This is a genomic window from Paenibacillus sp. FA6 (genome assembly GCF_051550225.1).
Classification (GTDB): Bacteria; Bacillota; Bacilli; order Paenibacillales; family Paenibacillaceae; genus Paenibacillus_AQ.
The window spans coordinates 5,363,439-5,421,109 of record NZ_CP188820.1 but is presented as its reverse complement, the minus strand read 5'-3'; the positions used below and the strand labels follow the sequence as shown (position 1 = coordinate 5,421,109).

Genomic DNA, 57,671 nt, shown 5'->3' with positions numbered 1-57,671 from the left:
CCTTCTTTTCACATATCTTCACCTAGCCAATGAACCTTCACTTGCCCAGGCTTTGATAGACTCCGGAGCAACCGCCATCGCCTATGAGACTGTTACTGCGGAAGGTAGTCTCCCCTTACTAACTCCTATGAGTGAAGTGGCCGGACGTATGGCTGTTCAGATTGGTGCACAACTACTGGAAAGGCATCGGGGAGGTAAAGGCATTCTGTTGTCTGGTGTTCCTGGGGTTAGACGTGGGAAAGTAACGATTATTGGTGGAGGTATCGTCGGAACAAATGCAGCCAAGATTGCCATTGGACTAGGCGCAGATGTTACCTTACTGGATCTGAATGTAGGCAGGTTACGGCAGTTAGATGACATATTTGGCAATCAAATTACGACATTAGTATCCAACTCATCTAACATTGCTAAGTCTGTAGCGGAAGCGGATCTACTCATTGGTGCTGTTCTTATTCCTGGGGCGAAAGCACCTAAGTTAGTTACTGAACAAATCGTGAAGTCGATGTCCTCAGGATCTGTTATCGTAGATGTCGCCATTGATCAAGGTGGAATTGTCGAGACTATTGATCATATAACCACTCATGACAATCCAACCTATGTTAAACATGGCGTGATTCATTACGCTGTTGCCAACATGCCCGGCGCTGTACCCCAAACATCGACGATTGCATTAACTAACGCTACGATGCCGTTTGCCTTATTACTTGCGAATCATACTATTCAAGAGCTCTGCCTTAGTCATCCTTCAATTGAAAGTGGTGCCAATGTTATTAACGGCTGTATCACGCATAAGGCTGTGGCTCGGGACTTGGGATATGAATATGTCCCTGCTGACAAGGCATTCACTCGCGGAACCGTCTGAGTTGTCATTGCTCTTCTCACTGAAAAGGACGCCATTGGGCGTCCTTTTTTTCTTAGTGTGGAAGTTCATATGGTGAATCATAAGAAACGAACTGCGGATAGAGCGCATGTCTAAGTATGATGAAAAAGTTACTATGTGGGCTAAAGCGCCATCACAACCGCCACACTCAAGACAAGAATACGAGCCATATTCGTAATAAGGAAATTCTGAACAGCCAATCCGAAGGTATGCTGTTTCGTTTGTTGCTTCATAAATGCGGCTATATTCTTCTTTATAGGTATCAACGTAAGGAGAATAAGTAGAACGATAAGTGGATTCACCTTTAAGAAAAGCAACACGATTAGATCTAAGAAGGAAACATAGTAGATCCAACGAAATAAAATTAAAGCATAGTCTTTGCCGATGTACACCGGAAGTGTGTATCTTTTATTCTCGACATCCTCATCCATGTCACATATGTTGTTGGCTAGCATAATATTGGAAATGCCCAGAATAGCTGGTATGGAAATAAAAAGGATCAATAGCACTTCTAGTACATTAATATGAACATCCATGAATTGTTGATCGAAGGTCAACAATACCAACTGATCTCCCACATGAATAAATATGGACACAAAAATAATCACAAACCCCATAAACAATCCAGAGAACAACTCACCTAGTGGCATTCTAGAAATAGGGATTGGACCGAACGAATATAATATCCCAACGCAGAAAGATAAACCTCCTACAAGAAAAACAACGATCCCCGTATTAAACACTAACCACATCCCCGTACCCACAGCCGTTATAAAGAGCGTAATAATCAGCGCTACCACCGTTGACTCTTTCAATCCGAACTTCACAATGGCATTATGCTCTTGATAACCGTAGCCTTCTTTTTTTTGCGCTTTTTTGAAATCATAATAATTATTCATCGCTGTTGTGAACAAATCGAACGTTAGCAATGATACGAACATTAATATGAAATTCGCTATTTGAAATTGCTGAAAACGAAACACGACATAGACGCTCCCTAGAAAAAAGGGAATCATACTTGCGAGCTTTGTCCTAATCTCGACTAGACTCAAAAAACTTCTCACTGTCATATCTATCATCCTTTAGTTAATTTCTGATGGCTTAACCATCCATCATCTCTAAAAATATGATATATTATTCTTTATATTTTAGACAGCTATATATCTCGTTGACGCTAGAAGTGCAACTAAATTCAACCAAATTCCTCTGAAGCTAACTTTAGTTGCATGGAGTACATCTAAATTACTGGAAACTCCACTTTTCAGCGTTATCGCCATTTTTAACTGTCCTTTTTACAACTAATTCTCTCTTCCCCTACTTTTCCAGCTAATTAAATGTACTTTCTGCATCTATTCTAGCCTCACCTTCACTACCTTCATGCGTAAAGCATTGTTCGTCACTCTAACGTCGCCACTCTATGCCTATTCCACTGAATTACATCCGGAATTTGAGATCTTGCATGGAATATGGTGCGTGTCGTATAGGCTATTCAAGTGATTTCAACACCTTATATAGACTTTTAATAATCATAAAGGGTAGAGCGGGAAGTCCTCCAGAAAACTTATACTTTTTGGAAAACAAGAAGAAACGGCTGCGCCATCCTCTTCCAAGGTCTGCGTAGCCGTCTCTTAACCGCTTAACTTCTTACTTTATCCACCATTGTACTGCATACTATGTTCACTTTGTTCATCTACCTCTACATAACTTCTCTACTTGTCACTTACGATCAAGGATTGCATCTCCACGCACGCCATAACGAACGCACCAACCCCATGCAGATCATTCTTACTTGTAGGACGAGTCACATAGTTCTCATAATCTCCTGCCGAAGTTCCAATACAAATATCCGGTAGAACAAAGCCACCCTTCTCGTCCCACTCCAATACTTGAATTAATCCCTCATAACCTCTCTTAGCTGCTTCCAAGTATTCCTTACCTACAATGCCGTGTTTCACAGCTTTAGCGATCGTATAGACGAATAGGCAACTACCCGAAGTCTCTAACCAATTATCGGCTAGATGGCCTTTATCAACGACCTGATACCACAATCCACTTTCCTGATCTTGATAACGAACTAACGCCTGTACGAATTTCCCCAATTCCAATGATAGTTCTGTGTATCCTGGATCGCTCTCAGGCAATTGATCTAGAAATTGCGCTAATGCCAGACCATACCATCCCAATGATCTGCCCCAGAATTCTGGGGAACAGCCTGTCTCAGGGTTAGCCCATGGCATACGACGGCTTTCATCCCATGCATGATACAGTAATCCAGTATGATCATCCTTCATATGTTTACGCATCAACCGCTCCTGATGCAACACAGTCTCGCGCAGACCAGCCTCCCCATATAAGTTGGCATACTTCAAAGAGAATACTCCAGCCATATAGAGTCCATCTAACCACATTTGATTAGAGTACTTATCCTTGTGCCAGAAACCACCCTCCGATGTTAAGTTAAGGGTAAGCAGTAAGTTTCTCAGCTTCGTAGCCGCAATGCGATACTTAGGGTTACCTGTTCGCTCATGAAGATGAAAGAGCAGAAGCCCTGCCTGAACAGCATCCAGTTCATCTCGAGCGAAATATAAATTTCCGTTTTCATCCACGAGATCATCCACATATTGTTGGATATAATCAACATAGCGATCTTCTTGAACGGATTCCCACAAGAGTTCCATTCCACATAGAAATACCCCTTGATGGTAATGCCACCGATGCGCAGGAGGTAGCTCCCACGCTTCGTAGGTATTCATTAAAGAATCGCAAGCTTTTTTAGCCCATTCAATCGGTGTTCTCGGTATACTACTAGTCATTTCAAAACTCCTTTCTAATGAGAATATCCTCTCTTAACTCTTCTTTATCCCTTCATAGATCCCAACATAGCCCCTTTAGCAAAGTGCTTCTGTAAGAACGGATACACCATCAGAATAGGTAGGGTTGCTACAACAATAACAGCCATTTTTATCGTTTGGTCCGGTGGTGGAACCGATGCATCTAATGTGGAACTATAATCCATACCACTAGCAAGAACAACAATTTGTCTCAATAGTACCTGTATCGGCCATTTAGCACTATCATCCAGGTACAGAATCGCAGTCATGTACGTATTCCAATAGGTTACAGCATAGAACAAAGAGATGGTTGCAATCGCCGGCAAAGATAAGGGTAATACAATTCGGAAAAATATACCGAAGTCGCTACACCCATCAATTTTGGCTGATTCCTCAAGCCCTTCTGGAATGTTGCGGAAAAAGTTCTTGAGAATAATCATATTAAAGGCACTGATCGCTGACGGTAGAATAAGTGCTGAATAGGAATCGATTAACCCCAATTCCTTCACTACCAAGAATGTTGGAATCATTCCGCCATGGAACAGCATCGTGAACACAACCAGGAAGTTAATGAGTGTACGTCCATCCAGATCCCTTCTGGAAAGACCATAAGCCATGAGCGCAGTCACAAACATACTGAATAACGTACCTATGGCCGTGACCCCAATGGAAACTCCCATCGCTTTAAAGATCGTATTCGTAGAAAAAATAAACTTGTAAGCTTCTAGACTCCATACTTTTGGAATGAGAACAAATTTATTGGCCGCCATCTCCGCACTCGTTGTGAAGGAGCCTGCTACAACGTGCATAAATGGAAGCACCGTAACTAAAGCAATAATGGCAAGCAACGTAAAGTTTATGACAGCAAAGAGTTTGCCGCTAAATGATCTATCTTCTACCATTTCAATTCCTCCCACGACATATCAATAAACGCCTTCTTCTCCCATTTTCTTAGATATTTTATTCACCGACATGACCATAATCAATCCAATAATCGATTTAAAGAATCCAATGGCAGTACTATAACTGAACTGGCCTTGTCTCAAACCAGCAGTATATACATACGTATCTATAATTTCAGCAACTTCTCGGTTCATGGAATTAAGCAGTAGATACACGTGTTCAAATCCAAGATCGAGTACGGAACCAATTTTCAAAATAAACAATGTGATAATTACACCTCTAATGGAAGGAAGCGTAATATGCCAGATTTGCCTCAAGCGACCGGCGCCATCCATGCGCGCTGCTTCATAGAGCCCAGGGTCTATTGCAGCAATGGAAGCTAGATAAATGATCGTCCCCCAACCCGCTTCTCTCCAAATCACCTGAATGATATACATTGGTCTGAACCAACTTGGATTGAGCAGGAAGTTAACCTTTTCAAACCCGAAAAACACAAGTAGTTCGTTGATTATCCCTCCATCCATCGTTACCATAACGAAGGAGATCGAGACGACGATAACCCATGACATGAAATGGGGTAAATAGACGAGTGTCTGAAAGAATCTTTTGAAAAAGGTCCCTCTGAGTTCATTCAACATTAGAGCAAGTATTATCGGTATCGGAAAATATATAAGAATGTTCAATCCGAATAAAATAAGGGTATTCATGAGAATATTCAAGAAATCTGGCTCTGTAAATAACCGATTGAAATGCTTCATCCCAACCCATTCGCTACCCATGATTCCTTTATAGGGTTTGTAATCCTGAAATGAGATAATTAATCCGTACATAGGCAAATATTTAAATACAAGAAAATACAGTATTCCTGGTGTAACCATGACATAGAGCCATTTGTTTCTCCACAGTCGCTTTTTGAGCTCACTACTGCTTTTACCACTCACACGTTGCGGTTCAGGAGCATTGCTGGGTTGAACGGCCACTTCCTGCATGATACTCTTCCTTTCTCCATCATAATCCAAACATAATTTATCTAATAGAGGTAGTTCAAAAAGTCACCTTTTGATCACGAAGGTTACCAAGAAGCTTACTCGACATCGAATATTGAATTCAGCCGATTCTTCCGGTGCTCACGTAGGTACTGCCTACGCTCCGCTCCTCACTCCCTAGCTTCATTCAATCTTCTCGGTGCTGAAAAGTTGACTTTTTGAACACCTAACGAGGCTGTTGAAATCGATCAACAGCCTCATTTGTTCTACCTTTCAGTCATCCATTCAAGCTAGATTACTATTTCTTATACACAGCGTTATACTCTTCAATAATTTTTTCCCCGCCACGGCTCTTCCAGCTTTCAACCTCTTTTTCAAAACCAGCCTTGTCAAGCTGTCCATACATATACTTGTATGTTGCATCCGTAATAATTTGCTGAAGCTCAACACCTTTTTCTGTAAAAGTGGCTGAATCTAGAGCAGCCGTCGGATCCGGCACACCCACTTTAACATTCGCAAGCACTAATTCTTCTGCATGAATTCTACCTGGAAGAAGGTTCAAGCTTTCATACATTCCATTCGTTTCTGATTCACCGATGACGCTATCTTTGAAGCCTTTTACTTCACGTTCGATCAGTTCTTTGTCCTCTCCTGGTTTAGCTTGACCATTCTCAACAGTATAGTGTACGCCTTCAATTCCCCAGAACATCATATTAGAAACTTCAGGAGTCATCATTTTGTCAAAGAAAGCAAGTATCTTTTTGAGCTCTGCCTCATCCTTCACAGCAGATTTCGGGAACAAGACCACGTTGTTATAACCTGGAATCATCCATTGCGCGAAGTTTCCATCCGGACCTGCAACCATACTATGCGTATCCAGAACAGCATCCGGGAAGTTCTTAACTAAGTCCTTGTTAAGTGAATCAATATCTTGCATGGATCCCCCGATATAGAGACCCCCTTTACCACTTTTGAACATATTCACAGCATCTGTTTTACTAGTTGCAGCGAAATCTTGGTTCATGTAGCCACCTTCACGTGCCTTTTTGAAAAAGTCCATTGTGTCGATGTACTGAGAGAAGGTAAACTCTGGCGCTAGTTGACCGTCCTTCTCACCCCATGTATTCGGTGTTCCAAACCATGCAGATACCGTTTTGAAAGCACCGTAGATCAATTCGTTACGGTCAACAATACCCGTCGTATCTTTCTGTCCATTACCATCGGGATCTTGCTCTGTGAATGCTTTCGCCATTTCGAACAACTCATCTACATTGGCTGGTGCACTTAGTCCAAGTTTATCTGCCCAATCCTTACGGTAGATAATTCCTTGACGCGCAAGCGGTCTACCGATATAAAGCGTGTATAGCTTACCATCCACTTTCGTATTATTAAGAATTTCAGGTTTTAATTTGTTCAAATTCGGGAATTCGCTTAAATAAGGACCTATTTCCCAGAACTGTCCGTCTTTGATTGCTTCTTTCATCTGAATGAATGTTGTCTGATTCTTCAGATAAGTCACTTGTGGTAAAGAGCCAGTAGCAAATGATGAATTCAATTTCTCTTCATATGTGTCTGCTGGGAAGAATTGATATGTCAGTTTCGTGTTAGTTAATTTCTCAAGTTCATTCTTTATCGTGTCTGGTGGTGCCTCTGAGGTGTTCAATGGAAGCATGATCTTAATCTCTGTCGGTTTCTCTGGCTCTGGATCTTTCTCTTTCTCTTTCTCTACCACTGCTGTGGTGTTACCCCCATTGTTAGAAGCAGTTGGAGCCTTGTTTCCACCGTTGTTGCCACCTGAACAAGCAGATAACACGACACTGAACATTAACAGTGCAGTAAGCAACATGGAAAATGATTTTTTCTTCATACCATCTTGACCTCCATTTAACTTGTATTGTTTACAAGTCCCACACTACACGCCTTATCTGATTACGAAAACAATCATTTACTCATAAATGGGCATTCCTACAGCCATCTGTTCAAATGATTATCATGATAACAAACATAAGAAAGACGCCTTTCGGCGTCCTTGGTCGGGGAGTTCATATGATGGATCGGAAGGACAATCCAACTGCGTAGCGGTCATCCCAGATCATTTGACTTAGTACACCCTTATTTCAATGCTTCCATTCGTTCTTTAGCCTCATTATATTGTTGTATAATAAGGTCTCCACCATTACGTTTCCATCTCTCAACCACTTGTTCGAATCCCTCAACCGTTAAATTTCCAAGAATATAATTATACGTAGCATCCGTAATAATGGTAGTCAGCTCCACATTTCTCTCATCATACGTCTCGGAGCTCAACTGAACCGTCGGATCATCAACTAAGAAGTGTTCATTATCTTCACTTAACTGATCTGCAAGAGCTGTCATCGATTCTTTCTCACCGACCTCCATAATGTTAGGATTACTAAGCCCTGCAATGATCATCGTATACAAAGGATTGACTTCTTTCACTCTCAGCTGCGAGGTTTCCTCTGGGAGAATAACTAAGTTATCCTTCACGTTATAGTGCTTTCCCTCGAAACCATACATCATCAGATTAACAACGTCGCTATCCATCGTTCGATCGAAGAATCCAAGAATTGTTTTCAATTCAGCTTCCGTTTTTATCGCCTTTTTAGAAAAGACATAAAGTCCATTATAATTAGGAATAGACCATACTTTATATCCACTTGGGCCTTCAATCCGATTAATCAATCCTAACCTAGCCTCAGGGTTAATCGCTTTAGCCTCATTGGATAGTCTCTGCACATCGGTCATACTCCCAATATATACGCCCGCTGTTCCTCGAATAAGTTGGTCCCGCTGAACTTCCTTGCTCGTAAAGACGAAGTCCTGATTCAGAATCTTCTCATCGTATAATTTCTTCATGAAATTCATCGTATTCATATACTCAGCCGTTTCAAATTCAGGAATAAATTGATTATTCTCCATTTTCCAATTGTTTGGTGTTCCGAAATAAGAACTAAGCGTCTTGAACACACCATATACTAGATCATTACGATCAACCAAACCAATCGTATCGTTACTTCCATTCTGATCCGGATCATTAAACGTGAATTGTTTCATGACTTCATATAGCTCATCCAACGTCTGAGGCTTATTGAGATGAAGGTTATCAAGCCAGTCTTCCCTAATAATAATTCCTTGCCTTGATGACGGTCGTTCCGTATATAATCCATAGATTTTGTTATCTACGGCAGCTTGCTCCAGATAAGCTAAGTTTAGCTCCTTCAAGTTAGGGAATTCCTTTAAATACGGACCAATTTCCCAGAACGCCTCAGATCTGATCTCATTCTTCACTAGGGTGTAATCTGTAAATTTCACAAAGGTGACCTTTTTAAGGGAGTTCGTCGTAAGTGCAGTGTTCATTTTATCTGTATATATGCCTTCCGGTACCCAACCGATATCAAGCCTTGTGCTTGTTAACTTCTCAAGTTCTTGAATAATCTCATCTGTAGGTGGATGGGGGAAATGAAGTGGTGCCATGATAGAAATGCTCGGACGCTCATCATCCTTTGCTTTCGCCCGACCCAAACTCCCTTCACTCGAACATGCGCTAATTAAAAAAATCGAAAGCACCATAAATATTAGATACGAAACGGCGGTACTTCTACTCCGATATGTATTAATCATCCTTATCCTCCCCTTGATGAAACTGTGTTATCTAGTCATAATAAGCTAAAGTAACTCTAATTCTAAGATAATGATTATCTTCATCGAAGATGATTATTGTCCTAGCACTGCCTACTCTATAAAATTAAGATGTATCTACTTCCTCATGATGGGTGTTGAATGGTGTGAAGTCATTAAGCTTTTTGAGAAAACTAACAATATTCACCTTTGTATTAAGCACTCTTCCTGTCATATTTATCGGCTCATTCTCCTATTTCACCTCTTCTAGTGAAATACAGAAAAATGTAAATAAGGGTAAAATGGAACTTATCTCGCAAATTAATTCCAATGTAGAGCATAAATTAACGACTGTCAACCACACTTTGAATCAGGTCGTTAACTCATCTATGTTGAAAAATGCTTTAACTAGACAAATAAATGTAAACGATTTCACATTATATAATGATTTAAGGAATGAGATGCGCAACATGCAATCCTTTGATACGAAATTAGAGGATGTCATCTTGATCAATGAACGCCAGAATTGGATGATCAAGAATTCAGGTCTATACCGATTAGACGAGTATAAATATGTTGATAACTTGACTGGATTGATGGACAGCCCCAATAGCACATCATGGATAATCAATCCGTCGATATGGTTCTATAGCGAAGAGAATACAAGTGCAACGGACTGCAATTATAGTATCAGTCTTATTAAAAAGTTGCCGACAGCTAATCTTGAGAAGTATGGACTTGCAATTGCGAATATTCCTGCCTGTAATCTACAAGATTTCATCACTTCGGATGCGGGTCAATCAGATAGCATTATCATTGCGAATGAACACCATGTCATCTTACTCCATCCCGACCGTTCCTTGATTGGAAAACCCTTAAGTGCAAGTGGGATTCAAGATTTCACGTCATTAACCGACGAAACAAAACATTCTGGGCAATTGACTACAAAGATTCATGATAAAGCCCACTCTATCTCATATCTTCATTCAGAACTCAATGGATGGGTTTATTTATCCGTCACTTCCATCGAGAGTATGACGAAACAATCGAATAAGATCGGTGCATTCACTTTATATGTATGCGCTCTCATGCTAGTACTGTCTATTCTGCTGGCTTGGCTCGGTTCTCGGCGTATGTATTCACCGATCGAACGATTACTCAACCAAATGGGGCAACGTGTAACAGACGTTCGAGCGAAGCATACGAATGAATTCCAAGTTATTGGTGAACAGATCCACCATTTATTTCAGTCTAAATCCCAATTGGAGAAAGAGGTTCAACAGCATATTCAGCATGTCCGTACCTTTTTCCTAATCAGAGCCTTCCAAGGAAATATTAAACAACGAGAGTTATTAGAGGAACTGGAGCAATTTGGTTACCATTCCCAGCTGCTAGAGTGGAAGACCATGGCTGTTGTGACACTTTCCATCGATTATGGTGAAGATTCTCGCTATGAGAAACGGGATCTAAATCTATTGCTGTACGCCGCGCATAACATGATTGAGGAAGTGATTCCTACTTCACAGCGGCTCGCACCTGTCATCATGGATCATACGGTCGTCACATTGATTGGGAGCACTCTGGATGATCCTGAGACCTTCCATCACTTTCTCTATGCATTGACTGAGCGTCTCCAACAAGAAATCAATAGCTATCTGGATCTAAAGGTGAGCATTGGGTTAAGTCTACCCTTCCATTCATTCCATAAAATAGCCATTGCCTACAAAGAAGGATTAGAAGCGTTGAAGCACCGAATTAAACTCGGCAAAGGAATCATCATTCAATATGAGAACGTTAACTCTGGTAACCATTATTTGAACTTAACTTACCCTGCACATACAGAGAACGACTTGATCGATGCGATCAAACTGGCCGAGACAGATAAAGCAAAGGAACTTCTCAACCTTATTTTTAAAAGTATCTTCTCTTTGGAGCTCTCACCGCAAGAATATCAAGTTCCACTGACGCGCCTGCTGAACAATCTATTGATCGTGATGCAGGAATCAGGCATTAGCCTAAACCAAATTTATCATGCCAACGGCTCATTATTTGAGGAATTGATTGACCTGCATATCGTGGCTGAAATTGAGGATTGGTTCTGGAGCATGGTCATTCATCCCATCATTAAAATCTTCATGGATAGACAGGACGAACAATACCATAATATATCGGAGAAAATTATCGATCTGGTTCAGCATCATTATGATACGGATCTGACGTTAGAAGAATGCGCTTCAAGACTACATTATAATGCCAATTACTTAAGTAGCGTTTTCCGTAAAGAAACCAACCATTCATTCAGCGAATATCTAACCATGTATAGGTTCAATATGGCGAAGAAATGGTTGGAAACTACGGATATGCCTATTAAGGATATTGCGGCAAAGTTAAGATACAACAATTCTCAGAACTTCATCCGTTCCTTCCGTAAGCAGGAAGATATGACTCCGGGTCAATATCGGGACAATAAGAAGCAAAGGGATTAAGGGGTTCATCCCTTAATCCCTTCATCTCTTACTGGCTTAACCATGTATCGAAGAATTTACGATATCCCTCTTTCATCACCCGGCTGGAGAATGTCTCAAAAGCATAAGCTCGGTTGTCGAACGAGAACTTATGTGGTGAGGCCGCAGCCATATTAACAAGCTCGAACCAGTTCTTATCGTTACCAGAGAAGGCATGCGTCGAGCTAATGTGACCATAACAAGGATGTTCAGGCTTCACAATAATCTTCCCCATCGCCAAAGCCTCAGTCAGCGGCATAGCAAAAGTATCAAATTTGGAGCAACTCCAGTATACTTTCGATGAATTCATAAGCGTAAATATCTCCGCTTGTGATAATGCGAACTGTAACTTCACGTTAGTAGGAATATTATATTTCTTCATACTTTCCTTATAGCGTTCACCGCCAAACACCATGATGACTTCCTTATCCGGATTCAAGCGTGCATATTCTAGCACAAGATCAGGTCGTCTATTCTCTTCGTCCCTGCCAATCCATAGAATGCGATTGTCGATGATCCGCGTGGGATCGAAATGCTGTTCAGCTAGACCCTCATTGAATCCAATCGGGATCACATCCACATCTGTCACACCATAATGACGGGCAAATTCTTGCTTCAGGAATTCGGTCTGAACTACGGCCTTATCTACCATTTGATAAAAGGGCTTCATCATCTCATAACCTGTCAGTGCCGGGTCTGGAAAGCTATGTGGAAACAGTACGCTGTTCTTAATGAACATCTTCAAATATGTAAATCCCGAAACGGTGTAAATAACATGCTCAATTTGTTGCGAATTTATTTGATCCAGCACAATATCATAATTGACCAAATCACCCTTCTCATGCTCATACCCCGGAATCCAATCGTGAGCGCTAACATGACGCTCAGGGGATATAAATACAATATCCACACCCAGTTCCTTGCCAATTTGCTGCAGGCGGTCCGCAAACACACGAGGACCCTGAGACTCCGCAAATTGTATTTTCCTCATAACCAGTCCGACTTTTTTCATCTATAGTTCATCCTATCTATCATTAGTATTCGTATGACCCATATAACAGACGGTACATATCGTTATTACTCACTTTAGCCCCACTGATGTCCTTGTGAAGTAACCTTCAATCTTCTTAATGATGACAAAAGATATTGCAATAAATAACAGGACATACACCAGTTGAATAGGATGCTCAACAAAACTCTGCAAGTCATGTCCAATATAGGAAACATAGAATACCATAATACCTTTACCCAAAGTAACAGCTATCAGATAAGACCATATGCGCATACGAGCTACACCTGCTACAATATTAACGACAACAAACGGCCCCACCGGAAATATCCCTAGAAGAAACACATAACTAAAAGCATTCCGCTGAATCCATATCATACTCTTAGCAACTTTAGGCTTTTGTGCCCACTTTTGAAAATAAGGAAGTGACGAGACCCTTCGGACGACTAGGAAAGTCACCAAGCAACCACTCACTAAACCAATCCATGAATATAGAAATCCAAGCCACAATCCATATACTGCAGCGTTTACACCCACGATGATCAAAGTAGGTAATGGAGGTATGAATGATTTCATAAACGTCAGAAGAATGCCCGGTAGTGGACCGAATTCACGGTACCTCTCCAATAACTCCTTCATATTCTCCTCTGTCAGCATGGACATAATATCTATTGCAGCTATCATAATGTACACCTACCTATCTCGCGTATATAGCTCATATTTCCTGACAATATCATCTTCACATCATACCATATCCTTCTACTATCTATATAATTGAAGGAAGATGCCTTCCTTCATGATAAAATAATAAAATTAAGCATCCTCATTATAGCTTAAAAAGGAGATCATCATTGTGAGTGAAATCAATCATCCCATTCTAGATCGTCTAATCATACTAGACCGAATGAATGAATTAACAGAGTGTGATCCACTTTATCCATTTGCATTGGACGAAATCCTCTGCAGACATACAGGCAAAGGTGGTCCAGCTATTTGCCATCTATGGCGCCAGCCGAGGTCATTTATTATCGGGATGAGGGACAGTCGTCTAGAAGATGCCGAGAAAGGACGCCAATGGATCGCCTCACAACAATACCAAGTCGCCATAAGAAACTCCGGTGGAGCTGCTGTTCCACTCGATCTTGGTGTCGTTAACATTTCTCTAATATTACCCAAGGATCAAGGGGATACCCACTTTCATCGTGACTTCGAACTCATGTATACCCTTATTCAACATGCCCTGTTGAATACAGGTCAGCGTGTGGATAAGGGAGAAATCCGCGGTGCCTATTGCCCAGGTGATTACGATCTAAGTATTGGGGGACGCAAATTCTGCGGTATTGCTCAGCGGAGGCAAGCTCATGCTTATATCATACAGGCATTTGTTATTGCTGAGGGCTCAGGTCAGGAACGGGCTGAGCTAGTAAGAGGCTTCTATGATCGAGCCGCAGGGGAATCACCAGCCGCCCATTATCCGTTAATAACGGATGATAGTACAGCAAGCCTTGAGGAACTAACTCCGATCGGATCTGACGCTGCTAGAACATTCGCCGAAGCTGTGAAACATGTCATCCGTAATGGACAGACCGCACAGAGTGTGTCCGATGTAGCTAATGATCTATACTTACCGAAAGTAACTGAAATTAGAGAAATGGCCGAAGCCATGCGGCACCGATATGAAGTAAACGTTACCTAGAGAGCCCAGTCGAAAATAATCAGGAAATGTATAGTTTAACATGAGAATACCCATAGAAAAGGGCTTCCTAGTATCTCGGAAGCCCCATCCCACTACGTTTATCAAACCTTATATCGGCTCATCATGGCTTGTCGAAATAGTCGACAGTAATAGCATGATCAATAAGACGTTGGAAATATAATTGGTCTGGTACCCGGCACTCTACATTCAATTCCCGTAAATATTCCGTTGTTTGGGGACATGCAAATCTATAATTGGAATTTTTGGCACCATCCCCTTCGAGTTGGGCCATAGCTAACTCCAATCCGATCTGCTCCTTCGGTTGACTGCTGTCGAGCAGCCAGGATTCATACTGTTCCCAGTCCAGAAGGGTTATATCATATCCGTATTTGCGGAAAACTTCGATCATGTCTTTATACGGAATCTGTACAGGGTTGCAAATATGAAACATCCTGCCAACCGTATCGTTACTCAGAGCTAATGCGGCGATCGCTTGTCCCGCGTAATTTATCGGTGTCACATCAACCTGCCAACTTACTTGTGGTGCCTTCTTCAAGAGTAGCATTGCTTTGAGCATTCTATAGAATGCATTATTGTTTATATTGTTCTGAAATACACCTGTCTCGGAATGACAGGACAGGTTCCCGACACGATATACCGTTGCCGCGACGCCTTCTTCCTCGCAAGTTCTGACGACCAGCTTCTCCGCTTCTAGCTTACTATTGGTATATACATTCTCAATGCTCACTGAATAATCGTAGGCTTCATGATCAGTAAACTTATGCCATTGGTCACTGAGTGCCAAATCTTCCGGAATTCCCAGTGTAGACACAAAGTGAAAGCGAACATGTTCTTTCCCTCTAGCAAATGAAAGCAGTCGATTCGTACTCTCCACATTGACTCTGGCGAAATACTCTGGCTCTCCGAAATGCTTCACTTCGGCTGCACAATGAATGATCGAATCAATCTTGTCATTCAATAGCGCCGCTACAGAATCAATCATCCCTAGATTTTCTTGCTCTAAGTCTCCCTGAACGGCAACGATCCTACCTTCAAGCCTCTGTAAAATGCCGTCCCCGAAGTAAGTCTTCATGATACCTACCAGACGTTGGTAAGGATCTTCATTCACTGATGAACGTACCAAACAGTAAACAGTCGCTTCGGATCTCTGTATGATCTCATACAGCAGATGCGAGCCCAGATATCCTGTAGCTCCGGTTAATAGTATATGGCTGTTACTGTATACCTTAACGCCCATAGAAGAGTTCGTTCCGAACGATTTCGGAAATTCCACTAAATCTTGAATCTCCGAACTGTCCGTAATGTTGTTATTCATCACCAGAGTATCCCTTAGCTCGACCACTCTTCCCGCCAATTTCGAAATAGTAGAAAAAGCGAAGAAATCATTTATTTTTAATTTCGGGAAACGTGGCTTCAGAATAACGAGAATCTCCAATATCTTCAGCGAATGCCCTCCTACCTCGAAGAAATCGTCGTGAATACCAATGTGAGTAAGATTCATCGCTTTCTCCCAAGCTTCAGAAATTTCCTGCTCTAATTCATTACGGGGAGCTTCATAATTAGAATTGTCCACTACGGTTACTTCCACTTCATAAAGTGCAAGTTGTTTGCGGTCTATTTTGGCCGTAGGCGATACAGGCATCTCTTCCAAATAACAGAAATAACTTGGAACCATATAGGACGGTACCTTTTTACTTAAATATTGGACAAGCTCGCTTTTAGATATAGCTCTTCCATTCTTTGAAGTGTAGAAGGCGACAAGGAACTTCGTTCCGTCTGTTTCTGCCTTGGCAATGATCGCAGTTTCTTTGATATTCTCGTATTTAACTAAGTTTTCTTCGATTTCCCCGATCTCGATCCGATATCCCCTAATCTTAACCTGCAAATCCTTTCTGCTCACGTACTGGATTCCGTTCTTTTGCAGCATGACCATATCCCCAGATCGGTAATATCGTTTGCCGGAGTTCGGATGAATGGGGTCCGAAATGAACACTTCATTCGTCTTTTCTTGTAGGTTCAAATAACCTTTAGCTATACCCACAGAGCTGATGAGCAGTTCACCCATAACATTCAATGGACAAGGTTGATCATTCTCGTTCACGATCAGAACCTCGTAATTAGTGAGGGGCACTCCAATAGGAATGCTGGATATATCATCTGGGACAACGTAATCAATAACATGGCCGGTCGTTAAGGCTGTTACTTCTGTGGGACCATATACATTTATTATTCTAACTGCATGGCCGAACTTCCTCTGTAATACTCGGACGGACTCCCCGGATAAAGACTCGCCTCCAACGACGAGACTCTTGATCACACTATATTTCAAGGCATCTTCATCACTAAGATGGGCAGACAACTGATTAAAGAATACGGTCGGCAAGAGACAGAGCCGTGTCGCCTTGACTTCTTCAATCGCTGCGGTGAACGATTCTATCGAAAAACGTTGTTCATTGTTAAGGATATGCAGCCTCGCTCCGCTACATATTGAACTGTACATGTCATATACCGATGCATCGAAACTGAAGGTAGAATACTGCAACATGACATCTTCTTCGTTAAATTGAAGATCTTCCTTGGTTCCCAAGGCAAGATTTACAACGCCTGCATGTGCGATCATGGCCCCTTTGGGCTTACCTGTAGATCCGGAGGTATAGATGACATAAGCCATATCATCGGGATCACTGATCACATCAACGGGACCCTCGGAATACATTTCAAGCTGCTTGTCCAGACAAAATACAGCGACTTCTGATTCATTCCCATTCAGTAGGTCCGCTAACTTAGATGTATATTGATCTTTTGTAATAACGATGTGAGATTGAGTATCTGTAATAATGTAGAAATTACGATCATCAGGATGCTCCGGGTCTAGAGGAATGTAGGCTCCTCCAGCCTTCAACACGCCCAACATGCTTATAATGGCTTCGATGCTTCTCTCCATGAAGATAGATACAAATTCACCTTTGGTAAGTCCCTTGTGTATCAGCATATGAGCTACTTGATTCGATAAACAGTCCAATTGACTGTATGTTAAGCTCCCCTGGTCAGAGGAAAGAGCGATCTTACCAGGAAAGCGATTTACCACGGATTCAAGCATTGCCGGAATCGTTAATGTAACTGACCAATCCTTGGTCGTGTTATTGAGCTCGGCATAAGCTTCCATATCTTCTTCGGTCAAAATAGGTATACTCCCTATGGAAACCGCACCGTTAACCAATCCAGCATTCACAATACACTGGAAATGACGTGCGAATTTACGGATCGTATTCTCTTTGAATAAATTGTTATGATATGTGATATGAGCTACCCACAAGCCTTCCTCTTCACGAACAAACCAATTAAGAACGCTATCTTCCATCTTATTGTCTTCTCCGTAAATCGTCTTCATAAAGGATGAATGCCCCGTCATTAATTCGATCTCTGACAGCGATAAGCTAGCAGCATAAGTGCTGTTTAGTTTTTCTGTTATATTCTTAAATAGTTGCTGAAATGAAATATCTCCTTCCCAAACCATTCGTAGTGGTAATACATTCCCACTATGATCATTGACTCCAACAATGAAATCTCTTTCGCCAGTCATTCTGTGTAGAAACGCATAATAGCAACTGAGCATCCATGCTTTTATGTCATAATGGTTGTGAACATGGTTCATTTGTTCTGCATTTACGTCTAGTACAAAGGTCGTTTTCTGTACCTCCCTAGATGCAAGATGTTTAGGGAAATCTGTATAGATATCCAATGCAGACAGAGGAGATTGCAGTTCTTGCACCCAATATTCTTTCATACTTTCTGATTTCAATGTGGTATTCATCAACAACCGCTCCTTATTTATCTCTCTAGAAGTACAGTATGAGGGGGATAATAAGCTAACATTCGATATGCTTATTTTAGACTTTCAATCCAATAACTAACTCCTCAAGCCTACCGGAAATTTGATTTAGATGCTCCGCGGTATCAACCATTTTATTAGAAGATATACGTTGCTCATGAGCACTTGACTTGATCTCCTCTGATACTTCCGCATTCCTCTCTGCTATGACCGCAAGATGCTTAATGGAAGCTGTAATTTGTTCTGTCTCTGCTACCATTTCCTCTGTTGCAGCAGAAACTTCCTGAATCTGACTTGTAACTGATTCTGTAGCCGTTAGTAAAGCATTAAATAACGTTCCTGTTTCTTTCACAATCTCTATTCCCACTTCAACATTACGTTCCCCTTCATTAATTGCATCTACTGCAGTTTGAGTTTCCTTTTGAATGAAGTGGATTAACTCCGTAATTTGTTCAGCTGATTTTCTCGACTCTTCCGCTAGCTTCTTCACCTCATTGGCTACAACAGCAAAGCCGCGTCCCTCTTCGCCAGCTCTAGCCGCCTCAATACTAGCATTTAAAGATAGTAATTGTGTTTGCGTAGCGATTTGGGTAATTACCTGTACGATTTCGCCAATTTGTCCAGAGCGATTCTGTAATTGTTCGATCGAACCCACTGAATTTAGTACTGATTTATGAATAGAGTCCATCTGATGCATGACTTTACCTACATTCTCGCTACCTTGCTCTGATTGGTCTCTCATTTCCATGGACGTATCAGATAGTAGATTGGTGCTTCCTGCAATAGTGCTAACCCCTGAAGATATTTCCTCAAGCGATGTAACGCTTTCTGAAATGGACTTACTTTGCTGAGATGCCTGTTCTGATATCTCCTCAATATTAGTAGTAATCTCCATTGAAATTTCCTGGTTATCTTCCAGAGTAGAGAACAACTCTTTAGATTGCTCAGCCGATTGTATAGATACGGATTTAATAGTCGTTACCAATCGATTAATATTGATAACAGTCGCATTAAACTTTTCTGCTACTTGACCAAGTTCATCCTTGCTTGTCGGCAGTTGAACGTTAAAGTCACCTTCACTTAATTTCTCTAGAGCATTCATCAAATGCTTCACGGGTGCAAAGGTTCGTTTCGTTATGAAATATTGCATCGCTAAAATAACAATTAAAGTAGCAAGCAAGGCTAGCGCGGTATATTTCAACAATGCCTGCTTTCCGTCCATAATTAAGCTAGCATCAACATCTATGCCCATATAAGCGAATATATTCCCTTCGCTATCTTGATAAGGTGAGAGAACGGTTATCCACGTACCGTAGTCATCATCATACGGATTGGTAAAGGTCAGTTCTTTCGTCTTTAACATTTCTCTGACACCGTCTGCGTGAATGGTAGGTTGTGGATACATACCTCCTAGGTTAAGTCCATCTGCCATAAGCATGTCCAATACCTCATCTGAAAAAGCAATGATTGATGTTTCATTGTTATTCACAAGTTCAGGACCAAATAGATAGCCTTGAGCAACATTGGGATGCATAACGGGTAATTCCCCAAAGACTTCTGCCATTTTCCTCTGTATCGTTGAGTTACGGTCTGTATTAGCTTTCGCTTCATTAGCCTCTTCCTGTGTTACTTTTCCTTTCCACGATTCCATGATTTTTTGTGAATCCGACTCCAACTGTTTCGTGAGAACTTCTCCCTGAATATAGTAGCTAGCTACTATTAGTATCACGCCTGTTAAAATAATAGATAAACTAGTCCACATCATAATTTTAGTGACAATACTTCTGTTATTGATCGATTTAAACACTTGTGGTAACTTCATTTCCTATCTCCTCTTTATCTGTATAGTATGGCGCTTCATTATGTGCTCTCAGGTTGCTGGAACTTCTATAGTGACACCTTCCCTCCTTATCATTCAAATCAAGACTCACCCATAATAAATAACAAAAAAAGATGATCTACAAAGACTGACTTAACAGCCGTAGATCACCAATTTTTTGCAACTGGCTGACTACCCCTAAGGATTTAGTCCCTTTAGCTTTGCGTCACTACTTTTCAGTAATTTTGCTGAAAACACGTTATGAAATTGTAAATAAAATCATCTAAATGGTAGTAATCAACAATTTGTTTCATTTTACTATGTATTTGTAACTATTTCCATCACTTCTTAGAAAGTTTTCAAAATATTTCGTCTAAATATGTAGAATTTTGGTCCAATGTACCCATTTTTTTTATTAAAAGGAACGATTAGTTTAGGATGATATTTATGGATTAGCTTATTTATAGCCTCTGGGTCCTAATGGGAATGACTTCAATACCATTTGACGGTATACTGGAGATTCGATCTTGTTGTGTAAGGGAGGGATTTATATGGCTAAGCCAAAGGTCGCAAAGAGACCCACACGTGATGAATTTGAATTAGAAGAACTAGGCAACCAATTAGTCGAAGCAAAGAACGAGGAAAGTGACATTGTATTAACGGTTTGGGGATGGCAAGAACAGGTGCGTGGTCAGATCGTGCTTATGGACTCTAGAACCCGATTAGTTCATATGCAGCATGATATGGAACTCACGAAGGTACCTTTTCTAGATATTATGAAAGTGGACTATCCAAGAGATTAATCACATGGAAATTATACGCCCTAGGAACATTAGCTTTCCATGGGCGTGATATAGAATGTACTCCTCATGAATTACGGATGTAGGAAAGAAAGAAATAAGTGCTTAGATGATGGAAGGTGACGATGCTGGGTCACCGCACCACCCAGCACATAAACTCCCCGACCAAGGGCGCCGGAAGTGCCTTTCTTAGAATAACTCCATGCTCAAGTATCGTTCACCCGTATCAGGAGCTATACATACTACTCTCTTGCCAGTACCTAATTTCTTAGCTACCTGTATCGCCGCATAGACAGATGCACCCGAGGAAGGTCCTACAAGAATGCCCTCAAGACGAGCTAGATCCTTCATCATTCCAACGGCATCCACATCAGAAATCTGAATAATTTCATTATATACCGCTATATTCAGAATTTTTGGAATAAAGCCTGGACTCGTGCCCACTAATTTATGCGGACCGGGTTGACCGCCAGAAAGAACGGGAGATCCTTGAGGTTCAACAACAGCGATATGAATATTAGGCAAATGTTCACGTAACTTCTCGCCTGTACCTGTAATCGTACCTCCTGTACCTGCCGTAGCTACAAATGCATCCAAACGATAATCCATCTGCTCCAATATTTCCGGAGCGGTCGTGATGCGGTGAATATCAGGATTAGCGGGATTCTCGAACTGCTGAGGTATGAAACTCCCAGCAATTTCTCCACTGAGTTCCAGTGCCTTAGCAATAGCACCGGGCATTCTTTCACTACTTGGGGTTAGAACAACCTCTGCTCCGTATGCTTTTAGAATATTGATTCGTTCCTTGGACATATTATCAGGCATGATAAGAATAGCCTTATATCCTTTGGCCGCTGCAATCATGGCTAACCCAATACCTGTATTACCGCTGGTTGGTTCAATAATTGTCCCCCCCGGGATGAGTAGACCCATTCTTTCGGCTGTATCAATGAGATTAAAGGCCGCTCGATCTTTCACACTTCCTGAAGGGTTGAACATTTCCAACTTTACGTATACCTCTGCTGCACCTTCTGGTACGGTACGATTTAAGCGAACCATAGGTGTCTGCCCAATAAGTTCTGTTACACTATGTACGATTTTCATGGTATATATATCTCTCTCCTTTGCCTATATAAGTATACATATCGGATTTAACTACTTCCCGCTAAATTTCTACTAGAATACCACAAAACTATTGGATTCACAAAAATAGAAATGATAGATGATCATTCCGCTATACGTAGCGTTGTTTTAACGAGTTTGTTATATTTATGTTCAATTTAATTAAATCTAAGGAGAGATTCGAATGAAACAAGAGCTAATTGAAAGATTTATTTCCTACGCCAAAGTAGATACACAGTCTAATGAAGACATGGATACATGTCCTACAACCGCTGGACAGCTAACACTCGCTCGTATGCTACTGGATGAGCTTCAAACGATCGGTATGGACGAAATAACGATGGATGAGAATGGTTATGTTATGGCTACTCTTCCATCCAACAGTGAGAAGCAAGTGGATACGATTGGATTTCTAGCTCACTTGGATACGGCAACAGACTTTACAGGAACGAATGTTAATCCACAAATTATTGAGCACTATTCTGGACAAAATATAACGTTGAACGAATCCTTAAACATTGTGCTGTCACCTTCCGACTTTCCTAGTTTAGAAGAATATACAGGTCACACACTCATTACGACCGATGGCACTACACTTCTAGGAGCAGATAATAAAGCTGGTATTGCTGAGATTATGACAGCTATGGCAACCCTCATCCAACATCCAGAGATCAAGCATGGAAGAATAAGAGTCGCCTTCACCCCCGATGAAGAGATCGGACGAGGCCCTGAGCGGTTCGACGTTGCAGCATTCAATGCTACTTATGCGTACACTGTTGATGGTGGTCCACTCGGCGAATTGGAATATGAGAGCTTTAATGCAGCCGCGGCCAAGATCACTTGTCATGGGAATAATATTCACCCCGGAACAGCGAAAGGCAAAATGGTCAACTCTGCTAAAATAGCTATGGAGCTTCAAAGCATGTTACCACAAGAAGAAGCCCCCGAATTAACGGATGGATATGATGGATTCTATCATTTGCTCTCTATTCATGGAGATGTTGAACAGACTACACTTCAATACATTATCCGAGACTTTAACAAAGACAATTTCCATACCAGAAAAAAAAATATTGAACACATTGTTCATGTCCTTAATGCAAAATACGGTCCGAATTCCATTGTTCTTAATATGAGAGATCAATACTATAATATGAAAGAAAAAATCGAACCCGTAAAGGAAATCGTCGATATTGCCTATGAAGCAATGACGAATCTGGCTATTGTGCCGATCATCCGACCTATTCGTGGGGGCACAGATGGTTCACAGCTATCATACATGGGATTGCCTACACCGAATATCTTCACTGGGGGAGAAAACTTCCACGGGAAATTCGAATATATCTCGGTAGACAATATGATCAAAGCAACCCAAACTGTAATTGAAATTGCTCGCCTCTATGAAGAAAAGGCTTAATTCGATGTCTTCCAACTCTCGACTGAAGTCACAGGTTTACGAAAACGACTTATTAAACATAGAGATGCCTATCTAAGTTACTCGACAGGCATCTCTATGTTTAATTATTTCGTTCCCGATGGGAAGGCTCTTTCCAACTACGTAAAAATAAATGGAGAGAAGATCGAGCACAGACAAGCGCTATAGCAAGAAATAATAACGCCCAAAATACGGTCGGTACATGTGTCCACCTAGCTAGATTAGATGCATCCCCTGCACTCTTCCCCAGTAATGATTGTATAACGAGGAATAACGGTCCCATCACAGATTCCTCCAATGTCAGGAATGCCAACAATCCAAAATACATATTCCGTATCATCGGTGGCAAATATAGCATGATGATATTTAGAACAATGAAGCCCGCAAGCCAGATCACCCCATAACCCTGATGTACAAAAAGGATAATCATCAACAGTGCAATGGTCGTTAACAGCACTAATCCCCACTTCTGCCACTGCTTATACATCCAATAGAACAACAATACGGCAGTTAACGATGCTGTGATATAACCAGCAAGTCCAATAAATATAGCACTCCATAACGAGGTCATAGTCGAATATGTAACACCACTGTGGTTTGCATTCAATTCAATAGATAATACGCTACCAGATGTGAACAACGTCATCACCGCATGAGCGAATTCATGAATCATCGTATCCATCGTCCGGAACAAATAACTCATTGGAATGAATCGTGTCAACATAGCCGATCCGAGTAGTATAAGAATTGTTTTCATCCATTTATTCATAGCATTGTCTCCTCAGCACCAGTGTCTTCATTCTAGAATGCTACATCTGAGTCCTCCCGGTTATAAAATCTGCATCGAGAAATTAAACGACAGGAAACCAACCTGGTCTGCTTATGATACCTTTCCACAATGGATCTGGTATGACAAGCTGCTCTTGGGCACTTGTGCTCACAGTTGTAGCAATGTCCGCTTCCCGTCCTGTTTGAACCTTTTCCACCCAATCAGGTTCTACGATCAGTTCTCTACCTAACGCAATCAAAGGAATATTCATCTTCAATGCCTTCAAAGCATCATCTGCCGTTTGAATAGAACCCACACCTATAATCGGAACAAGACCAGCAATTTGGTCCCTAATGAACTCCATCCGCGAACGACCATCCACCTCTACACCGCGTCGTGGAGCGGACCAGAAATCCATCGTAGAAATATGAATATAATCCAGGTCTTTCTCTACTAGTGCATCGAGCAATGCAAATGTATCCTCCATCGTAAAGCCCAGTTCCTCCGGTTCTTCAGGAGACAAGCGATATCCAATCAAGAAGGGTCGATCCGCATATTTAGCTACAGCTTGTTTCATAGAATCAACGACAGCAAGTGGAAAGGAGAGCCTTTTCTCAAGACTTCCACCCCATCGATCCTCACGGCGGTTCGTATGACCAGAGAAGAACTGATGCACTAAATAATTGTTAGCACCATGTAACTCTACACCGTCATAGCCAGCTTCAATTGCTCTTCGAGTCGTCTCCCCGAAGTCATGAATAATGCCTACTATTTCATCTTCCGTAAGCGCCCGCGGAATCACTTTACCATCCGCAGTAGCTACTGCACTTGCACTAACGACATCACCATTGGGCACTAGCTCAGGCGGACACAAGCGTCCACCGTGGAATATTTGCAGTACAGCCTTGGAGCCCTTATCCTTAATAGCACTAGCTAGTCTTCGCAAGCTTGGGATCATCTCATCCGTATCACCGGCGAACTCGCCATGAAATCCCTGACCATTCGGAGATACGTTCGTACATGCCGTAATCACCATACCCACTCCACCAGATCTACGAATGTAATAGTCTACTTCTGCATCAGAGACGGTACCATCTATATTTGAAGACCAATTTGTCATTGGAGCCATAACCACACGATTCTCCACCTCAACTCCACTACGAAAAGTAAATGATTCAAAAAGTGGCTTATACTTATCTTCCATGACTATTCCTCCTACAAAATAATTGTTCATCTTACTGTAACTACTATAGTTACATTTAACACAATATGCAAACAGGTGATTATCTAGCATTTTGAATCTAAAAAAATAGGAGCGAATAAACTCGCCCCTACTATTTCATTCATTATTTACTCTATTCCTGCGACCCATTCATTTACCTTGGTTTCATTCGCAGCAATCCATTTCTTAGCAGCATCCTCTTCAGACATGCCACCATCTATATCAATCATCACAGCTTCCATATCTGCGGGTTCCCATTGGAACTGATCAAGAAAACGATATGCATCTGGCGCATCTTCTTTAAGACCTAAGCGGACAAGCGTATGAATCTGCTCGCTTCCGCCATATACACCTTTGGGATCATCAAGATATTTCAAATCCATATCAGCGAACATCCAATGCGGCGACCATCCTGGAAAAATAATAGGTTCTTCATTGGCGTAAGCATTTTGAAGTACTTTTACCATGGCTGCCGCAGAGCTCTCTAGAATATTCCAATTCTTCAAGTCGTATTCATCAACAGCTCTTTGCGTTTGCAACATAAGACCTGCACCCGGGTCAGTTCCCGTAATCGTGTAATTAACCATTTTCCCGACTTCTTCATTATTCAAGTCTTCAATACTATTAACATTCACCATATAGGCTGGAACAGCTAGTCCACTCTTGGTGCCATCTAAGTTAGCTCCAAGATCTTCTAATTTATCTTTGTTGGGTTCATAGTAATTTTCACCATGTGTGCTGGGTAACCATGCCGCTACCATAGCATCTGCGGTACCATCTGCAACACCCACGTACATTGGTCCCGCATCAACCTGCAACATCTCAACTTTATAATTTAATTTACTTTGCAATATCTCTTTCACGACATTTGTACTAGCAATTTCAGAATCCCATGCCGCAAATGCCAGCGTAATTTTTTTGTCCGTCTTCACATCTGTTGCACTATCATTATTAGAACAACCTGCAAGTACCAATGTTACTGCCATAAACGCTAGCAATAGCATATTCATTTTCTTTTTCACCATAAATCCTTCACCCCTTCTAATTTCCTTCTGTTTATTTCCAATCGAATGTATCGGAGTGATTCCACTCTCTATACTGTATCCTCACGTATTCACCATTCGGGACTTAAACCCTAGAGATAGCGCCCATGCTGGGCGCACCAAAAAAGGAACGAATAAATTCGCTCCTTTTCTTTCATTCATTACTCGATTCCAGCAATCCATTCATTTACCTTTGCTTCATTCGCAGCGATCCACTTCTTAGCAGCCTCTTGTTCAGGCATGCCTCCAGAAATATCAACCATGACAGACTCCATATCGGCTGGTGTCCATTCGAATTGATCTAGAAAGCGATAAGCATCTGGCTGATCTTCTTTCAGACCTAAGCGTACTAGTGTATGAATTTGCTCACTTCCACCATATGCGCCTTTAGGATCTTCAAGATATTTCAAGTCCATGTCAGCGAACATCCAATGCGGAGTCCAACCTGTAATCACAATCGGCTGTTCCTTGGCATAAGCATCTTGCAGTACTTTTACCATTGCAGCAGAAGAGCTCTCAAGAAGATTCCACTTCTTCAGGTCATATTCTTTAACAGCATTTTCCGTTTGTGTCATAAGACCCGCACCTGGTTCAATTCCCGTAATAGTAAAATTAACGGATTTCCCTACTTCTTCTTTATTCAAATCCTCAATCGTTGTAATATCCATATAACTCGGAACGACTAATCCGCTTTTAGTTCCATCTAAATTAGCTCCGAGATCTTCGAATTTATCCTTATTCGGTTCATAGTAGATCTCACCATGCGTGCTTGGTAACCATGCAGCCACCATTGCGTCTGCGCTACCATCTGCAATACCTACATACATAGGACCCGCATCAACCTGTAGCATATTGACTTTATAGTTCAATTTACTTTCCAGCACTTCCTTCACGACATTCGTACTAGCAATTTCTGAATCCCATGCCACATAAGCCATCGTGATCTTCTTGTCCTTCTTGGCTCCTGTTGTATTACCATTATCGTTTCCATTAGTAGAACAACCTGCAAGCACCAACGTTATCGCCATAAAAGCCATCAACATTACAGTCATTTTCTTCTTCATCATATCTTACAATCACTCCTTCTTATTTTTCTTAGCTAATTTCTGTGTCATTCGATCTAACATAATAGCAAGGACAACAACCGCTAATCCTGCTTCTGTACCAATACCTGTCTTCGCTTGCGTCACCGCTCTATACACATCTGCTCCAACGCCCTGCGCTCCAATCATCGATGCAATAACAACCATCGATAGCGAAAGCATAATCGTCTGATTAATTCCAGCCATAATCGTTGGAATAGCAATCGGCAACTGAACCTTGACTAATTTCTGCATTGGAGTAGAACCGAAGGCATCGGCCGCTTCTACTAAGTCCTCGGGAACTTGACGAATACCCAAGCTGGTTAACCGAATAGTAGGTGGAATGGAGAATATGACCGAAGCGATAACGCCAGGTACAACCCCTAGTGAAAAGAAAGCAACAGCTGGCAACAAGTACACGAATGCCGGCATCGTTTGCATCAAATCCAGTATCGGAGTAATAACACTCTGTACTCTTTTATTTCCAGCACACAGAATACCTATGGGTACACCTAATACAATGGAAATGGATGATGCTGTCAGCACCAGCGCAAGGGTATCCATCGTATGTTCCCAGTAACCCAAATTAAGAACGAGTAATAAACCTAGAAGAGTGAATGCACCTAATCTAACCTTACCAAGCCAATAAGCAAGGATCGTAAACAGGGCAATCACAACAAGGGGTGGTAAATAGTTAAATCCATTTGCCAAACCATTGACTACACTACCAACAATAAGTTTAATTCCATCAAAAAACGGTTCAAAGTTCGTCTCCAACCAACCTTCCAGCGCTTCTACCCATTCTCCAATGGGGATCTTAGGTATATTCATTGAGGTTCACCTACTTCCTCCTCATTATTTCCACTCAAGGCAGCTAATACTGCTCCTCTGATCACAATACCTACTAAGCGTTTGCGTTCGTCAATGACCGCTACTGGAATTTTGGCACTACTCACAACATCAAATAGCTCCACCAGAAGAACGTCTGGAGATACAATCGGCGAATCTTTAATGATAATATCCTCTAACTGCTGACCCACTCGAATAGCTGTTGCTGCATCTTCTGCCGTCACAACTCCAATAAGCTGACGAGTTTTGTCTACGACATAGAGATTGGATATTCCCCGCTCACGCATAAGCTGTAACGCTACTCTTGGACCGCGATCCATCGTAATCGTCTCCGCACGAATCATCACATGAGCTGCTGTAAGTACTTTGGATAAATCTACATTCTCGACAAATCGCTCTACATAAGAATTGGCGGGGTTCATTAGAATCTCCTCTGGGGTACCAATCTGAACGATCGCCCCGTCCCTCATCAATGCAATTCGGTCGCCAAGGCGCAAAGCCTCATCTAAATCATGCGTAATAAAAATAATCGTCTTCTTCATATTCGCTTGTAGTTCTAATAATTCATCCTGCATATCTTTACGAATCAATGGATCTAGCGCACTGAAGGCTTCATCCATCAATAGAATTTCCGGATCATTCGCTAGGCCACGTGCCAGACCCACTCGTTGTTGCATTCCACCGCTTAACTCATCTGGACGTCGATCTTCTAGACCACCCAGTCCAACCAAAGCTAATGACTCTGTCGCTTTCTTTCGCCGTTCCTCTTTTTCTACCCCTTGTACCTCTAACCCATATTCAACATTCTCCAATATGGTTCGATGTGGAAATAGAGCGAATTTCTGAAAAATCATACTCATTGTTTTCCGTCTAACCTGACGTAACTCTTCTCGATTCATCTTAACAATGTCCTTACCATTAATAAGTACCTGTCCTGCCGTTGGCTCGATAAGACGGTTCAACAATCTAACCACCGTTGACTTACCGCTACCCGATAAACCCATAATAACGAAAATCTCTCCAGGTTCGATTGAGAAATTGACGCGATTGACCCCCACTGTCAATTTCGTTTCCTTAGCAATGCGTTCCTTAGACCAGCCTTGCTCAAGCAATGGAAAGGCCTTCTTAGGATCACTTCCAAACACTTTTGTTAACGATTTGACTTCTATAATCGCCATCTAACTTCCTCCATTTCAATCATCCGTTTCTAATTTATGCCACTTATATAGTGTAGACTTCATAAAATCTTGGGTCAAAATGCAAAACTAGCCATATGGAGCGTACAGTTTAAACTTTACACACTTTACTAACTGTATACTCCGTCTAACTTACAATCCCTGCAGTCTTTCATCCTTTACTTTTCAGATACTTTTTTCTACAATAGGTGCTGTGGATATTGTTTCCGCTCATCGCAGGCGTTATTCAAGGGAGAATACAAAATGGCTACATTTGATGGAATGAATGAAGAACAAGTAAAAGTAATTGAAAAGTCCCGCCAACGCGTCATGGATTCTATTGGAACGAATATGGATCTTTATGGAATCACGATGTCCGTTGGTCATTTGTACGGCAATATGTACTTCCACGATGGTCCTGTTACGCTAGACGAGATGGGTCAAGAAATGGGAATGAGCAAAACAAGTATGAGTACTGGTATGCGTACATTAGTCGATCTAAAAATGATAAATAAGGTTTGGGGCAAAGGCTCGCGGAAAGATCTATATGAGGTAGAAAGGGATTGGCATCAGAATTTTGTTGATTACTTCTCGATCAAATGGCGCAAATCCATGGAAATGAATATTCATTCTTTATATAAATCGTTATCTGAACTCAGAAAGTTACGTGAAGAGAACATGGATAGTGAGCAAGTAATTACCCATCTCGATAAAGATATCGACAAAATGCTTCACGCTGTCCAATATTACAAATGGTTGGGTCGCTTCATCGATGCATTAGAGACTGGGAAGATATATGATTTAATTCCAAAAGAAGAGAATTAGTCATCACAATATAAAAAGCCGCTAACAGAAGAATTACTCCAACGTTAGCGGCTTTTTATATTGTGATTAGAATTGGTTATAGCTTACAAACTCACCTACAGGTTTACGGTATCCACGCGGTCTTGTACTAGAACTATCTTCTTTACCTATCGTGATCATCATAGCTGGCACATACGCATCTGGGATATTCAATATTTCGCGAACCTCTTCCGGGTCGAAGGCAATCATCGGGCATGTATCCCAACCTTTTTCTTTCGCAGTTAGCATGAACAGCATGGCAGATAAGCTTGCACCTCGAATGGCTTCTTCTTGTATAAATGAAGGCCCCCTATCTTCATAGAAAGAATTCACCTCTGCGGATGACGCATCATATTCCTGCTTACTCATAACGCCTAAGTTCAGCAGTCCTTCATTGATTCTCCCTACGTCCTTGTAGGCATCCTTCTTCCCGAGAACTAGAATGACAGCAGAAGCCGTCTTTATTTTATATTGTTTGTTAGAAGCTACATATATTCTCTCTATGATCTCAGGATCTTTAACAACGACATAATGTGCATGTTGCAAATTGAAGGCAGAAGGTGCAAATTTCACCAGACTGAATATTTCTTCCAACTCTTTATCTGCTATCTCCACACCCGTAATAAACTTATTCGCTGATCTACGTGCCTGTACTAAAGTAGTAAAATCTCTCATGATTTATTCCCCCATTTTATTTAAGTAATAAGGCATCGAGTGAGTAGTCCCCAGCACCGATCAAAGCCATTCCAATTGCTACAGCAATCAGTAATAAATTGTATTCGTATCCGTTGGCTGTAGACCAATATCCATTGCTACCATGTACTTTAACAATAGCTCCGAACATCGTGACGACAATCATCAGCGCACCAACTATTGTGAATAATCCTGTTGCTATTAATAATCCTCCAATGAGTTCCAGTAGTCCGGCAATAACAGCCATGAGAACGCCAGGCTTAATCCCGATCGATTCCATCCATCCTCCCGTTCCTTTCGGACCGTATCCTCCGAACCAACCAAATAACTTTTGCGCACCATGCGCCATGAAACTTAACCCTACAACCAATCGAATAATTAATAATCCTAATGCTATACTCATATTTAATTCCTCCATTTTATTTTTTTACGATCGTTTTTATCTCTATATTAAGATATATATTCAAAAAAACACTGTATTCTTCGCTATAATAACCACATGAATGTTACCTCCGTTTGATTTATCTTAATATAAAGATAACTTATTTAATTATATCCGTCAACCTTTATTTATTAGGGATACCACTGATGGATTCCTTTATGGTTAAACATCATAGGTCTTTGGGCAACCTCTAACTTATAGGGGTTGTTCAAAAAGTCATCTTTTGACCACGAAGGTTATCAAGAGGACCATTCGACATCTCATTTATATAAAGTTATAAAGGAGATCATCTACATGAAGCGCAATCAAACGATGATGCAGTTTTTTGAATGGCATATCGATGCAGACGGAACACATTGGAACCGACTAAGAGATGCCGCACCTGAATTAAAAACCAATGGCATTACCTCTATCTGGATTCCGCCTGTCACCAAGGCTCTGTCCGTTAATGATACAGGTTATGGTGCGTATGACCTCTATGATCTAGGGGAATTCGACCAAAAGGGAACCGTCAGAACCAAATATGGCACGAAACAGGATCTCATGGATGCCATATCTGCCTGTCACGAACAAGGTCTTACTGTTTATGTAGATCTGGTCATGAATCATAAAGCTGGGGCAGATGAAAAGGAGACTTTTCAGGTCATCGAGGTGGCTGGTAACAATCGTACGAAAGATATATCAAAACCCTTTGATATCGAAGGGTGGACGAAATTCACATTTCCCGGACGGGGTGAGCAATACTCTTCTTTCAAATGGAACTCCGAACATTTCAATGGAACAGATTATGACGCACGTGCAAATCGAGGTGGAGTATTCAGAATCTTAGGTGAGAATAAACGTTGGAATGAGCATGTAGATCATGAATTCGGAAATTATGATTACTTGATGTTCGCTGATATTGATTACAATCACCCACAGGTTAGAGAAGAAATGACCTCTTGGGGAAAGTGGCTCGCCACAACGTTATCTTGTAATGGTTACCGTCTGGATGCGATCAAACATATTAACCATGATTTCATTAAGGAGTTCGCAACACAAATGGTTCAGGAGCGCGGAGAAGATTTCTATATGGTTGGTGAGTTTTGGAACCCAGATTTATCTGAATGCCAACAGTTCCTAGATACGATTGACTATACAATGGATCTGTTCGACGTATCCCTCCATTACAAATTGCAAGCTGCATCACAAGCTGGGAAGGATTTCGATCTCACGACCATTTTTGAAAATACACTAATCCAATCCCACCCTATGAATGCTGTGACGTTCGTCGACAACCATGACTCACAGCCACATGAAGCGCTGGAATCATGGGTTCAGGATTGGTTCAAGCAGAGTGCCTATGCTCTTATTTTGCTGCGACAAGATGGCTTCCCTGTGGTCTTCTATGGTGATTATTATGGAATTGGTGGGAAAGAACCACAAGAGGGGAAGCGCTCAGCCATCGATCCGCTACTTTATGCGCGTTACCATAAAGCCTACGGCGAGCAACAAGATTATTTCGATCATCCCAATACGATTGGATGGGTTCGCCTCGGCATCCCAGAAATAGTAGGCTCAGGCTGCGCCGTTATCATGTCTAACAGTGATCTTGGAGAGAAACGGATGTCACTTGGAGATCAGCACGCAGGAGAAGTATGGATAGACTGTACTCATAACAGAAAGGATGAAATCACCATAGAACAGGATGGTTTTGCGACATTTCCAGTTAATGGAGGTAGCGTGTCTGTATGGACCAATCCGAAAACATGATAAAAAATTAACTACTTCGTTATGTGATTCACTATAAGTTTCTCTAATGGGATAAGTAATTCTTTAAGCCCATGCTCTTTTTCCAAAAGACCAATAAGTGCGCGAATCAATACTAATCTCGGGTGCTCACATTCCAGTTCCTCTTGAATGAGCAGGATAGCTTCCAGAAGTTCCGTCTTCTCAGAATTCGTTATAGAGAGTTCTTTAGTCGTAGATATCAGGGAGTGAATAAGATCAGTAATCTGTATAATATCAGGGACCTGTTCCCCTCTTAGTGCACATTGTAGATATTCACTCATATCTGAATCTCTTAACAGCGGAAATCTTCTTTTGGCTTGTATATTAGTCGCCATATCCTCCACACATTGAACAACAAATACGGCTATGTCTCGAGTGATCAGTGACTTTTTCTCAAAAATCAACAAAAATATAAACTCCCGAATAATTCCATTATAAATAACGACGAGATCCCATATATTTGGTTCGATATTTTCTCCAAATACTCGCACTAAACTTTCCTTATTATCATTCAGAAGATTCGCCCTTAATCGGAATAGATACGGTTTTATTTTCCCTTCAGGCACCGTTAACTTCTTCATTTCTTGCATAATAAAACTATTGTCCAAAAAAAACTCGATTTGACATTCCGTTTCGCGAATAAAGATTTCACGTAAGGACAGCGTGTGATCGGCACGTATTATTTGTATTCGTTCACTCATTCTCCGCTGTTGCAACATCAGAACTTCGATGAATAAATCTTCCTTGGAATTAAAAAAGTTATATAAAGAACCCTTTGCCACACCACAATCATCGGCAATGTTCTGAATTGATGTAGCTATATATCCCTTATCCAAAAAGAATCTCATTGCTGAATCTAAAATTTTCTGCTTCATTACGCTCAACTTTCTCGCTCCATTCAAGAAATAGTTTGACATTAGTTAAAATTTAAGTAGAATAAGTGTAGCGCTGACCGCTTAGTTTTATTAAAAACCACTAAGTCAATAGTATCTATTATTTCATTTCGCGTCAAGAAGTTAACCAGAGAAGAATGGGAGAGAACTAACCGCATGTCTAAATCAAACGCAACTACTGCACCAATCAATACAGAATTCTCTATCAAGGCGATTATTGCGCCTCTAATGGCTGTTATTCTAGGAATGATTATGGTTATCCTAGACAGTACTGTTATCAATGTAGCAGTACCTAACTTACAGCACTATTTCGATGCTTCATTGAAAACAATACAATGGACCATTACCGGATATACGCTAGCTTTAGCAGCTGTTATCCCCTTGGCCGGATGGATGACAGATAAATTCGGAGCTAAGCGAATATTTCTCATCACAATTACGTTATTTACGCTCGGATCCATACTCTGTTCACTGGCTCAGACATCAGAACAGCTGATTGTATTCAGAATTATCCAAGGTATTGGAGGCGGTATGGTTGCTCCTATCGGGATGGCTATGGTCTTCAGACTTGCTCCTCCTGATAAGAGAGGCACCGTCATGGGTATGTTAGGTATTCCTATGCTACTCGCTCCTGCTGCTGGACCTATATTATCAGGTTGGCTGATCGATATTGCCTCATGGCATTGGATCTTCCTGATTAACGTACCTATCGGGATCGCTGCTGTCATCGTAGGGATTAAGTTCTTACCCAAATTTGAGAGTAAAAAGGTACCTTCCCTAGATATTCTCGGAATGATTCTCGCTCCGATCGCATTCGCTATGCTAGCCTATGGTGTGAATGAAGGAGCTGCAGATTGGACATCCCCAAGTACAATAAGATCATTGATTATCGGCGGAGTTGCTCTTATCCTATTCATTATCGTGGAGCTTAGACAGAAGGAACCTTTATTAGAGCTTCGTGTCTTCGGCTCTTCTGATTTCACCCGAGGTGTGATCTTATCTTGGATTACACAGGTCGCGATGTTCGGTGCTATTCTAATGATTCCACTATATTTACAAAATATAAGAGGATTTACTCCTCTACAAAGTGGTTATACGACACTTGCTCAGGCCCTTGCCTCGATGCTCTTTATGCCTATTGGAGGAAAACTATTTGATAAGTGGGGCGCTCGGCCACTTGCCATAACCGGCTTGACCCTGGTATCTACAGCCTTATTCCTGCTTTCTCAGATTAACGTTGATACAGCTATGTTTATGATTATACTTCCACTTGTTTTTATGGGCGCAGGTATGGGTCTAACCATGATGCCACTGAACACCCATATCCTAAACTCGGCTCCACGCAGACTTGTGAATCGGGTAACCCCTTTAACGTCAGCAACACAACAAGTCGTTACATCATTCGCTATTGCTGGATTGTCTGGGTATTTAACTTCACAAATAAAGCACTACAATCCGGTTCCCGGTACAGTTCAAGAAATGCTAGCTGGATCCACTTCTGCTTTCGGTGACGTATTCTTCCTTACAGCTTGTATTGCCGTTGCAGGATTACTATTAAGTACCATTCTACGCAAACCGCGAGTTAAACCAGGCGATGAGCTTGCAGATCACGAGGATATGCCGGATGCCAAGACGATGATCTCGCATTAATTTAATGTAACATAAGAGGATGTCCGGCAGCCATATCATATGGCTACTGGACATCCTTTTATTCGTCTAATCAATGTTAATATACTTATTTCTTATTGCGCATAATCGCCAGTGTAATTGATCAGAGATGCATCTTGCACACCACTAATTTCACTTATTTCATTTATAAATGCGGTATTATCGTCACGTAATCGGATCTCTACCGTTATTTCTGTGAATTCTTTTCTCACTGTTTTTGATTTCAAACGATAATCGAGCTTACGTAACTCCTGCCGTACTGCATCTGTTGCAACAGATGAGTGTCGAATAATTAACAAATAGGGTTGATCTTTTACTTTGCGACGAGACAACCACATTAATGTCAATCCGATCATTAGTGAACCCAATAACGCAATGGGGTACAATTTAGCACCCGATGCGATTCCAGCTGCAATAGCCCAGAACATATATACGATATCTAAAGGATCTTTTACAGCTGTTCTGAACCTCACGATACTGAGTGCTCCCACCATTCCTAGCGAGAGTACAATATTAGTACTAATCGTCATAATAATGAGTGCCGTGATCATCGTCATTAGAACGAATGACACATTATAATTGTAACTATATACAACACCACGAAATGATTTTCGATAAATCCAATAAATGAACATACCAATAGCGAATGCCGATAATAATCCTATAATAACGTCAAGGTATGATATATTACGAAATGCTTCAAGATTGAGTACACTTTTCTTAACAATATCCGAAAAATTCAAATTATCTGCCACTCTTGTTCCCCCTAAAGACTATTCTTTAAAATGCTTAGTATTAATTTCGCGACAAATAACATACTTGGAAATAGATGATCTGACATATCCCTCTGGCTGAACAACCTTTCTTATGAAATCAGGTAAAAAGGAGTCATACTTCACTTCCATAATAGTCATCGGGTCTGTGATCGCTTCCTCTAATACTAAATTGTCATCAAATAGATTATACGTACCAATTCCAGCAGATAGCCTTTTATCAAACGTAATTCTTACATTCCCGAACTCATACACATACGCTTCTCTCGTATAATCTACAATAACGACAGGGCGGTAAGAACGGTGGACCAATGCATTATGGAATTCCTTCAACAATGAATCTGCTTTACCTTGGAGAACGTCGGCATCACCCGATAAAATAGCGTCGTATTCTGTGCGTGTCAGCGCAGCTCCGTCTTTACATACGAAATCACCATACTTGCTTTTTCTCTCCAACGTAATTCTGTCATCACTTCCGTTGTAAATACGAATGCGATACTTATCTCGGTTGAAAACCCCATTGTTCTTATCGTATAAGGAATGATCATGAGCGCCGTCAAAGTAAAGACTTCTAATGCCATATCCCTCTCCATCAATAGAATAGTCATCCATCTTCAATATTTGAGACATCTTATAACGAAGAGCGACATACTCGTGCGTGTGCAAGTAATATTTAAATTCATTACGAAACTTTCTTCCTTGGAAAGGCAATGTTAATACACCTCAAATTTCTTTACACCATAATAAACGTCGCCCTCATCATCAAAATAAGTCTCAAAAGCGATTTGCTCATGCCCAGCACTATCGCGAACAACGGCCTTCCAATAATAGGTCCCCTTCTTAAGACCCTTGACTGTCACCGTTGTTGATGTGATATCTTTCACCTCACGTACAATTTGTTTAAATGCTGGATCCAATGCAATGGATACGTCATAAACAAGGTCATCTCCTTGGAAATCATACGAAAGTCCCCAAGAGAAAGTTTGCTCATCTGTTTCAACATCAACATCATCGAGGAAGAATGGCTTGGGTTTCTCTAAATCTTCAAGGAACCTTTGTATACTCCTCTCTGGAACTTCCGCTATACTCTTGAAATCAGTTGCAATTTCAGATTTCTTACCGGGCAAATAATTCAAGTCAGGCGAACGTGTCAAGAACGGTTCCACTTGTGCCTGATAGACTTCTAGTTGCTTGGCAACCGTATCTTTATTAATGATTTGTGACATCTCTTCTATCTTTCCTTTGAGCTGATTAATATGCGCTTCACTCCGGAAATAGCGATTATGCAGTGAACTTCCCCAATAATTGCTAAGTCCGCTCTGGTAATCGCTTATATCCCCAAGATTACGCTGCAACTCCCAACCGCCATCATAATCCCAAGGGAGGAAATACCATTTGTCTGAATTGAGTGGTGAATACAAGTAAAAGTTATTGGCATCTGTATCCATATTATCCGTCAGAATATTAACCGCCAACCACGTCAAATAATTATCAAGATCGAAGTGTTTATCCACCACTTCATCGATCGGAATCGACATATTATTCACATCATCCAACATCGCTATGAGTTTATCATGATCCTCGCGACCTTTAATCTCAAGAATGGTCTCGAATTTCTCTTTATCGTATGTCGGATCAGATTGTGATTTAATCTCATCTGGATACCGGCCAAATTCAAAGAAGGCTACTTTATATAATTGTCCATACGGATCTAACCAATGGGATTTCAGAAAGTTCTTATTCGGTTGTTCAATCTGCGTATACAGTCCGTAATCCTCATATTGATCATTATTGACCCCTTCTGATTGATCCTTTACATATACACGGACAAACTGTGTTCGCAAGCTAGTGAAATTAGGAATAGCTTCAAATAGGTCAAAGCTAAGCTTATTTCGAATTCGAGACAGATCAAGTGAATGCTTATTCAAATTAATGGTCCGTTGATTGTTCCATAATCCCGCTTCATCTGACAAACGAATCTTGTACGATTTCTGTGAAGTATATCTTGCAGTATTTCCCCGGAGGCTGATATTGGCATTCGGTTCACTTTGCCCATAACCAAACAATCCTTGTGTAGGACCTTTGCCATCACTGTCGCCTTCCTGCACAATCACTTTCAAATTGTCTTCATTATAACGATCCTTATCCCTGTTCAGTCCGTACCAATTTAGCTGATTATCGTCATTATCCTTCCCAGACAATACAGTGACATATAGACCCTTTATAGAACCATCATCATCTTTTTCATAAATACGCTTATCTTCTGATAACCCTTGCACTGCAGTAGGCTTCGTGACTTGTGCAATGGTAGACTCATCTGCTGATTGACTGTTCCCCGCAGGTGCTGTACAAGCGGATAACACCACAGTAAGTACCATAATTGTAGAAACAACCGAAACGGGCTTACGCCATTTCCCAGGTAATCGAGTGGTTGTTGTAAATGAAGTTAGAGGTTGTCTACAGAATGTGAAGTAGTCTATATTGCGTAGGACATACATTAATCTAGCAATTGCGGCAACGAATGCTAACACCGACGCAATAAACATCCCCAGACCATCGCTTTCCCCTTGCATCGTCCAATACGTTAGTGCCGCATTCATCACAACAAACGAGGAGCTAATGATGAGTACACCCTTTCGATCATCGAAGTATAACAATAGATGTAAGAGGATGAACATCATAATGAACATGAAATACCCTAACACAAGAAGATTGAAGGCATCAATCTGCGCCATGGTGAATCCAATTCCCGGAAGTAGCTTCATTCCAATCGCAATCGATACAATCGTGAACAACAGTTGCACTTCCATTAAAAAGCTAAATTCATTCATTAATGTTCGTTGCATTTGTTTCTTAGCACGTTCCATCTCTTGATAAGTCCCACCTTCAATAACTCGCTTGTAGTACATTCGAAATTGTTCATAGAATGCCGTCTCAACGGATACGACAAACGTCACCAATGTGGGAATAACCGAAATAAAGGCATAGAAAACAGGCAAATCATAAAAAGGAGACACCCAGTATCCACCGGCCACTAATGTATCCCTTGCAATAAACCAATATACAAAACTATGAATATAAATCCCAGCATAAAAAAAGGTGCCTGCAAAGAATAGCGACGGGAATTTCCTAAAGTACGATAGAAATTCGAAGTAAAAATGACTCTTCCGTGCTGAGAATACTTGTTCGAAATGATAGGCTGACATGATCGCTATCACAAAAAAGCCGATATCAATCGCAAGTAAAGCCGCTGTAGTCGCATTGATGTCCGTATAACCTAACAGGAACCAACCAGAAACCAACGAAATGACCACTCCAATGGCGAAACTTCGAACAATACGCGTATAATCCTTGAGTGCAGATAAATATACCGCTTGAACCCATATGACAATCAGTTCCATGAAAAATAAATAAGCAACCACTTTGTAGCTGATGCTAGCAGAAATATGCGGTAGAAATAACCATACCACCAATGCACCCAAAGGTAGACAAATCATCAATGCCCCATAATAAGAAGATAATAAACGATCATATTTCTTCTCAAATATCATGTCAGAAATAAACCGCGTCAATACCATCGTTATCCCGCTTGTAATGATGATAGAGAATATAAAACAATATTGGACAGTAGCAATATACAGTTCCCAGTCTAAGTAGGTTCCGTTATGAATGGCCATCATTCTTTGTAATACAATAATGAGAAACATACATAAAATCATCGGACCTATCGTCGTTACGGCAGAAAAGCTATACGCCTTCACCGTATTGGATAGACCCTGTTCACGGAATAATTTCCTCAGTTCGAAGCCAATGCCGGCCATTGCTGTCCCTCCCCTAATAATGCATATAACTGTTGATAACTTGTGATGAAATCTTGATGTTTATAATAGCGTGACACACGCTCTAAAGCGTTACGTCCCATCTCTTCCCGCAGACTAGGCGATTTACATAGTTTGATAATACTTTGAGCCATCGGCTCATAATTCATAACGGGTGTTACGAATCCCGCTGGACCAATGCCATCATTCACACCATTTAGAAGTTCCTTGCAACTCCCTACATTCGTCGTCACATAAGGTTTGCCGCATGCCATTCCTTCTAATACAGCTAAAGGTTGTCCTTCGCTTATGCTGCTTAACACCAAGATGTCCATCTGTCCCAAATAATCTTTCACAGGAACCGTACCTGTGAATATGACATCCTGTAATTCCAAGGAGCCAACCATTTGTAAACATTCCTGATAGTATTCCTCATCTTCTTCAGTCGGTCCCATAATCGTTAGCTCTGCATTTGGGATTTCACGCTTAACCAGCGCAAAGCTCTGTAACATCGTCTTAATATCCTTAATGGGAACAACACGGACGATACCCCCGATACGAATAATATCTTGATCGGGCGCTTGCGGAAGATTAGCATAATCAATCGCATTTACGCCATTAGGAATAATACTGATCTTGGAAGGATCACAACCTAACTCTATTTGAATTTCCTTATTTCGATTAAATAACGTCACAATCTGATCTGCCGAATTGTAAATACAGCCAGAGAGTGTATAGAAATATTCGATCCACAGATCTTTGAAATAGCCTTTAACCCAATCTGCTTTAATGATTTCTTCTTCCCGTTCTCGTGAATAAATGCCATGTTCCGTTAGAATCAGCGGACTGCCATGAATATGCTTAGCCAACGCACCGACTACACCTGCATAACCGGTAGATACACTATGATACAAATCCGCTTCGGGGATATCATTACGAATACTCACAAATAAAGGTAAGATCATGGAGCGAACCGTCCAGAACATTTCGGTAAATGGAACTAAGGAATACTTCGTACGGCATAAATCTTCTAGAATATCGAAATAATCTTTACTTGAAAGGAAATCAGCTGCGACATGGAATTTCTCTGTACGCAGTAAGTCAAAAATATTGCCCCAGTTCACTCCACCACCTCCACCCAACAAGCACTTTAAATCTTCTTCTTGTTGTGAGGTAAGTCGGAAACGGTGTCCCCACTTGCCTGGCTCATCAATATAGGCATCCAGGAATATCTCTTTAATCTCCACAACATTGCTAGGTAACTCATACTTATACTGTCCCTTTTGCTTACTTTGAGCTCCAATAGCATAAATAATGAATTCATGTTCTGGCATTTGCCGAATTAAACTATGAATCCAACTTGACACGCCACCTGTAACATAAGGATATGAACCTTCGGCTATCATACAAATTCTCATCGTTGTTAACCACCCAATCCGATTTGAAATTTCGCTTCTGTTGCTTTTACTAAATAGGTATTCTCATCAATTTTACTGACAGAGCAATGTTTCAACTGGGCTATACTTCTTGCTGTTCGTAGAACAAAATAGTTATCGTCCTGAAAATTCGTGATATCTCCCCGAATTGAATCAACCTCTTTGGTCCACTCCACTCTGGAGTTCAATACTTTCTCCAAATCAATAGCGCCTTCTGTCGCTGTCATCGCACGAAGCCACGGATATGTTTTCTTTAATCTTTCTAATTTAGTGGAATAAGCTTTATATAGCTCCGCCCAAGATAATTGCTTACCTCTAAGTTCATCTAGAACGTCATCTGGATGGACAAAATGTGAGTAAATGCCTAGAGAAGTAATCGTATTCGCTTCAGCCCAATGTTCAATAGGATTATCCACATACCCGGATGTTACACGCGGCATTTCAATAATGCCATCCTCTGCGACCTCATATTCTTGGATATACGACATATTCGTTATATCCTCTTCATACAACGAAGAAATCACGGTTAGATCGGGCCAGGCCTCCTTCAATGCTTCACGCCCTTCTGAACTGATCATGTTGGAAGGGGGTACATAGCTCATAATTTTATAATTGGGAAATGAAATATTCGCGTATTTCAACGATTCAGAAATAGATTGAGACATGACTGAAGTACTTGGCCACACCTTATATCCATAATTATCTGCAATCTCCTCGTCCATCTGTAACGATTGGTGGTTATATCCATGTATTCCAATCTCGCCGCCACTCTTAATGACCTCTCGGCCATACGACAGTAAGTTATAACGGTCCTCATCAACTGGGGAATTAAATGGGGGATCCACTCGATCGGTATACGATTGTATTAACACCGCTGTATATTTCAAATCCGCATTCTTAGCTGCTTTCAACATATCTGGCCACCAAATATCACGATAGAAATGTGACACATCTTTGTGATATTGTTGGTATATCGAATCATTTATACCTTTTTGAATAGGTGCTGGGAAATCATCGATATATATTTGTTTAGAGTTGAATATCGGGTATATGAAGTCTGGTTCCAGTAAAGAGATACCTCCTGCAATAAGGCCTCTATTAATCTTCTCTACTAACATCGTCCCATTAAACACCATAAAGGCCCCTTGACCATGATCTCTCCTCCACATCAAAGGCATCCCATCGACGCTTGTAGCAAGTAGTTCTGAAGAGTCATCAATTTCAATTCTATTCATTGAATTGGCTACATAGGGATCATCGATTATTAGGTCTTTCTCTCCAATGAGTACATTGGATTTCAACTCAATTCCTTGTGCTAGAAAGGGCTCGGAACTCGAAATAATACCTAACTGTCGATAGATTTTATTAAAAGTATGGTCCATCTCTAACGTATTCGTAAACATGACATAACCACCATCATTAACGTAATCTGACAGTGAGTCGATATTGCCTATCTCATCAAGAATTTGATTCGTAATAATCGTCATGGCACACGAATCTAGATTGATCGAATCAACACTCGTGTCTATACTCAATGTTTTTCTTTTCATATATTGTAATAATCGGGTAGCATTATTCTTAACACTAACGCTGACCTCTTCTTCCGAGTCATACAATACACAACTTGTAGGTCCACCCAAATCAGTCGCTTCAGCTTGTCCAAGATTACTATTGAATATTTGGCGACTCTCTGCCAGATTCGTATTTCTACTAAACTGCAAAACATACTCTGAACGCGAGACCTGCATAATGATAGCTAGCACAACAATCGCTGCCAGAATGACGTAAATATTTTTATTAATACTAAAACCCTTCTTCATATTATGCCCCTTCCGACCAAAACCTTACCAAGGTCAATGCACGATGAGATAAACTAAGTGGTGACCTTTTCAGCAAGTGTAATGTTTCCTGCATCTTACGATATGACCTCGTATAGAAATATACCTTCAGCAAACAGAGATAAGCATCCTCACTTTGGGGAATACGATCCAAATACAGTAGCGCAGTGTTCTCCGCTTCCAGTAAATCGCCCACTTCCAGTTCAGCATCTACTTTCTCTATATAAGCCGCATCCTCTTCTGGTACAACTTCGATTAGTTGCTTAAGCACCAAGATGTAGGTGAATTTATGCTTCCTTAATGTCCGCTCATCTAAGAATCCACTCTTAATATAGCTACTCAGTACGTCAGCGTAAGCGCGAAGAATAGTAGCATCCTCTTTATTCGATTCATATTTAAAAGACAGTTCCTCAAGGGATATGGTTAGTTTACGCTTCATCTCCATCACTGCACTTACGGCGTAATGTGATGTTTCCGTATCTTCGTTGCTAACCGCTTTTTGTAATATATCCATATAATTCATGGAGTCTTGCTTCAATACATTGATCATCACCGTTCGTCGTGCGGCATGTTCACTTACAAGTAATGCTTCCTCGATAGAGACAACATTGAGTTCCTTCTCCACTTCAACCATGGCATGTATGCCTGTCTGAAGAACCGTTGGGTCATCCCCATCCGCGAATAGACCAGCATCCATCTCCCCATTCTTCGCTTGAACCCATTGCTTCGGCCAGAATACGGGAAATAACCAGCCGACAACAGGTAAGGCACTAACAATCAACCACTTCAATAACCATTCACGGGGCAGATTGCGATAAATCAACTTTATGAAGACACCTGACAATAGGATATAGACGATAAAAATAAGTTTAGCCATGAACAACTTCCTCTTCTAGTAATTGTAACGAAATCTCCTGATCAGCAAATCGCTTAACCACTAGCGAAGCTTCGGACAATCCAGAATTCGATAATAGAATCAAGATATCACCATTTGCACCCATGCCAATATAATCCGTTTCCCGTAATAAACCTGTCATCTTTTGCGAGATTTCTGAAAGTGATCCACTCTTCAGGGTATAAGACGCTAACAAATAATTAATATCATGTTTGGCCTTAGCAAGCTTCTTGTTCTGTAGAATGACTGCGAATACTTCCTTATTTAGGATAGAAGTCCCTTCAACGTAACGTTGACCTTCCGTTGCCTCTATATAAGAGAATGCTCTTGATAGAGCGGATGAGACCAAATCTACCGTTATTTTGAACAAATTCTGATGATATAATGAGAACTTCTCAAACTCTATCCCATCTATAGCTATGATCGCTACAGTCTCACCGTTATTCTGAATAGGAGCCGACATCAAGGGGATACCCTCTGTTAGATTCTTATTCACATATATTTTCCGATCCAGGAACATTTGATTAATATAGCTGAAATTCTCAACTTTTATCGACTTATTCTTCTCCGCTTCTCGTCCTATCGAATGGGCTACCAGTCTTAAATAGCTACCATTGGAGTTCACTGTATATATGGACACATCATTCGTACGCATAATGGATTCCACCACACTGATCGTTGAAGTAACAATCTCTTCCGGAACTAGACTCTCCAATTCTTTCGTGATCGAGTAGATTTTCCCGAAGCTATCTTCGCTGTTCTGAATTCTTTGTTGTAACTCTTCCTTCACTTCTCGAACTTCCGAATACACACTATTTAGAAATTCGTATTTCTCCTCGATATCTTCCACCTGAGCTAATTGAGATTCTATCAATCTATTCTTCCGGTCAATAGCATACCCTACCACTAGACCGATGAATAAATACACCGCAACCTGAAAGAAGAATTCCGTATCATACAATAACGAAATAAGCTCACGACCATCTAGTAACTTCTGATAGATTAGTAACCCTATTGATAGCGCAGAAGCCGTTATAGACTGTCTCTTCCCATAAATGATACCTATAATCATAATGTAGAACATTTTGATATCTATAAATCCAAGGAAAATGTCCATCTGGCTTAAAGCAACCCAGGCAATTAGAAAAAACACAACCAGATTCTCTACAAACGGTTTGATCCTCTTACCTAGTAGTTTCATTTCTGAAGGCTTCGTTTCTTTCATTAGTTCCGTTTCGGAAACCGAATCATTCTGTTTAAACCAGGTATAGGTTCGTTTTAATCCTTCTGTAAAGGTGTAAATTGGTGACCAATCCAGGTCCCTCTTTATTCTTGTATTGTCTAGCGTTGATCTCTCAATATCTCCCTTGCGTTGAGCCTTATATACAATCTCTTTAACATCATGTAACTCTGTAAGAATATCAATAAATGTATTCACTGAATTCTCGATGTTCGTAGATAAGTTATACACCCCTGATAACTGTGAGTAGGATGATCTGTATATCGCATCCGCTACATCCTCTACGTATATGAAATCTCGTGTCTGTTCACCATTACCGTAAACAAGTAAGTCTTGGTTCTTCAGGGCCCGTTCCATAAATATGGAAACCACACCACCTTCCCCTACGCTACCTTGGCGTGGACCATACACGTTGGAGAACCGAAAACAAAGCGTGTCCAATTGATACATCTGCTCCCACTTAAGACAATACGACTCACCCACCCACTTGCTGATCCCATACGGCGATATCGGATTACATGGTGCTTCTTCGTTCAAAGGTAGTTGATCATTCATACCATAAACGGCTGCCGATGATGCAAAAATGAACTTCTTTACGTCATATTTTTTCGCTAGAGTTAACATATTCACTAATCCCAGAACATTCGACTTCGTATCCTGTCGAGGATTCTCAATAGATGCCATGACATCTACCTGAGCAGCTAAATGCACCACCACATCGAATCGATTAGATCGAAAGATCTCTTCGCATTTCCGTTCTTCAACGGATAGACGGTATCCCTTATGTTTAAAATTCACATTATGTATGTTCCCAGACACTAAGTTATCTATGATAAAGACTTCATACCCCTCTTTATTAAACCTTTCCGCCACATGAGAGCCAATAAATCCATATCCACCCGTTACTAAAACCTTCACAAGTCCACCCCATGTCAATAATTGTATTAGATTTTCATTTTTATATTAGCATGAAGTGGGAAGTTGTACCATACTTTTCCTATTTATAATAAGTGCTAACGGACTATTCACAACAAAAATAACCTATAAAGATAGCGATCAATGCCATATTACAATGCATTTTATCATTATCTTTATAGGTATTAGCAACTAGATTCACTCTTTATTTACTTTTTCAGCGTTGTAACTGCGGCATCCTTCACGATTAACAGATCGCCGCTACCTGGTAACTTATCGCTATTCGAGTCGTTCCATACATATCCAATCTTAATCACATTAGCTTGTTTAGTACCCAAGTCTACTAAAGGAATGAGTATTTTGAATACGGTACTGGAAACGATGTAATTCTGCGCGCCTTTATCGTTCTTCACCTGCGTCCACTTCCAGTTAGAACCGCCCGTTCCGGTGTAACGATAGAGAGTACCATTCTCTAACAAATAGTCTGCTCCACTTGTTTTCCAATAAGGGGCTGCGAATCCTGTCTTTGTGTTGTTGTCTGTATTAATAAATATTTGACCCTTGCTAGTTAAGCTACTTCCTGCAACATAAATATTCAGATTCGAACTATCTTTGGTAGCTTTCAATATACGGGCATGACCCGTTCCACTACTTAAAGTAGCCACTTCACTCCAATAAGCATCATCCATAGCTGTGATCTGAGGGGGTTGCGGGTTGTCGTCCAGTGGTGATGGAACATGTTCAGTCGCTCCAATGTCTACCGATTCCCCCTGTATTCTTGCTAAGCCATTATAATCATAGGATCTAACATCCACATTCTGAGATGATCCTTTATCAATCGCATTCGAGCCTGTCTTCACCTGTATATTATGCTGCAATTTATCTATAAAAAGAGGGTCGCTATACATCGAGTGGCTATCATTCCCGCTAGCCTTCTTATACGTAGCCCAAGTACTGTACGACGTACCATTCCAACCCCATTTGGCCCCACTCGTACCATCCATATTGTACATCAGATTATAATCAAATATATTGCCTGAACCGCTACTGTTTACTTTATTGAGTAACACCTTCTGCGAGTTGCTATACATAATATTATTCATAAACTGATTGTTCACATTATTCCACTGTAGCGTAATCTCGCCATATCCTTGCCTCAGACTATCATTCTCCACAAATGTGTTATTTAATATGACATTGCTAGAGGTACCGCCATTCCCCGGACCTGAGCCACCCATAATTAGCCCTGCGCCATAATTGTGATGGATATAATTATTCTGTACCCTAATATCACTTGTAGATCGACCCTGCGCCTCACTAGCTAATGATATCCCAAAATCGTTACTATACAAATGGTTTCTCTCAATCAGAACTTTCGTAGCTCCATCAGCATAAATTCCAGCCGCAATATGTGATCCCTTTCTGTATGCGGGGTTATCAGATGTATCGATATGATGAACCGTGTTGCCACTAATCACACCATTACGGGTCTGATCCACGCATGGATTTGAGCATGCTCCATAGAATCCAGCAACATCTATCCCAATATTGTTGTTCTCATAAATATGATTACGCATAATCGTGAATCCATCGACATTGCCACTGAGCGTAACAGATTCACTACTTCCGGTGATAAGATCATGCACTTCATTATCTTGGATATCAATCTGGGTCATCGGTTGGATGCTGCTACCCAGCACATGAATTCCGTGAGCGTTACCCTCCGTTGCCCTATTCTCAATATGATGAACATTGTTATTTAACAGTTGAATATAGCTTCCGATACCCCTCACCCTTATACCGGCTGGATCCCGTGATTGACTGGTTGTGACTAGATTTCGTATTTCGAATCCTTTGATTCTCACATAACTCACATTCGATAAATACAGCAATGCTTGATTGGCACTTGTTACATCTTTCCCAGTTCCATCAATCACGGGGATTTCATTTGAATAGTTCTGAAAAGTAATATATCCTCCCTCTTGCGTACCTGAACGCTTGAAAGATACATACTCCGAATAGGTCCCCCCACGCACATAAACGGTATTCCCAGGTAAGAGCGTATTGGCCGCTTTTTGAATTGTTCTCCAAGGTGATGTCAACGTCCCTGGATTGTTGTCATCCCCAGCAGTGGATACATAATAAATACCCGGTTCTGCAGCATAGATTGAGTTAGTATTATTCCCATTCAGAAAGGAGGAGCCCACGATGATAGCCAACGTAAAAAAGAAGAGAGAAATCTTACGTGTCAAACCATTACTTCTCATTCTTGTCTTACTCATGATTGCCCACTCCCCTTCGTGTTATTTCACAATAACAGATCCTAGCGTATATCTCCCATCTGCGCGTCTACCTTCCATTGCGAACTCTATTCCTGGTAACTGGAGATCCGGATCAATTACGGCTACACATATTGTATAGGTTCCTGCTACGACATCATTAGGGATCTGTAACGTTTGTTGCGTCTTCTTGTTACCAGGCTGCCATGTACGGATATCTTCCTTTGTTATTTGCTGCGTTACAATATTCCCATCTGCATCAGCCAGCGAAAGCTCAAGAGGCCAGGCTTCATAGAAGGGTGCAACGCCACTATTCATCCATTCCATATTAACACGCATCTTATGACCCGGTTTAATACTCTCTTGGTGTGTCTCTGAGAGGAGGGAGAACCGGTATCCGATCGTCGTCATGAATCTATCGACATTCCGTCTTATTTCCCCCTCCGCTGGCACATTATTCAGTGCATACGGTCCAAGCCAACTAGGGTGGGTTCGCTTAATCTGGCTCAGAGTCTCTTCAATATGCTCATCCTCAAAGTAATACTCAGGTGCTTCGGCCGAAGAAAATTCGCCACCTGCTGGAGCTTGAGTCCAATAATTACGCATAGCTGGCATCGGTTCATCCGTTAACCAGAACGTATATCCATAGTTAACCCACTGATCAAATCCCTCAACCGTTGCTTCTTGATTACCAAAAGCATCATTAAAGAGCCCCATCTTTGTTTGCTCAGCAAGTGGATAAGGCCTGCGCATCATCAAATGTTTCTTTGTGAACTCTTTTATATAATGCTTCACATACTGGTCGGCTATATCAATCTTTGGAAAAGGAATCGTTGTACTCTCATCATTGATCGTATGCCACTCCCCCCAGTGACCAAGACTTCCTAATTGTACATAAGCAATTCTTGGATCATCATTATAGCGATCGGCCAACTTCTCTATGAGTTCTTGATGCAATGTAATCAATGTAGGATTGAAATAGTCCGGACTAAATCCTTTGCCCCACGTTATATCATATTCCGTTCCTTGTTGGTTCGTTAATTCATGTACCCAATCTGGTATGTCCATATGTGGAATCTCTGAAGGTTTATCTAGCACTAGACGAATGATAAACTTCACACCCCGGGCATTCCATTCTTCGAAGTTATTGTCCCTCTCTATCTGCTCAAAGGCATACTGTCCCCGCTCAGGCTCTAAATCCTTCCACGTTATATTCACGTGAGCCAACCGATATACTGGTTGCTCCGTATCAGGAATATAACGTGCGTCCGCTACGAATCCCATGAATGGATTGTTTAACACATCCTCTATGGGTACAGGAAGATAGGTCACCTTTCTCGTATCGTATCTAAACCAAACCAACCCAATAATAATGAGACAACTACTTAATACTACAAGAGTACCCGCCCTAATCTGACTTTTCAAAATATCACTTCTTCCCCGTAATGTCACAGATTCATATTACTACTGATACACAGTGTACTACGGATCAACAGAGTGGTAAATATTTCTTGGTAGATACTCAATCGGGAACAATATTGAAATAACGATATACTTTATTCAATTTCTCCCCATGTCTTCCCTTCGGACTCTCCATATTCCCGAATTCAAAAAACTTCACTCTTTTTATGCCTACATATTGCAATAAGGCCTTTTTCATGAGCACTTTATGCGCATTATTCAACCAGAACAACGGATAGAATGTAGGACCCTTCATCGTAGATATACAAACAGCCGATTTCCCCTTCAATAGCCCCTCTGGCAGAACTCCACCCTTATCCTTATAGGCAAAGTCTGAAGCAAACATTTGGTCGATATACCCCATAAGCATAGCGGGTGGCCGTCCCCACCAGATCGGATACACGAAGACTATTTTATCGGCCCAAGTTATTTGTTCTCGATACTTCTCAAGTTGAGGATTAGAATGCATATCTCTTCTGCGTTTATTCTCATTGAATACCAGGATTGGATCAAACTTTTCCTCGTATAGGTCCAGTACCTTGATCTCCGTTATGTTGGGGTTCTCACTGCCCCCTTGAAGGACTTTTTGTAAAAATGCATAACTTAGGCTTTGATGATTCGGATGAGTATAAATAACTAACGTTTTCACTGCACCATCTCCTTACTTATCATTTGATAAGTAAATCGTAGCACACTACATTTTTAGTTGTCAAATGATAATTGTTTTATGACAATTACTTTGTTATCGTGTCAATAAGAGGTGATTACTGTGGACAAAAGAGTACTTTTCCAAAAATTTGTAGCTTTTACTACTGCTGTTCATGAAGTGACGAATGAGATTACAACAGACGTGAAATCCGATACGATTACCCCTGTCCAGTATCATATTCTTGAATATCTAGCGGTTAGTCAGCCCGTTACCCTTAGCCAAATTAGTGATTGTCAACATATGTCCATGCCCAACACAAGTCGTGAACTGCGTAAACTTAGCGAAAAGAATCTGTGTGAGAAATTCGCTGTTCCGGAGGATCGACGAAAGCAATATATCCGTCTCTCCCAAGAAGGTCAAGCTATGATGAACCAAGCCTTTCATCACATAGAGACCCGTTTCTTGCAACGCATTCAGGATACTTCCGAAGAAGACCTAGAACAAATCGGACTTGCTCTGGATGTGCTTCACTCCAAAGTGTTTCATTCAGGTAAATGATTCTGATCGGCGAAGAGTTACTTCGTGTGGGATACTTCCTATGAATGCAGATAAGCTCTCCCCTAGATGGGAAGAGCTTGTTCCTTTTTAGAGGTTGTTCAAAAAGTCATCTTTTGATCACGAAGTATATCTAGAAGCGTATTCGACATCGAAGATTGAATTCAGCCAGTCCTTCCGGTGCTCACGTAGGTACTGCCTACGCTCCGCTCCTCTCTCCCTACCTTCATCCAATCTTCTCGGTGCTGAAAATCCGACTTTTTGAACTTGCATTTTTAATAATGCTACTATTCATTTAATCATCGTGAATTTACTTATTTCCCTTCTTAAGCAAAGCAACGGTAAAGTGGATTGCTTCTAGAACCTCTTTTACAAAAGGAATATTCTCCTTCTCCCACTCCTCCGGGGTGTCCATACCGTATTCGTCTACGTATTCTAATAATTGTGCTGCGGCTTCCTGGAGTTGAGCCCCATTTGCAGCCGTTTTACCTCGTAACACTTGAACTGAGAGCTTCATCGCTTTAGACGTATCCTTTATAAATGGGTACTCATCCCGCTCCCATGCCTTCACATCATCCATATCATATACTGAAATCCATTTCTCTATTAGTTGTGCTGCGCGTTTCGTATCCATTTGACTCATCTCTTGACACTCCGTTCTTGTAGTCTATTGATTGGGGATTCATCCTTCTAATGCCTTTCACTCATCTTATCATGCTACCTACATTCAGTTCGTATTTTTTTTGCTTTTCTAGACTTTTACGGATAAGGTTTAAGAAGAACAATTTCACGCTAAAAAGGACGGGATATTATTGAATACAATTAGCCATACACCAACATTTATATACACTTTTGCATGTAGTGATGATGAACGCTCCTTATGGGGCTTGGAGATGCGCTCACTTTTCGGACAGGAAACAGAATCTTTTATTATGAAGAGCCCTATTGATATTGACCCTAGTCGCAGTCCATTTATTAAAGAACAGATCGAAATCATGTACGAAGGGCAGAACTTAGCAGATATTCTCAAGCAAGTGGAAGACATCGTATTGAATAAAGAGACATTCAAGGTTATTTTCGTGAAAATCAATGACCTTGCGGAAGCGAACAAAGTATCGTATGAGGATAGACGAATCATGGAGAAGGATCTGGGGTTACATATCAACGGTGAAGCTGATGTTCATAACCCGGATCATGTGTTTGGGATCGTGACCTTAGGCGGACGCTGGTATTTCGGGAAATATCGCAAAAATGATGCAGTATGGTTACTCCATATGAAGAAGCCTCGTAATTATTCCATTGCACTCGGGACGCGACTAGCAAGAGCCGTTGCCAACATTGCCGTTCCCAATCCCAACGGGATTCATGCCATTGATCCTTGCTGTGGTATTGGAACCGTGTTGGTTGAAGCACTCTCCATGGGCATCGACATCGTGGGGCGAGATATCAATCCACAGATCGTTCAGGGAGCTCGGGCGAATATCGCTCACTTCGGATACACTAGTGTAGTTACCTTTGGAGATATTTCTGATATCACGGACTCCTACGATGTTGCCATTATCGATATGCCATATAATCTGTTCTCGTCTACAACGCCAGAGGAACAACTCTCGATTCTCCGACATGCTCGCCGTTTCGCAAGTAAGGTGGTCATTATTACAATCGAAGCGATGGATGACATGATCGCCGAGGCAGGCTTTGTTATTACCGATCGTTGTGTTGCTAGAAAGAGATCCTTCTCTAGACATATTGTTGTGTGTACTTAATTTCTCCACCAAGCAGACTTAGGATAATTAGATGATCCAATCCATACGGTCTCCCCTATTCTCGGTGTGGAGATGGCTACATTACTTTTTGCGGCAGCCTTCAAAGCTCGTTCTATCGGGTCGGTCCAGTCGTGTAACGCTAAGCTAAATGCACCCCAATGGATTGGAATCATCAATTTCCCTTGTACATCTACCTGTGCCTGTATCGTTTGCTCCGGCATCATGTGGATCCCCGCCCAGAGTTCATTATATTGACCACATTCCATGAGAGTAATATCAAAGGGACCGTACAGATCACCGATTTCCTTGAAATGAGGACCATACCCCGAATCCCCACTAAAGAATATCTTCGTTGATTGCCCATCTATAACCCAAGAACACCACAGGGTAGTATCATTATCCAACAGACTTCTTCCTGAGAAGTGTCTTGCTGGCGTACTCACCAACGTGACCCCCTCGAAGCTAACCTTATCCCACCAATTTAGTTCGGTAATCTTCTCTGCACTAACTCCCCATCTCTCTAAATGAGCACCCACACCTAGCGGAACAAAGAAATGCTTCACTTTCCCCTTTAACTGCATGATGGAACCATAGTCCAAATGATCATAATGGTCATGGGAGAGCAGAATAGCATCAATAACTGGCAATGCCTCAATCTCAATAGATAGCTTCTTGCTATAACGCTTCCCACCGATAAGCGGAAATGGAGAAGGTGCTGTTCCCAACATTGGATCTAATAGCAGCGTCAGTCCTTTCACTTCAACTAGCAATGCCGAATGACCCAACCATGTAATCTGATCTTTCTGCTCCCCTTCCTTACGTATAGGATTTATTGAGTCCACTAGTAACGGTTCACGAGGTCTTCCATTTGGATTTCCTTTCACGAACTGAACAAGCATAGAGATTGTTCCTTTGAAGCTCTTATCCATAGATGTTGGTATTTGATTAATAAACTTTCCTTTGGAGTAATTAGTAGATTGGCTTACGCTTTGTCTTAAACGCCTAGAGGAATCCCCACCAAATGCAGGATAGTATCTCATTAGACAATAGGCCAAAGCCATAATGGCAACAATACTAAACAAAATGATTACAACAGCCTCCATGATGAGTCACCTCGTCTTTCATAATTTCAATATATGAATACTCTAACCAAGCGCTGTCGCATTTGACTAGATCATCCGTCACTCCTATACCAGTATAATGAATCATCTAGCTACTTACGTCAATTTAGCTTAGTCTATATGTTAATTTTAACGCTCGAAACTTGCTGAAACATAAAAAGGACGCCCAGTGGACGTCCGAGTCTACCCTAATATTATTCTAACTCAACTCTGTAGAGCAATCCGATAATCCTTCTGTAGGTATTTATGAATACGAACGAAGTCGGCTGGAGTAAGCTCTCTTAACCGTTTATTCTTCAGCTCTTTACCCAGAATAATACCGATCGTTTGTCCTGCTAGTGCAGTGTTAGGCATAATGCGTGCACTACCATAAGCTTTGATCGTTGCACCAATATTGCTCCCCACAACAAGAACATTCTCATATGATTTCAATTCAAAGGAGCGCAAAGGAATACCATAACGATCAGGGTGACCATAGCTATGTCCTTTAGGAATTTTAGTAGTAGCCTGTAGATCTGTTCCATAGCTAGCAATGCTAACATTATCCCAGAACATCTTACTAGACATTAAATCAGGATAATCCAAAATATACTCTGTTTCAAAACGATTATAATCTCTAATGTACAAATATTCCGGAAATCCATTTAGTTCAGCTTTGGCATACCCAGGTATATTCTTACGTAAATATTTGAGTATCAACGGAGCTTCTGCTTTACCTTTCTTTATAGCTGACTCAATCGATTTCGGATCAGCAGGGTCCACATCAAATATTAATAAGGCATTCATAACGACCTGCCCATCCTTCTGATAAGTGGAGTTAATTCCCCGCAGCACAAACTGCGGATCGAGCGGCTTATATTTATATGTTATATTGCTAAATCCTGTCGCATAATTCCAATCGACGTATGTATTAGGACCATACTTCTCCCTAACATTGGTAAGCGGGTAATCCTGTAACACGGCTTGATGCAATTTACTCCAATTCACATTTTTGAAATTTAAAACAAGGGTTGCCGCCATATAATCTGGCTTGCTACCATTATAAATACTCTCCATACCTGGAATTCGTTTAACATCTAAGTGACTCGTCAATGCATTAAAATCACTATTATCCACAAAATATTCTGCCTCAACAGTATACTTCACACCATCTTTAGCTCGATATGTTATTGATTTCAGAGATTTATCTTGTTTCTGGGAGACAACATTCACAGACTCAATCACTATACCACTGCGTAGCGGTATATTCTTAATGACACTCTGAAAATAACGGTTAAAGTCCGCATCCTTCCGAATCGTTCCTGCCTTATAGCCGTCGAATAACTTCTTTATATCTCCTTGAACCAGACTTCTCCCTTTCTTATCATTGGGCTCATCTAGAACATACATTTGACCCTGTATCAATTGACCACCTTGCTTACTTCGCGGATCTAAAATTAGTACTTTCAATCCCAGTTGATGTGCTTCTTTGGCAAGCAAGGCACCTTGAATCTCACTTCCGATGACGACAACATCGTAGCGACTACAACCCGAACCACAAGATGATTTGGCTTCAACCGTATAAGAAATAGTATACGGGCTAATCCATTGAACAATGAATGCCATAATGATCAATGAAACTAGGTATCTTGAACATCTAATGGTTGACTTCATGCTTCATTCAACACTCCTCTTTCTCATAATATATATTGTGATTACATGTAATCCTTATTCATCCCTACACTCGGCTCTCAAGCCACTTCACTACATCTTGCGCTGGAATCGGTCTACTGATGAAATAGCCCTGAACCTTATCACAATTCATTTGTTTCAACAGCGTAAGTTGTTCCTCTATTTCAATCCCTTCAGCAACGATCTTCAATCCCATTTCATGTCCAATTGCAATCATACAGCTTGTAATCGACGCGTCACTAGGGTGACCTAGAACACCGTCCATAAATGACTTATCAATCTTCAACGTCGTTATAGGTAGTTGTTTCAAATAACTTAAGGAGGAATATCCCGTTCCAAAGTCATCCAAAGCAATAGCCACTCCTTTAGACCTTAGAAACTCTAACTTAGCACTACTCTCCTCAAAAGATTCCATAATGATCGATTCCGTAATCTCCAATTCCAGACACTCGGGACTCAGATTTACTTCTTCTAGAACTTTTAACACCATATCTGTGAAATCTTCCTGCATCAATTGAACGACGGATATATTTACGGATACATGGTAACCTTCATACCCTTGTCGGTGAAGGTCTTTAATAAAGTAACAAGACGTTCTAAGCACCCATTCTCCAATGGGTATGATTAGGCGACACTCCTCAGCAATCTCAATAAAAGAAAGAGGAGATACAAATCCAAGAACAGGACTATTCCACCGTATTAGAGCTTCAAACCCCTCTACTTCTCCTGTATTCAAACTTACTTGCGGTTGATAATAAAGACAGAATTCTTGATTCGTGATAGCCTCTCTCAGATGTTTCTCTATAGCGATTCTTTCATCAAGAGAGTCCTGCATGAATTGATCATAGATAACAAAGTTACCTTTACGCGTCTCTTTCGCTTTATACATCGCTAAGTCAGCATTCTTCAGGAGTTCCTCTATATCCAACCCGTTCTCCGGGTATTGCGCAATACCTATACTTGTGGAAATATGTACATTACTCTCACTTAACTGAAACGGTTCCTTAAATGCATGCATTAGGGTCTCTGCATATTGAATCACTTCATCGTCTGTTCTAATATTGGTTAGGAATATAACAAATTCATCTCCACCAAAGCGGAAACAGACTTGATGACCATCCGATAGCCCCTTCAAACGTATACCTACCTTTTTCAACAGCTGATCTCCATAAGTATGTCCCATCGAGTCATTAATAAATTTGAAGTTGTCGATATCCAAGAAGAATAATGCTGCCTTGGAATCTTTGCTATGTTCGATAAACGTTCTAAATACAACTGATAATGACAGCCTGTTTGGTAACTCAGTTAACACATCATTATAGGCCAAT

The 57,671-nt window shown here is 41.0% G+C and carries 45 protein-coding genes and 1 riboswitch (2 of these 46 cut by a window edge); of the genes, 10 read left to right on the top strand and 35 right to left on the bottom strand.

The window, feature by feature from the left end; translation table 11 throughout:
* Window positions 1–862, top strand: partial view of an alanine dehydrogenase gene (gene ald / locus ACP8HI_RS24400; protein WP_438348697.1) — the 3' portion only. 266 nt of this gene lie to the left of the window's left edge; only the last 862 of its 1,128 coding nucleotides appear in the window; its start codon lies off the left edge, out of view; it ends in the stop codon at window positions 860–862.
* Window positions 863–1,002: 140 nt separating this feature from the next.
* On the opposite strand, the gene ACP8HI_RS24395 is transcribed toward ald, so the two are convergent.
* The 7 genes from ACP8HI_RS24395 to ACP8HI_RS24365 form a co-directional block, all read right to left on the bottom strand.
* On the bottom strand, window positions 1,003–1,950 hold the full coding sequence (locus tag ACP8HI_RS24395) for a 1,4-dihydroxy-2-naphthoate polyprenyltransferase (RefSeq protein ID WP_438348696.1): 948 nt from the start codon (window positions 1,948–1,950) through the stop codon (window positions 1,003–1,005).
* A gap of 78 nt (window positions 1,951–2,028) precedes the next feature.
* A complete protein-coding gene (locus tag ACP8HI_RS24390; protein ID WP_438348695.1) occupies window positions 2,029–2,157 on the bottom strand; it encodes a hypothetical protein in 129 nt (42 codons plus the stop codon).
* Between the two features lie 432 nt (window positions 2,158–2,589).
* Complete coding sequence (locus ACP8HI_RS24385; protein WP_438348694.1) at window positions 2,590–3,693, bottom strand: glycoside hydrolase family 88/105 protein; 1,104 nt, start codon at window positions 3,691–3,693, stop codon at window positions 2,590–2,592.
* A gap of 44 nt (window positions 3,694–3,737) precedes the next feature.
* The gene (locus ACP8HI_RS24380) at window positions 3,738–4,613 is read right to left on the bottom strand and encodes a carbohydrate ABC transporter permease (RefSeq protein WP_438348693.1); all 876 of its coding nucleotides are present in this window, start codon (window positions 4,611–4,613) and stop codon (window positions 3,738–3,740) included.
* A 21-nt stretch (window positions 4,614–4,634) separates the two neighbouring features.
* On the bottom strand, window positions 4,635–5,603 hold the full coding sequence (locus tag ACP8HI_RS24375) for an ABC transporter permease (RefSeq protein ID WP_438348692.1): 969 nt from the start codon (window positions 5,601–5,603) through the stop codon (window positions 4,635–4,637).
* A gap of 295 nt (window positions 5,604–5,898) precedes the next feature.
* Window positions 5,899–7,467, bottom strand: a complete 1,569-nt coding sequence (locus ACP8HI_RS24370) for an extracellular solute-binding protein (protein WP_438348691.1) — start codon at window positions 7,465–7,467, stop codon at window positions 5,899–5,901.
* A 245-nt stretch (window positions 7,468–7,712) separates the two neighbouring features.
* Window positions 7,713–9,242 carry an extracellular solute-binding protein gene (locus tag ACP8HI_RS24365; RefSeq protein ID WP_438348690.1) on the bottom strand — a complete coding sequence of 510 codons (1,530 nt, stop codon included), beginning with the start codon at window positions 9,240–9,242 and terminating at the stop codon, window positions 7,713–7,715.
* A gap of 182 nt (window positions 9,243–9,424) precedes the next feature.
* On the opposite strand from ACP8HI_RS24365, the gene ACP8HI_RS24360 reads away from it, so the two are divergent.
* Entirely contained in the window at window positions 9,425–11,725 is a 2,301-nt protein-coding gene (locus ACP8HI_RS24360; protein ID WP_438348689.1) for an AraC family transcriptional regulator, read from the top strand.
* Between the two features lie 28 nt (window positions 11,726–11,753).
* Here the strand turns inward: ACP8HI_RS24360 and ACP8HI_RS24355 are convergent, their stop codons facing one another.
* Entirely contained in the window at window positions 11,754–12,755 is a 1,002-nt protein-coding gene (locus ACP8HI_RS24355) for a glycosyltransferase (RefSeq protein WP_438348688.1), read from the bottom strand.
* 69 nt (window positions 12,756–12,824) lie between these two features.
* Window positions 12,825–13,436 (bottom strand): TVP38/TMEM64 family protein, encoded by a 612-nt coding sequence (locus tag ACP8HI_RS24350; RefSeq protein WP_438348687.1) that lies wholly within the window; start codon window positions 13,434–13,436, stop codon window positions 12,825–12,827.
* A 220-nt stretch (window positions 13,437–13,656) separates the two neighbouring features.
* Here ACP8HI_RS24350 and ACP8HI_RS24345 point away from each other — a divergent pair, with 220 nt between their 5' ends.
* Entirely contained in the window at window positions 13,657–14,448 is a 792-nt protein-coding gene (locus tag ACP8HI_RS24345; RefSeq protein ID WP_438351975.1) for a lipoate--protein ligase family protein, read from the top strand.
* Between the two features lie 121 nt (window positions 14,449–14,569).
* On the opposite strand, the gene ACP8HI_RS24340 is transcribed toward ACP8HI_RS24345, so the two are convergent.
* Together ACP8HI_RS24340 and ACP8HI_RS24335 are read right to left on the bottom strand one after the other, a co-directional pair.
* Window positions 14,570–18,283: an amino acid adenylation domain-containing protein gene (locus ACP8HI_RS24340; protein ID WP_438348686.1), complete on the bottom strand. Its 3,714-nt coding sequence runs from the start codon at window positions 18,281–18,283 to the stop codon at window positions 14,570–14,572.
* Window positions 18,284–18,359: 76 nt separating this feature from the next.
* Window positions 18,360–20,123, bottom strand: coding sequence for a methyl-accepting chemotaxis protein (locus ACP8HI_RS24335; protein ID WP_438348685.1), 1,764 nt, complete (start codon window positions 20,121–20,123; stop codon window positions 18,360–18,362).
* Window positions 20,124–20,296: 173 nt separating this feature from the next.
* A riboswitch (cyclic di-GMP riboswitch) is annotated at window positions 20,297–20,380 on the bottom strand.
* Window positions 20,381–20,671: 291 nt separating this feature from the next.
* Here ACP8HI_RS24335 and ACP8HI_RS24330 point away from each other — a divergent pair.
* Window positions 20,672–20,923 (top strand): YolD-like family protein, encoded by a 252-nt coding sequence (locus ACP8HI_RS24330; protein WP_438348684.1) that lies wholly within the window; start codon window positions 20,672–20,674, stop codon window positions 20,921–20,923.
* A gap of 186 nt (window positions 20,924–21,109) precedes the next feature.
* Here the strand turns inward: ACP8HI_RS24330 and cysK are convergent, their stop codons facing one another.
* Window positions 21,110–22,024, bottom strand: coding sequence for a cysteine synthase A (gene cysK, locus ACP8HI_RS24325; RefSeq protein ID WP_438348683.1), 915 nt, complete (start codon window positions 22,022–22,024; stop codon window positions 21,110–21,112).
* Between the two features lie 202 nt (window positions 22,025–22,226).
* Here cysK and pepT point away from each other — a divergent pair, with 202 nt between their 5' ends.
* Window positions 22,227–23,459, top strand: a complete 1,233-nt coding sequence (pepT, locus tag ACP8HI_RS24320; protein ID WP_438348682.1) for a peptidase T — start codon at window positions 22,227–22,229, stop codon at window positions 23,457–23,459.
* A gap of 100 nt (window positions 23,460–23,559) precedes the next feature.
* On the opposite strand, the gene ACP8HI_RS24315 is transcribed toward pepT, so the two are convergent.
* The 6 genes from ACP8HI_RS24315 to ACP8HI_RS24290 form a co-directional block, all read right to left on the bottom strand.
* The gene (locus tag ACP8HI_RS24315) at window positions 23,560–24,246 is read right to left on the bottom strand and encodes a M50 family metallopeptidase (protein ID WP_438348681.1); all 687 of its coding nucleotides are present in this window, start codon (window positions 24,244–24,246) and stop codon (window positions 23,560–23,562) included.
* A gap of 82 nt (window positions 24,247–24,328) precedes the next feature.
* Entirely contained in the window at window positions 24,329–25,450 is a 1,122-nt protein-coding gene (locus ACP8HI_RS24310; RefSeq protein WP_438348680.1) for an NADH-dependent flavin oxidoreductase, read from the bottom strand.
* Window positions 25,451–25,596: 146 nt separating this feature from the next.
* The gene (locus ACP8HI_RS24305; RefSeq protein ID WP_438348679.1) at window positions 25,597–26,493 is read right to left on the bottom strand and encodes a glycine betaine ABC transporter substrate-binding protein; all 897 of its coding nucleotides are present in this window, start codon (window positions 26,491–26,493) and stop codon (window positions 25,597–25,599) included.
* Window positions 26,494–26,672: 179 nt separating this feature from the next.
* Complete coding sequence (locus ACP8HI_RS24300; protein WP_438348678.1) at window positions 26,673–27,578, bottom strand: glycine betaine ABC transporter substrate-binding protein; 906 nt, start codon at window positions 27,576–27,578, stop codon at window positions 26,673–26,675.
* A gap of 9 nt (window positions 27,579–27,587) precedes the next feature.
* The gene (locus ACP8HI_RS24295; RefSeq protein ID WP_438348677.1) at window positions 27,588–28,424 is read right to left on the bottom strand and encodes an ABC transporter permease; all 837 of its coding nucleotides are present in this window, start codon (window positions 28,422–28,424) and stop codon (window positions 27,588–27,590) included.
* Window positions 28,421–29,620 (bottom strand): quaternary amine ABC transporter ATP-binding protein, encoded by a 1,200-nt coding sequence (locus ACP8HI_RS24290; protein WP_438348676.1) that lies wholly within the window; start codon window positions 29,618–29,620, stop codon window positions 28,421–28,423. The genes ACP8HI_RS24295 and ACP8HI_RS24290 overlap by 4 nt, the downstream gene beginning before the upstream one ends.
* 261 nt (window positions 29,621–29,881) lie before the next feature.
* On the opposite strand from ACP8HI_RS24290, the gene ACP8HI_RS24285 reads away from it, so the two are divergent.
* On the top strand, window positions 29,882–30,442 hold the full coding sequence (locus tag ACP8HI_RS24285) for a GbsR/MarR family transcriptional regulator (RefSeq protein ID WP_438348675.1): 561 nt from the start codon (window positions 29,882–29,884) through the stop codon (window positions 30,440–30,442).
* A 66-nt stretch (window positions 30,443–30,508) separates the two neighbouring features.
* Here ACP8HI_RS24285 and ACP8HI_RS24280 read toward each other — a convergent pair whose 3' ends face one another.
* Window positions 30,509–31,135 carry a nitroreductase family protein gene (locus tag ACP8HI_RS24280; protein ID WP_438348674.1) on the bottom strand — a complete coding sequence of 209 codons (627 nt, stop codon included), beginning with the start codon at window positions 31,133–31,135 and terminating at the stop codon, window positions 30,509–30,511.
* 16 nt (window positions 31,136–31,151) lie between these two features.
* Window positions 31,152–31,556, bottom strand: a complete 405-nt coding sequence (locus ACP8HI_RS24275; protein ID WP_438348673.1) for a DoxX family protein — start codon at window positions 31,554–31,556, stop codon at window positions 31,152–31,154.
* A gap of 333 nt (window positions 31,557–31,889) precedes the next feature.
* Here ACP8HI_RS24275 and ACP8HI_RS24270 point away from each other — a divergent pair, with 333 nt between their 5' ends.
* Window positions 31,890–33,347, top strand: coding sequence for an alpha-amylase (locus ACP8HI_RS24270; protein ID WP_438348672.1), 1,458 nt, complete (start codon window positions 31,890–31,892; stop codon window positions 33,345–33,347).
* A gap of 11 nt (window positions 33,348–33,358) precedes the next feature.
* On the opposite strand, the gene ACP8HI_RS24265 is transcribed toward ACP8HI_RS24270, so the two are convergent.
* Window positions 33,359–34,240, bottom strand: coding sequence for a TetR/AcrR family transcriptional regulator (locus ACP8HI_RS24265; RefSeq protein WP_438348671.1), 882 nt, complete (start codon window positions 34,238–34,240; stop codon window positions 33,359–33,361).
* A gap of 120 nt (window positions 34,241–34,360) precedes the next feature.
* On the opposite strand from ACP8HI_RS24265, the gene ACP8HI_RS24260 reads away from it, so the two are divergent.
* Window positions 34,361–35,908 carry a DHA2 family efflux MFS transporter permease subunit gene (locus tag ACP8HI_RS24260; protein ID WP_438351974.1) on the top strand — a complete coding sequence of 516 codons (1,548 nt, stop codon included), beginning with the start codon at window positions 34,361–34,363 and terminating at the stop codon, window positions 35,906–35,908.
* 92 nt (window positions 35,909–36,000) lie between these two features.
* Here ACP8HI_RS24260 and ACP8HI_RS24255 read toward each other — a convergent pair whose 3' ends face one another.
* From ACP8HI_RS24255 to ACP8HI_RS24210, 10 genes are all read right to left on the bottom strand, one after another.
* Window positions 36,001–36,681: a DUF4956 domain-containing protein gene (locus ACP8HI_RS24255; protein ID WP_438348670.1), complete on the bottom strand. Its 681-nt coding sequence runs from the start codon at window positions 36,679–36,681 to the stop codon at window positions 36,001–36,003.
* Between the two features lie 18 nt (window positions 36,682–36,699).
* Window positions 36,700–37,410 (bottom strand): polyphosphate polymerase domain-containing protein, encoded by a 711-nt coding sequence (locus ACP8HI_RS24250; protein WP_438348669.1) that lies wholly within the window; start codon window positions 37,408–37,410, stop codon window positions 36,700–36,702.
* 2 nt (window positions 37,411–37,412) lie between these two features.
* Window positions 37,413–40,520 carry an exopolysaccharide Pel transporter PelG gene (gene pelG / locus ACP8HI_RS24245; protein ID WP_438348668.1) on the bottom strand — a complete coding sequence of 1,036 codons (3,108 nt, stop codon included), beginning with the start codon at window positions 40,518–40,520 and terminating at the stop codon, window positions 37,413–37,415.
* On the bottom strand, window positions 40,496–41,935 hold the full coding sequence (pelF, locus tag ACP8HI_RS24240; protein ID WP_438348667.1) for a GT4 family glycosyltransferase PelF: 1,440 nt from the start codon (window positions 41,933–41,935) through the stop codon (window positions 40,496–40,498). The genes pelG and pelF overlap by 25 nt, the downstream gene beginning before the upstream one ends.
* 5 nt (window positions 41,936–41,940) lie before the next feature.
* Window positions 41,941–43,773, bottom strand: a complete 1,833-nt coding sequence (locus ACP8HI_RS24235) for a DUF2194 domain-containing protein (protein WP_438348666.1) — start codon at window positions 43,771–43,773, stop codon at window positions 41,941–41,943.
* Window position 43,774: 1 nt separating this feature from the next.
* The gene (locus ACP8HI_RS24230; protein ID WP_438348665.1) at window positions 43,775–44,668 is read right to left on the bottom strand and encodes a hypothetical protein; all 894 of its coding nucleotides are present in this window, start codon (window positions 44,666–44,668) and stop codon (window positions 43,775–43,777) included.
* Window positions 44,661–46,844 carry an NAD-dependent epimerase/dehydratase family protein gene (locus ACP8HI_RS24225; protein WP_438348664.1) on the bottom strand — a complete coding sequence of 728 codons (2,184 nt, stop codon included), beginning with the start codon at window positions 46,842–46,844 and terminating at the stop codon, window positions 44,661–44,663. The genes ACP8HI_RS24230 and ACP8HI_RS24225 overlap by 8 nt, the downstream gene beginning before the upstream one ends.
* Before the next feature lie 206 nt (window positions 46,845–47,050).
* Window positions 47,051–49,123 carry a choice-of-anchor Q domain-containing protein gene (locus ACP8HI_RS24220; protein WP_438348663.1) on the bottom strand — a complete coding sequence of 691 codons (2,073 nt, stop codon included), beginning with the start codon at window positions 49,121–49,123 and terminating at the stop codon, window positions 47,051–47,053.
* A 21-nt stretch (window positions 49,124–49,144) separates the two neighbouring features.
* Window positions 49,145–50,545, bottom strand: coding sequence for a DUF4832 domain-containing protein (locus ACP8HI_RS24215; RefSeq protein ID WP_438348662.1), 1,401 nt, complete (start codon window positions 50,543–50,545; stop codon window positions 49,145–49,147).
* A 97-nt stretch (window positions 50,546–50,642) separates the two neighbouring features.
* Window positions 50,643–51,230 carry an NAD(P)H-dependent oxidoreductase gene (locus tag ACP8HI_RS24210; RefSeq protein ID WP_438348661.1) on the bottom strand — a complete coding sequence of 196 codons (588 nt, stop codon included), beginning with the start codon at window positions 51,228–51,230 and terminating at the stop codon, window positions 50,643–50,645.
* 120 nt (window positions 51,231–51,350) lie between these two features.
* Between ACP8HI_RS24210 and ACP8HI_RS24205 the strand changes: the two genes are divergently transcribed.
* Window positions 51,351–51,788 (top strand): MarR family winged helix-turn-helix transcriptional regulator, encoded by a 438-nt coding sequence (locus ACP8HI_RS24205; RefSeq protein WP_438348660.1) that lies wholly within the window; start codon window positions 51,351–51,353, stop codon window positions 51,786–51,788.
* 307 nt (window positions 51,789–52,095) lie between these two features.
* Here ACP8HI_RS24205 and ACP8HI_RS24200 read toward each other — a convergent pair whose 3' ends face one another.
* Window positions 52,096–52,419, bottom strand: a complete 324-nt coding sequence (locus ACP8HI_RS24200) for a hypothetical protein (protein WP_438348659.1) — start codon at window positions 52,417–52,419, stop codon at window positions 52,096–52,098.
* Window positions 52,420–52,597: 178 nt separating this feature from the next.
* Between ACP8HI_RS24200 and ACP8HI_RS24195 the strand changes: the two genes are divergently transcribed.
* Window positions 52,598–53,551 (top strand): TRM11 family SAM-dependent methyltransferase, encoded by a 954-nt coding sequence (locus tag ACP8HI_RS24195; protein WP_438348658.1) that lies wholly within the window; start codon window positions 52,598–52,600, stop codon window positions 53,549–53,551.
* Here the strand turns inward: ACP8HI_RS24195 and ACP8HI_RS24190 are convergent.
* From ACP8HI_RS24190 to ACP8HI_RS24180, 3 genes are all read right to left on the bottom strand, one after another.
* Window positions 53,548–54,480 (bottom strand): MBL fold metallo-hydrolase, encoded by a 933-nt coding sequence (locus ACP8HI_RS24190; RefSeq protein ID WP_438351973.1) that lies wholly within the window; start codon window positions 54,478–54,480, stop codon window positions 53,548–53,550. The two genes, ACP8HI_RS24195 and ACP8HI_RS24190, sit on opposite strands and share 4 nt — an antisense overlap.
* A gap of 396 nt (window positions 54,481–54,876) precedes the next feature.
* Complete coding sequence (locus ACP8HI_RS24185; protein ID WP_438348657.1) at window positions 54,877–56,325, bottom strand: FAD-dependent oxidoreductase; 1,449 nt, start codon at window positions 56,323–56,325, stop codon at window positions 54,877–54,879.
* Window positions 56,326–56,389: 64 nt separating this feature from the next.
* On the bottom strand, window positions 56,390–57,671 hold the 3' portion of the coding sequence (locus ACP8HI_RS24180) for an ABC transporter substrate binding protein (protein ID WP_438348656.1). The gene runs 2,039 nt beyond the window's last position; the window shows 1,282 of its 3,321 coding nt (coding positions 2,040–3,321); its start codon lies beyond the right edge, outside the window — the gene reads right to left on this strand; its stop codon occupies window positions 56,390–56,392.

Excerpts from the sequence above, each read along its gene's own strand:
- ACP8HI_RS24395 (WP_438348696.1), bottom strand. The coding sequence starts at position 1,950 with ATGACAGTGAGAAGTTTTTTGAGTCTAGTCGAGATTAGGACAAAGCTC.
- ACP8HI_RS24390 (WP_438348695.1), bottom strand. The coding sequence starts at position 2,157 with ATGGCGATAACGCTGAAAAGTGGAGTTTCCAGTAATTTAGATGTACTC.
- ACP8HI_RS24385 (WP_438348694.1), bottom strand. The coding sequence starts at position 3,693 with ATGACTAGTAGTATACCGAGAACACCGATTGAATGGGCTAAAAAAGCT.
- ACP8HI_RS24380 (WP_438348693.1), bottom strand. The coding sequence starts at position 4,613 with ATGGTAGAAGATAGATCATTTAGCGGCAAACTCTTTGCTGTCATAAAC.
- ACP8HI_RS24375 (WP_438348692.1), bottom strand. The coding sequence starts at position 5,603 with ATGCAGGAAGTGGCCGTTCAACCCAGCAATGCTCCTGAACCGCAACGT.
- ACP8HI_RS24370 (WP_438348691.1), bottom strand. The coding sequence starts at position 7,467 with ATGAAGAAAAAATCATTTTCCATGTTGCTTACTGCACTGTTAATGTTC.
- ACP8HI_RS24365 (WP_438348690.1), bottom strand. The coding sequence starts at position 9,242 with ATGATTAATACATATCGGAGTAGAAGTACCGCCGTTTCGTATCTAATA.
- ACP8HI_RS24355 (WP_438348688.1), bottom strand. The coding sequence starts at position 12,755 with ATGAAAAAAGTCGGACTGGTTATGAGGAAAATACAATTTGCGGAGTCT.
- ACP8HI_RS24350 (WP_438348687.1), bottom strand. The coding sequence starts at position 13,436 with ATGATAGCTGCAATAGATATTATGTCCATGCTGACAGAGGAGAATATG.
- ACP8HI_RS24345 (WP_438351975.1), top strand. The coding sequence starts at position 13,657 with ATGAATGAATTAACAGAGTGTGATCCACTTTATCCATTTGCATTGGAC.
- ACP8HI_RS24340 (WP_438348686.1), bottom strand. The coding sequence starts at position 18,283 with ATGAATACCACATTGAAATCAGAAAGTATGAAAGAATATTGGGTGCAA.
- ACP8HI_RS24335 (WP_438348685.1), bottom strand. The coding sequence starts at position 20,123 with ATGAAGTTACCACAAGTGTTTAAATCGATCAATAACAGAAGTATTGTC.
- ACP8HI_RS24330 (WP_438348684.1), top strand. The coding sequence starts at position 20,672 with ATGGCTAAGCCAAAGGTCGCAAAGAGACCCACACGTGATGAATTTGAA.
- cysK (WP_438348683.1), bottom strand. The coding sequence starts at position 22,024 with ATGAAAATCGTACATAGTGTAACAGAACTTATTGGGCAGACACCTATG.
- pepT (WP_438348682.1), top strand. The coding sequence starts at position 22,227 with ATGAAACAAGAGCTAATTGAAAGATTTATTTCCTACGCCAAAGTAGAT.
- ACP8HI_RS24315 (WP_438348681.1), bottom strand. The coding sequence starts at position 24,246 with ATGAATAAATGGATGAAAACAATTCTTATACTACTCGGATCGGCTATG.
- ACP8HI_RS24310 (WP_438348680.1), bottom strand. The coding sequence starts at position 25,450 with ATGGAAGATAAGTATAAGCCACTTTTTGAATCATTTACTTTTCGTAGT.
- ACP8HI_RS24305 (WP_438348679.1), bottom strand. The coding sequence starts at position 26,493 with ATGGTGAAAAAGAAAATGAATATGCTATTGCTAGCGTTTATGGCAGTA.
- ACP8HI_RS24300 (WP_438348678.1), bottom strand. The coding sequence starts at position 27,578 with ATGATGAAGAAGAAAATGACTGTAATGTTGATGGCTTTTATGGCGATA.
- ACP8HI_RS24295 (WP_438348677.1), bottom strand. The coding sequence starts at position 28,424 with ATGAATATACCTAAGATCCCCATTGGAGAATGGGTAGAAGCGCTGGAA.
- ACP8HI_RS24290 (WP_438348676.1), bottom strand. The coding sequence starts at position 29,620 with ATGGCGATTATAGAAGTCAAATCGTTAACAAAAGTGTTTGGAAGTGAT.
- ACP8HI_RS24285 (WP_438348675.1), top strand. The coding sequence starts at position 29,882 with ATGGCTACATTTGATGGAATGAATGAAGAACAAGTAAAAGTAATTGAA.
- ACP8HI_RS24280 (WP_438348674.1), bottom strand. The coding sequence starts at position 31,135 with ATGAGAGATTTTACTACTTTAGTACAGGCACGTAGATCAGCGAATAAG.
- ACP8HI_RS24275 (WP_438348673.1), bottom strand. The coding sequence starts at position 31,556 with ATGAGTATAGCATTAGGATTATTAATTATTCGATTGGTTGTAGGGTTA.
- ACP8HI_RS24270 (WP_438348672.1), top strand. The coding sequence starts at position 31,890 with ATGAAGCGCAATCAAACGATGATGCAGTTTTTTGAATGGCATATCGAT.
- ACP8HI_RS24265 (WP_438348671.1), bottom strand. The coding sequence starts at position 34,240 with ATGAAGCAGAAAATTTTAGATTCAGCAATGAGATTCTTTTTGGATAAG.
- pelG (WP_438348668.1), bottom strand. The coding sequence starts at position 40,520 with ATGGCCGGCATTGGCTTCGAACTGAGGAAATTATTCCGTGAACAGGGT.
- pelF (WP_438348667.1), bottom strand. The coding sequence starts at position 41,935 with ATGAGAATTTGTATGATAGCCGAAGGTTCATATCCTTATGTTACAGGT.
- ACP8HI_RS24235 (WP_438348666.1), bottom strand. The coding sequence starts at position 43,773 with ATGAAGAAGGGTTTTAGTATTAATAAAAATATTTACGTCATTCTGGCA.
- ACP8HI_RS24230 (WP_438348665.1), bottom strand. The coding sequence starts at position 44,668 with ATGGCTAAACTTATTTTTATCGTCTATATCCTATTGTCAGGTGTCTTC.
- ACP8HI_RS24220 (WP_438348663.1), bottom strand. The coding sequence starts at position 49,123 with ATGAGTAAGACAAGAATGAGAAGTAATGGTTTGACACGTAAGATTTCT.
- ACP8HI_RS24200 (WP_438348659.1), bottom strand. The coding sequence starts at position 52,419 with ATGGATACGAAACGCGCAGCACAACTAATAGAGAAATGGATTTCAGTA.
- ACP8HI_RS24190 (WP_438351973.1), bottom strand. The coding sequence starts at position 54,480 with ATGGATAAGAGCTTCAAAGGAACAATCTCTATGCTTGTTCAGTTCGTG.
- ACP8HI_RS24185 (WP_438348657.1), bottom strand. The coding sequence starts at position 56,325 with ATGAAGTCAACCATTAGATGTTCAAGATACCTAGTTTCATTGATCATT.